General features: G+C 50.1%; 54 protein-coding genes and 1 pseudogene (1 of these 55 running past the window's edge). 44 read left to right on the top strand and 11 right to left on the bottom strand.

What is annotated here, in order from left to right:
* From PCH05_RS21265 to PCH05_RS21240, 6 genes are all read left to right on the top strand, one after another.
* Window positions 1-363, top strand: partial view of an ABC transporter permease gene (locus PCH05_RS21265; RefSeq protein ID WP_127605638.1) — the end only. Its footprint begins 594 nt before the window's first position; only the last 363 of its 957 coding nucleotides appear in the window; its start codon lies beyond the left edge, outside the window; the stop codon is at window positions 361-363.
* Between the two features lie 45 nt (window positions 364-408).
* Window positions 409-1305 carry a carbohydrate ABC transporter permease gene (locus PCH05_RS21260; protein WP_127605636.1) on the top strand — a complete coding sequence of 299 codons (897 nt, stop codon included), beginning with the start codon at window positions 409-411 and terminating at the stop codon, window positions 1303-1305.
* 132 nt (window positions 1306-1437) lie between these two features.
* Entirely contained in the window at window positions 1438-3132 is a 1695-nt protein-coding gene (locus PCH05_RS21255; protein ID WP_127605634.1) for an extracellular solute-binding protein, read from the top strand.
* Window positions 3133-3270: 138 nt separating this feature from the next.
* A complete protein-coding gene (locus PCH05_RS21250) occupies window positions 3271-4833 on the top strand; it encodes a response regulator (protein ID WP_127605632.1) in 1563 nt (520 codons plus the stop codon).
* 56 nt (window positions 4834-4889) lie between these two features.
* On the top strand, window positions 4890-6677 hold the full coding sequence (locus PCH05_RS21245; RefSeq protein ID WP_246049842.1) for a cache domain-containing sensor histidine kinase: 1788 nt from the start codon (window positions 4890-4892) through the stop codon (window positions 6675-6677).
* Window positions 6678-6817: 140 nt separating this feature from the next.
* Complete coding sequence (locus tag PCH05_RS21240) at window positions 6818-8377, top strand: tetratricopeptide repeat protein (protein WP_127605628.1); 1560 nt, start codon at window positions 6818-6820, stop codon at window positions 8375-8377.
* A 156-nt stretch (window positions 8378-8533) separates the two neighbouring features.
* Here the strand turns inward: PCH05_RS21240 and PCH05_RS21235 are convergent, their stop codons facing one another.
* Window positions 8534-10600 carry an ABC transporter ATP-binding protein gene (locus tag PCH05_RS21235; protein ID WP_127605626.1) on the bottom strand — a complete coding sequence of 689 codons (2067 nt, stop codon included), beginning with the start codon at window positions 10598-10600 and terminating at the stop codon, window positions 8534-8536.
* On the bottom strand, window positions 10597-12357 hold the full coding sequence (locus tag PCH05_RS21230) for an ABC transporter ATP-binding protein (protein ID WP_127605624.1): 1761 nt from the start codon (window positions 12355-12357) through the stop codon (window positions 10597-10599). Before PCH05_RS21230 ends, PCH05_RS21235 begins: the two co-directional genes overlap by 4 nt.
* Window positions 12358-12809: 452 nt before the next feature.
* Here PCH05_RS21230 and PCH05_RS21225 point away from each other — a divergent pair, with 452 nt between their 5' ends.
* Together PCH05_RS21225 and PCH05_RS21220 are read left to right on the top strand one after the other, a co-directional pair.
* Window positions 12810-13130, top strand: coding sequence for a HesB/YadR/YfhF family protein (locus PCH05_RS21225; RefSeq protein ID WP_127605622.1), 321 nt, complete (start codon window positions 12810-12812; stop codon window positions 13128-13130).
* A gap of 34 nt (window positions 13131-13164) precedes the next feature.
* Complete coding sequence (locus tag PCH05_RS21220; protein ID WP_164766747.1) at window positions 13165-13614, top strand: NUDIX domain-containing protein; 450 nt, start codon at window positions 13165-13167, stop codon at window positions 13612-13614.
* 96 nt (window positions 13615-13710) lie between these two features.
* Here PCH05_RS21220 and PCH05_RS21215 read toward each other — a convergent pair whose 3' ends face one another.
* The gene (locus PCH05_RS21215) at window positions 13711-14226 is read right to left on the bottom strand and encodes an ADP-heptose synthase (RefSeq protein ID WP_127605618.1); all 516 of its coding nucleotides are present in this window, start codon (window positions 14224-14226) and stop codon (window positions 13711-13713) included.
* A gap of 205 nt (window positions 14227-14431) precedes the next feature.
* Here PCH05_RS21215 and PCH05_RS21210 point away from each other — a divergent pair, with 205 nt between their 5' ends.
* Window positions 14432-16180, top strand: coding sequence for an ABC transporter ATP-binding protein (locus PCH05_RS21210; RefSeq protein WP_127605616.1), 1749 nt, complete (start codon window positions 14432-14434; stop codon window positions 16178-16180).
* Window positions 16181-16258: 78 nt separating this feature from the next.
* Here PCH05_RS21210 and PCH05_RS21205 read toward each other — a convergent pair whose 3' ends face one another.
* Complete coding sequence (locus PCH05_RS21205) at window positions 16259-16702, bottom strand: DUF441 domain-containing protein (protein ID WP_127605614.1); 444 nt, start codon at window positions 16700-16702, stop codon at window positions 16259-16261.
* Window positions 16703-16837: 135 nt separating this feature from the next.
* Window positions 16838-17815: a YpdA family putative bacillithiol disulfide reductase gene (locus PCH05_RS21200; protein ID WP_127605612.1), complete on the bottom strand. Its 978-nt coding sequence runs from the start codon at window positions 17813-17815 to the stop codon at window positions 16838-16840.
* Window positions 17816-18018: 203 nt separating this feature from the next.
* Between PCH05_RS21200 and PCH05_RS21195 the strand changes: the two genes are divergently transcribed.
* The 4 genes from PCH05_RS21195 to PCH05_RS27945 all read left to right on the top strand — a co-directional run bounded on the left by PCH05_RS21195 (window position 18019) and on the right by PCH05_RS27945 (window position 21064).
* A complete protein-coding gene (locus PCH05_RS21195; protein WP_127605610.1) occupies window positions 18019-18612 on the top strand; it encodes a DUF2087 domain-containing protein in 594 nt (197 codons plus the stop codon).
* 489 nt (window positions 18613-19101) lie between these two features.
* Window positions 19102-20193 (top strand): ribosome small subunit-dependent GTPase A, encoded by a 1092-nt coding sequence (gene rsgA / locus PCH05_RS21190; RefSeq protein WP_246049840.1) that lies wholly within the window; start codon window positions 19102-19104, stop codon window positions 20191-20193.
* Between the two features lie 121 nt (window positions 20194-20314).
* Window positions 20315-20842: a hypothetical protein gene (locus PCH05_RS21185; RefSeq protein ID WP_127605608.1), complete on the top strand. Its 528-nt coding sequence runs from the start codon at window positions 20315-20317 to the stop codon at window positions 20840-20842.
* A gap of 87 nt (window positions 20843-20929) precedes the next feature.
* A complete protein-coding gene (locus PCH05_RS27945) occupies window positions 20930-21064 on the top strand; it encodes a hypothetical protein (protein WP_281278786.1) in 135 nt (44 codons plus the stop codon).
* A 77-nt stretch (window positions 21065-21141) separates the two neighbouring features.
* On the opposite strand, the gene PCH05_RS21180 is transcribed toward PCH05_RS27945, so the two are convergent.
* Entirely contained in the window at window positions 21142-21381 is a 240-nt protein-coding gene (locus PCH05_RS21180) for a hypothetical protein (protein ID WP_127605606.1), read from the bottom strand.
* 375 nt (window positions 21382-21756) lie between these two features.
* Between PCH05_RS21180 and PCH05_RS21175 the strand changes: the two genes are divergently transcribed.
* The 12 genes and pseudogenes from PCH05_RS21175 (at window position 21757) to PCH05_RS21120 (ending at window position 35015) form a co-directional block, all read left to right on the top strand.
* Entirely contained in the window at window positions 21757-22089 is a 333-nt protein-coding gene (locus PCH05_RS21175; protein WP_127605604.1) for a hypothetical protein, read from the top strand.
* An 86-nt stretch (window positions 22090-22175) separates the two neighbouring features.
* A pseudogene (essC, locus tag PCH05_RS21170) lies at window positions 22176-26163 on the top strand (type VII secretion protein EssC).
* Between the two features lie 16 nt (window positions 26164-26179).
* Window positions 26180-26992 (top strand): hypothetical protein, encoded by an 813-nt coding sequence (locus PCH05_RS21165; RefSeq protein ID WP_127605602.1) that lies wholly within the window; start codon window positions 26180-26182, stop codon window positions 26990-26992.
* 22 nt (window positions 26993-27014) lie between these two features.
* Window positions 27015-28205 carry a WXG100 family type VII secretion target gene (locus tag PCH05_RS21160; protein ID WP_127605600.1) on the top strand — a complete coding sequence of 397 codons (1191 nt, stop codon included), beginning with the start codon at window positions 27015-27017 and terminating at the stop codon, window positions 28203-28205.
* 20 nt (window positions 28206-28225) lie between these two features.
* On the top strand, window positions 28226-28933 hold the full coding sequence (locus tag PCH05_RS21155; RefSeq protein ID WP_127605598.1) for a hypothetical protein: 708 nt from the start codon (window positions 28226-28228) through the stop codon (window positions 28931-28933).
* A 77-nt stretch (window positions 28934-29010) separates the two neighbouring features.
* Window positions 29011-29292: a DUF4176 domain-containing protein gene (locus PCH05_RS21150; protein WP_127605720.1), complete on the top strand. Its 282-nt coding sequence runs from the start codon at window positions 29011-29013 to the stop codon at window positions 29290-29292.
* 109 nt (window positions 29293-29401) lie between these two features.
* Window positions 29402-29677: a WXG100 family type VII secretion target gene (locus tag PCH05_RS21145; RefSeq protein ID WP_127605596.1), complete on the top strand. Its 276-nt coding sequence runs from the start codon at window positions 29402-29404 to the stop codon at window positions 29675-29677.
* Between the two features lie 132 nt (window positions 29678-29809).
* Window positions 29810-31837, top strand: coding sequence for a hypothetical protein (locus PCH05_RS21140; RefSeq protein WP_127605594.1), 2028 nt, complete (start codon window positions 29810-29812; stop codon window positions 31835-31837).
* A gap of 38 nt (window positions 31838-31875) precedes the next feature.
* Window positions 31876-32631: a vWA domain-containing protein gene (locus PCH05_RS21135; protein WP_127605592.1), complete on the top strand. Its 756-nt coding sequence runs from the start codon at window positions 31876-31878 to the stop codon at window positions 32629-32631.
* A gap of 13 nt (window positions 32632-32644) precedes the next feature.
* A complete protein-coding gene (locus PCH05_RS21130) occupies window positions 32645-33451 on the top strand; it encodes a hypothetical protein (protein ID WP_127605590.1) in 807 nt (268 codons plus the stop codon).
* A gap of 140 nt (window positions 33452-33591) precedes the next feature.
* Window positions 33592-34398, top strand: coding sequence for an SDR family oxidoreductase (locus PCH05_RS21125; protein WP_127605588.1), 807 nt, complete (start codon window positions 33592-33594; stop codon window positions 34396-34398).
* Between the two features lie 239 nt (window positions 34399-34637).
* On the top strand, window positions 34638-35015 hold the full coding sequence (locus PCH05_RS21120; RefSeq protein WP_127605586.1) for a DnaJ family domain-containing protein: 378 nt from the start codon (window positions 34638-34640) through the stop codon (window positions 35013-35015).
* Between the two features lie 105 nt (window positions 35016-35120).
* Here PCH05_RS21120 and gluQRS read toward each other — a convergent pair whose 3' ends face one another.
* Window positions 35121-36101 (bottom strand): tRNA glutamyl-Q(34) synthetase GluQRS, encoded by a 981-nt coding sequence (gene gluQRS / locus PCH05_RS21115; RefSeq protein ID WP_127605584.1) that lies wholly within the window; start codon window positions 36099-36101, stop codon window positions 35121-35123.
* A gap of 94 nt (window positions 36102-36195) precedes the next feature.
* Here gluQRS and hrpB point away from each other — a divergent pair, with 94 nt between their 5' ends.
* Together hrpB and PCH05_RS21105 are read left to right on the top strand one after the other, a co-directional pair.
* Complete coding sequence (gene hrpB / locus PCH05_RS21110; protein ID WP_371860569.1) at window positions 36196-38721, top strand: ATP-dependent helicase HrpB; 2526 nt, start codon at window positions 36196-36198, stop codon at window positions 38719-38721.
* 89 nt (window positions 38722-38810) lie between these two features.
* Entirely contained in the window at window positions 38811-39374 is a 564-nt protein-coding gene (locus tag PCH05_RS21105; protein ID WP_127605582.1) for a general stress protein, read from the top strand.
* Between the two features lie 102 nt (window positions 39375-39476).
* Here the strand turns inward: PCH05_RS21105 and PCH05_RS21100 are convergent, their stop codons facing one another.
* A complete protein-coding gene (locus tag PCH05_RS21100; RefSeq protein WP_127605580.1) occupies window positions 39477-39767 on the bottom strand; it encodes a hypothetical protein in 291 nt (96 codons plus the stop codon).
* A 58-nt stretch (window positions 39768-39825) separates the two neighbouring features.
* On the bottom strand, window positions 39826-40044 hold the full coding sequence (locus PCH05_RS21095) for a hypothetical protein (RefSeq protein ID WP_127605578.1): 219 nt from the start codon (window positions 40042-40044) through the stop codon (window positions 39826-39828).
* Between the two features lie 265 nt (window positions 40045-40309).
* Between PCH05_RS21095 and PCH05_RS21090 the strand changes: the two genes are divergently transcribed.
* From PCH05_RS21090 to PCH05_RS21070, 5 genes are all read left to right on the top strand, one after another.
* On the top strand, window positions 40310-40696 hold the full coding sequence (locus PCH05_RS21090; protein WP_127605576.1) for a DoxX family protein: 387 nt from the start codon (window positions 40310-40312) through the stop codon (window positions 40694-40696).
* 38 nt (window positions 40697-40734) lie between these two features.
* On the top strand, window positions 40735-41505 hold the full coding sequence (locus tag PCH05_RS21085) for a pirin family protein (RefSeq protein ID WP_127605574.1): 771 nt from the start codon (window positions 40735-40737) through the stop codon (window positions 41503-41505).
* A gap of 126 nt (window positions 41506-41631) precedes the next feature.
* Window positions 41632-42822, top strand: coding sequence for an acyltransferase (locus PCH05_RS21080; RefSeq protein ID WP_127605572.1), 1191 nt, complete (start codon window positions 41632-41634; stop codon window positions 42820-42822).
* A 517-nt stretch (window positions 42823-43339) separates the two neighbouring features.
* Entirely contained in the window at window positions 43340-43699 is a 360-nt protein-coding gene (locus tag PCH05_RS21075; protein WP_127605570.1) for a replication termination protein, read from the top strand.
* A gap of 35 nt (window positions 43700-43734) precedes the next feature.
* Complete coding sequence (locus PCH05_RS21070) at window positions 43735-44748, top strand: Gfo/Idh/MocA family protein (protein WP_127605568.1); 1014 nt, start codon at window positions 43735-43737, stop codon at window positions 44746-44748.
* Between the two features lie 90 nt (window positions 44749-44838).
* Here PCH05_RS21070 and PCH05_RS21065 read toward each other — a convergent pair whose 3' ends face one another.
* Together PCH05_RS21065 and PCH05_RS21060 are read right to left on the bottom strand one after the other, a co-directional pair.
* The gene (locus tag PCH05_RS21065; protein WP_127605566.1) at window positions 44839-45408 is read right to left on the bottom strand and encodes a TraR/DksA C4-type zinc finger protein; all 570 of its coding nucleotides are present in this window, start codon (window positions 45406-45408) and stop codon (window positions 44839-44841) included.
* Window positions 45409-45506: 98 nt separating this feature from the next.
* A complete protein-coding gene (locus tag PCH05_RS21060) occupies window positions 45507-46442 on the bottom strand; it encodes a cation diffusion facilitator family transporter (protein ID WP_127605565.1) in 936 nt (311 codons plus the stop codon).
* A gap of 264 nt (window positions 46443-46706) precedes the next feature.
* Between PCH05_RS21060 and PCH05_RS21055 the strand changes: the two genes are divergently transcribed.
* The 12 genes from PCH05_RS21055 to PCH05_RS21000 all read left to right on the top strand — a co-directional run bounded on the left by PCH05_RS21055 (window position 46707) and on the right by PCH05_RS21000 (window position 57392).
* Window positions 46707-47084 carry a DivIVA domain-containing protein gene (locus tag PCH05_RS21055; protein WP_127605563.1) on the top strand — a complete coding sequence of 126 codons (378 nt, stop codon included), beginning with the start codon at window positions 46707-46709 and terminating at the stop codon, window positions 47082-47084.
* A gap of 80 nt (window positions 47085-47164) precedes the next feature.
* Entirely contained in the window at window positions 47165-47464 is a 300-nt protein-coding gene (locus tag PCH05_RS21050; protein WP_127605561.1) for an SMI1/KNR4 family protein, read from the top strand.
* 281 nt (window positions 47465-47745) lie between these two features.
* Window positions 47746-48171, top strand: coding sequence for a GNAT family N-acetyltransferase (locus PCH05_RS21045; RefSeq protein ID WP_127605559.1), 426 nt, complete (start codon window positions 47746-47748; stop codon window positions 48169-48171).
* Between the two features lie 26 nt (window positions 48172-48197).
* Window positions 48198-48638: a hypothetical protein gene (locus tag PCH05_RS21040; RefSeq protein ID WP_127605557.1), complete on the top strand. Its 441-nt coding sequence runs from the start codon at window positions 48198-48200 to the stop codon at window positions 48636-48638.
* A gap of 168 nt (window positions 48639-48806) precedes the next feature.
* Window positions 48807-49529, top strand: a complete 723-nt coding sequence (locus PCH05_RS21035) for a hypothetical protein (RefSeq protein WP_127605555.1) — start codon at window positions 48807-48809, stop codon at window positions 49527-49529.
* A 52-nt stretch (window positions 49530-49581) separates the two neighbouring features.
* Window positions 49582-50058 carry an NUDIX hydrolase gene (locus tag PCH05_RS21030; RefSeq protein ID WP_127605553.1) on the top strand — a complete coding sequence of 159 codons (477 nt, stop codon included), beginning with the start codon at window positions 49582-49584 and terminating at the stop codon, window positions 50056-50058.
* Window positions 50059-50189: 131 nt separating this feature from the next.
* Complete coding sequence (locus PCH05_RS21025; RefSeq protein ID WP_164766746.1) at window positions 50190-50588, top strand: hypothetical protein; 399 nt, start codon at window positions 50190-50192, stop codon at window positions 50586-50588.
* 233 nt (window positions 50589-50821) lie between these two features.
* A complete protein-coding gene (locus tag PCH05_RS21020; RefSeq protein ID WP_246049838.1) occupies window positions 50822-52348 on the top strand; it encodes a PucR family transcriptional regulator in 1527 nt (508 codons plus the stop codon).
* A gap of 215 nt (window positions 52349-52563) precedes the next feature.
* Window positions 52564-53829 (top strand): cytosine permease, encoded by a 1266-nt coding sequence (locus PCH05_RS21015; RefSeq protein ID WP_127605547.1) that lies wholly within the window; start codon window positions 52564-52566, stop codon window positions 53827-53829.
* Window positions 53830-54933, top strand: a complete 1104-nt coding sequence (locus PCH05_RS21010; protein WP_127605545.1) for an S-methyl thiohydantoin desulfurase family protein — start codon at window positions 53830-53832, stop codon at window positions 54931-54933.
* Window positions 54926-56476, top strand: a complete 1551-nt coding sequence (locus PCH05_RS21005; protein ID WP_127605543.1) for a hydantoinase/oxoprolinase family protein — start codon at window positions 54926-54928, stop codon at window positions 56474-56476. Before PCH05_RS21010 ends, PCH05_RS21005 begins: the two co-directional genes overlap by 8 nt.
* A gap of 310 nt (window positions 56477-56786) precedes the next feature.
* The gene (locus PCH05_RS21000; RefSeq protein WP_127605541.1) at window positions 56787-57392 is read left to right on the top strand and encodes an AAA family ATPase; all 606 of its coding nucleotides are present in this window, start codon (window positions 56787-56789) and stop codon (window positions 57390-57392) included.
* Window positions 57393-57671 lie beyond the last annotated feature (279 nt).

Raw genomic sequence — 57671 nt, 5'->3', positions numbered from 1 at the left:
CTGGCTGCAATTGCCGGCATCAACCCAAGTTTGTACGAGGCCGCGGCGATGGACGGGGCGGGACGGATCAAACAAATGTTTATGATCACGATTCCTTCGATGATTCCCGTCATCGCGATCTTCATGATTCTGGCAATCGGTAACCTGCTGAGCGCAGGCTTTGAGGATATTCTCCTGCTGGGATCCAATCCGGTGTTAAGAGATGTCTCCAACGTCATCGATACGTACGTATACCGGATGGGTCTGACCAATCAACGTTATTCGTACGCGACAGCTGTCGGGTTATTCAAAGCCGTGATCAGCGTCGGTCTGCTGACCTTCGCTAACATGTTCGCACGGAGATCCGGGAACAGTCTGTGGTAATTCAGGGGAACGTCGGCATGGAAGAAGACAGGGGGCTGCAAACGGATGCATAGCAAGAGCTTAGGCGACAAAATTCTCAGTATTTTCGTATACACATTTTTAATTTTGCTGGGATTCAGCACGTTTTATCCATTTTGGAACGCACTGGTCATTTCGCTCAATGACGGCATGGACACGGCACTGGGGGGCATTACCTTTTGGCCGCGGCAATGGTCGCTTGAGAATTATAATGTTGTTTTTCAAGATGAACGCATTTTGAACGCCTTTTGGATCAGCGTGATGAGAACGGTCGTGGGAACGATTCTATCGGTTCTGTGCACGGCAATCTTTGCTTACGGGATGACCAAAAAGGAGCTGATCGGCCGGAAATATTATATGCTGATGTGCATCGTGACGATGTACTTTGCAGGCGGTCTTATCCCGACTTTCCTCGTCGTACGCGGTTTGGGCTTGATGAACTCGTTTTGGGTCTTTATTATCCCGAGCTTGATCAGTGTATGGAACATGATTATTTTCCGGACGTTTTTTATGGGGCTTCCCGAAGGCCTGGAGGAGTCGGCTAAAATGGACGGCTGTGGCAACTGGTCTACGTTTTTCCGGATCATCGCGCCCTTGTCCGGCCCGGTTATCGCAACACTCGGTCTGTTTACGGCGGTGTTCCACTGGAATGAATGGTTCCTTCCGAGCATTTACATCACCAAGGAAAAGCTGCTGCCGATCCAGTCGATGCTGCAGCAGATCCTGAGCAGCAATATTATGAGAGAACAAATGTCCCAATTGGATTCGGCTGCGCAGGCCCGCATGTCAAACATGCAGAGCGTAACGACCAAGTCGCTGTCCATGGCAACGATGATGGTCGCGACCATTCCGATTATAGCGGTCTATCCTTTCGTGCAGAGATATTTTGTCAAAGGCGTATTGGTAGGATCGCTGAAAGAGTAGCGTTTAGAGCATGTGCTTTAAACATCAGGATACCGGCCGGCATGGCTGATAATGCTGCTTGCATTGTGGTATATTCCATGCTGCGCATCATCCTGACATAAATCGAATGAATAGGAAAAGGGGTTATGTTGAATGAAAAGCTGGAGAAGATCGCTGATTGTGTCACTGGTCTTTTTGTGCACAACAGCCACCGTGCTTGCAGGCTGCGGCGGAAGCAAAAACGGGGACAATAAAACTGCCGAAGGCGCCAACAACAATAACACGAAGGTAGAAGAGAAAGCCGGCGATAAGGATAAGGGAAGCTCGGATAAGTTCGAGCTGGGCAGCGAACCGATCAATTTCAGCTTCTATGGCCACTATGACTGGTATACAATGCCGACCTGGGGCGGAGATGTAGCAAGTAAATGGATTCAAGAAAACAAGAAAGTCAACATTACGGCCATTAATTCCGGGGGCGGAGAAGGCTCCGCGGAACGGAAATTGAATACATTGATTGCCTCCAAAGAGCTGCCGGATGTGATCTGGACGGAAAAGGGCAAGGATGTGGAGCGGCTGCGCGAAGCAGGAATGCTGGTTCCTTTTGACGATTATCTGGATAAGTATCCGAATTTGAAGAAATGGGCCGGAGAGTCTACGCTGAACATGCTTCGTTCCAGCGACGGCAAGCTGTATCAATTTCCAAACTGGTATACGTCCCAGCCTGCCGGTAATGCGGGCTATCTCTTGAACAGCAAAATATATAAGGATCTAGGCTCTCCTAAGCTGGAGACTACCGATGATCTGTACAACTACCTGAAAGCGGTTAAAGCAAAATACCCGAGCATAATACCTTTCGAACCGGATCTGGCCAAGGACGGTCAGGGCCTGGACATCCTTTATAGCGCCTTCGGCGAAGACCACTCACCGGTTTACATTAGAGAAAAAGCCGTACCTAACGGCGACAAGCTCACGTCCATTTTTCAGGATCCGGTTTACCGCGAGTCGATGCAGTTCGCTTCCAAGCTGTTCCGTGAGAAGCTGATGGATCAAGACGGTCTTACGCAAACGAAGGATCAGTTGAATGAGAAAGCTTACACAGGCCGCTTTGCGATCGCTGCCGGCGCCAGCCCGACGGAATATGGCAGCAAAGGCGACGTGGAACTGAAGAAAAAAGATCCGACTGCCGGTTACGAAATGATCTGGCCGATTCACAAGGAAGGCCTCGACAAAAACAAAATCTTTGCGGGAAGCTACAATCAGCTCGGCTGGAACGTTGCTGTGATCACCAAATCCGCCAAGGATCCCGAGAAAATCTTCGCATTCCTGGATTGGCTGACAGGCGAGGAAGGAAGCCGCGTTATTATGTGGGGACCTGAGGGCACGCTGTGGAAAGGCCTCGACGAAGAAGGATATCCGATGTTTACGGATACGTATGCCAACGATCATGAAACAGTCAGCAAAATTATGGACCCGACGGTTAACCTTCAATGGGTTGGCAATACCGTATACATTGACAAATCCAAAATGAAATTCGAGAAAACGCTGCCGCCTGAAAAACAAAACTGGGAAACCAAGTATCAGTCTTCGATCACATGGAAAACGCAATATAACGCTACGGCTTTCCTGAACCTGGCCCCGATGCCGGATACAGAGGAAGGTATTATCCAGGATCAGGTTAAGGACATTTTCTCCGAATCCAGAGCGAAAGCGCTGTATGCGAAGAACGATGAAGAAGTCTTGGCTATTCTGGATAAGGCAGAAAAGGATGCCATGTCAGTCGGCTATGAAAAACTGCTGGCTTTCAAAACTCAAAAATGGCAGGAGAACCTGAAAAAAATCGGTGAATAATAGCAAAAACTGGTATAGTAATGGTAAGAAGAGCGCAGGCCGTCCCATGGACGGCTTATGCGTTCTCATGCGTTTAAGAGGGCGATATTTAATAGGGGATAGACGGTAATCAATGATTCGGTCAGGAGATGAGATTTCATGTATAAAACGTTGATTGTAGATGATGAAATCCTCGATCTGGAAGGGATGAGGACCTTTATACCTTGGACTGAGCTGGGTCTGGAAGTTGTGGATGCCGTCAACAATGGTTTCGAGGCTATGCAAGTCATGGAGCGGGAAGCCATTGACGTATTAGTAACGGATGTACATATGCCCAGTATGTCAGGGCTGGAGCTTGTGAAGAAGGCGAAGGAGTTTTACGGGCGAATCAAGGTTATTTTTGTAAGCGGTTATCAGGATTTCAACTATGTGAAGGAAGCTGTCTCACTCAATGCCTACAGCTACGTCCTGAAGCCGATGGATGACCAGGAATTGATTGATGCGCTGCAAAGAATCGTGCTGGAGCTGGATGTAGAAAGACAAAGATCATTGACGGAGCAAGCCTACAGGCAGATCGCTAAAAACGAATACTTGCTTCAACTGCTTGAAGGTGTGAACACGGAAGAAACGGCGAATATTCTGCTGGAACACTATGGTCTGAAGCACGTAAGTTGGCCGGCCAGAGCTGCCGCGATGGAAATCGACGATATCGGCTGGAAGCTGGATCCTCTTCCCGAGCAAATGAAGCAGGAATGGTTTAACCGGTTCTATGAATCTGCGCTGCCGCTGCTGGAAGCGGAGGGAATCCATCATGTATGCCGTACGTCGAAACAGCGGATTTTCTTGCTGGCCGAGTGCGGACAACAGGAGCCGGATCTGGGAAACATCATACAGAGGCTTCATGAGCTTCATCCCTTCTCTGTCACCATTGGTGTCGGCGGACGGGCTGAGCACTTGCACGCGCTGCGGGATTCTTATGTTGAAGCCCTCACCGCCCTGGATTATAAGCTGACTGAGGGTAAGGGAAAAGTGATCGATCATGGCAAGCTCAAATTTGAAGATGCCGTGAGCATGCCGGAAACGGATATTCCGCTTGAAGCGCTCTTAAATGCCGTCCTTCATTACGATCTGGTCCAAATCAGCGATGAGGTCGACCGTTTATTCGAGCTGGCCGGGGCGATCCGTACCCGGGTTCAGATTCAATTTTACGTCATGAATATTTGGATGAGGCTGGAGAGTCAGCTGAGATCCGTAAGTGAGAACATGTTCCAAGCTCTGCAGCATGACGGATTGAGCAAGCCGGACATCATGCTGAAGTATGAAACCATCGATGATATCCGCTCCTGGCTCAGATATCGGCTGTTCAGCGCAGCTGAAATTATCCAGAACAAGCGGCAGAAGAAAAGCGCAAAGCTCGTTGAGGAAATGATCCGCTATGTGAAGCAGCAGCTGCATGACAACGTGACGCTCAAGGAAGTGGCGGATTATTTATCCTTTTCCCCGAATTACTTGGGCTCCTTGTTCAAGGAGGTTACTGGCACCAATTTCAGCGAATACGTCATTTCGATGCGCATGGAGAAAGCGGGAGAGCTCCTGAAGGACCCGCGGATGAAAATATATGAAGTCGCCGACCGCGTAGGTTACCGCTACATGCCATATTTCAGCCGCCAGTTTAAAGAAGTATACGGTATGACTCCGGGTGAATTCAGGAGAAAAATGTAGGTATGGGCAAATATAACCGTATACGTCGCGAGCAACGCATCTTCTTACCCTTTGGCATGAAGCTGTTCATATCCTATCTTATACTCATTATTGTTCCGATTTCCATTTTTGGTTATATGGCGAACACGATTCTTGTGAATCTCTACGGGAAGCAGATGAATACGAATCTGGCAGGGACACTGGCCCAAATTTGTGACAATATCAATTACAAGTTGGAGGATACGCAAAGACTTTCCGATAGTCTTTATTTTGACGAAAGCTTCCCGCTCGAAATTATGCGTTATGAGGAGGGCTGGGTCAGCTACCAGACGACAACCAAGCTGCTGATTCCGAAATTCAGGCAAACAGTGGATTCAACCAACCGGAAAGTGTGGATGAGTGTGTATCTGAAAAACGAGACGCTCCCGGAGATTTATAATAATGATGATTCCATGTCCGATGCCTTGGCAAAAGGGAAGCACTGGGAATTGTTTCATTTGGCGCGGATTGAAGATAAAGCATGGTACAAAAATTTTCCCAAAGAGGATTACGGCAAAACCGTGGTGTGGCAGCAGGTGGAGGACGACAGCAAATTCGGCCGGATTTCGCTGCTTCGGAGACTGGTGGACACGCGGAATCCGACCAAGCTGGAAACGATCGGATTCGTACGGATCAGTGTGTATCTCTCTGAAATTTTCCAGAGCGTGGACATTAACAAAATCGGCAGCGGCAGCATGCTGCTCGTGCTCGACGACAATGATCAGATCATGTACGGCTCGGGGGATCATGTGCCTGACAGGCAATCCAACTACAATCTGATGGATGTATCGCGTTTCACGGTTTTGGGTGAACAGCTGCCCAAATTGAACTGGAGGATGACCGCCTTAGTCCCCGACACCATCATTCAGCATGAAACACGCAAGGTTAATATTTTGACGCTTGTCATTTGTCTTGCCAGTTTTGTCGTGATCATTCTGGTGGCGCTTGGCGTGTCGAGATTCTTTTCCAAACGGGTATCGAAGGTGGTATCGGTCCTGAGCATGTTCCAGCAGGGGGATTTTCATAAACGGGTGCATTACAGAGGAAATGATGAATTTTCGATGATCGCGGCTTCGCTCAACAAGCTTGGAGAGCATACGGAGCATCTCATCGAAGAGGTCTACATGACGAATCTGAAGAAAAAGGAAGCGGAGCTGGAAACGCTGCAGGCTCAGATCAATCCGCATTTCCTGTACAATACCCTGTCCTCCATCAGCAGGCTGGCCAAGTTCGGACAGGTGGACAAGCAGCATCAGATGGTCATGAACCTGGCGAAGTTTTACCGGTTGACGCTGAACGAGGGGCAAACGATTATCCCCATCCATAAAGAACTGGAGCAAACGCAGGCTTATATCGATATTCAAAAGGTAAAATACGGAGAGCGCATGGATGTGGAGTTCAACATCGATTCAAGCATCGTCAATTTCGTCACGGTAAAGCTGATTTTGCAGCCATTTCTGGAGAATGCCATGCAGCATGCTTGGCGTGGAGACCGGATCTACATCCGCATCAGCGGGCGCCTGGACAAGGAGCAGGATTCCATTCTGTTCGAAATCATGGATGACGGCAACGGCATGAGCAAGGAGATGCTGCACCAGGCGACGACGTCCATGAACAACAATCCGGGAATAGCCAAAGGAACCGGCAGGGGAAGAGGGTATGGCATCCGCAATGTGAACGAGCGCATCAAGCTTTATTTTGGAAAAGATTACGGCGTGCAGCTGTTCAGCAGACCCGGCATCGGCACCGTCGTTTCCATCCGGATACCGCTTCAGCGCGCGAAGCACGTGACTTCAGCTCCGCTCGATACCTCATGGACCGGATAACATGAATAGCCTCTCGTTAGCTAATGAGCTGATGAAGAGGCTTTCTTTCAGGAGCATGTATGATGCAGAGAGCTTTAAGTCGGCGGGGCTTCTGTGGTACGATACATTCTAACGAATGATGGAGAGCAGGTTATAAGTGAATGACAGAACAGAGACAAGAGCGCTTCCGCTTCAGCGAAGCTCCGATATGGGAATGGCAGCGGAAGTATTTTGAAGAGCAGGGGCTCAAAGCCTGGAACAATGACCAGGTACCGCAGTATATTACGAGCAATCCGATGATCGCGGAGGCTTACGCCGAAATGATCTTTGGATTTTTGCGGGACCGGGCCGCGCAAGGAGAAACGAAGGAATGTGTGACCATTGTGGAGCTTGGCGCGGGAGCGGGGAGGCTTGCATTTCACGTGCTGCAAAAATGCTGCGAGCTTCGTGACTATGCAGGGATTCCCCTGCCTCCTTTCCGGTACGTGATGACGGATTTGCCAATGAAAAACGTGGAGAGCTGGGAGCGGCATCCTGCTCTGCAGACGTATATAGATCAGGGACTGCTCGACTTTGCCAGATTCGATGCCGTGGCGGACCACGAGCTCAACCTGACCGTGTCGGGAACGACGCTCCGGCCCGGTGATTTGCAGCAGCCGCTGCTCATCGTTGCCAACTATTTCTTTGACAGCATTCCGCAAGAGCTGCTTTATGTGGGAGATGGCCGCATCTACGAATGTGACGTCATCGTCGATTTTCCGGATACACCGGAGAAGCTATCCCCGGCTCAGTTGCTGGAAAATTTGTCGATGGACTACTCGCACCGCCGTGCACCTGAATATGAACATGCGGATTTTCCATACAAGGATGTCATTGCCTTGTACCAGGAGGAGCTGGAGGACTCGCATATTTTGTTTCCGGCCGTTGGACTGGAATGCCTTGAAAGGCTGAGCCGATTGTCCCGGGCGGGATTTCTGCTGCTCACGGCAGACAAAGGCGACCACCGTCTGGAGAACTGGAAGTTTGCAGAGCCTCCCGAATTGGTGCTGCATGGCAGCTTTTCGCTCACGGCGAATTACCATGCGATTCAGCATGTGTTCGAGCAGAGAAGGGCAGAGTCTCTTTTTACGTCCCAATACTATAAAAATTTGAATGTCGGCTGTATCCTGATGCTGGAGAAGCCGATGAATTACGTGAATACCCGTCTGGCGTATCGCCGGTCGATCGAACGGTTCGGGCCGGACGAATTCTTTTCCCTGAAGGAATGGGTCGATCGTCATGTGGAATCGATGGGAGTGCAGCCGCTGCTTGCCTTTTGGCGGCTTGGCGGATATGACGCTGAATTTTTCATCCAAAGCGCCAAGCGTTTCTCCAGCCTGCTGCCGGAAGCGAGCGATGAGGAAATGACGGATATCCGGCGTGGCATTCATAAGATGTGGTCTTCATTTTACGTCATGGAGCAGCGCTATGATTTGGCGCTCGATGCCGGATTGCTGCTGTTTGAAATGGAGCAGTATGAGGATTCGAAGCTGTTCCTCGAGGCGTCGCTGGAAGCGGATGAGGAGGCGCCAGTTCCGACGGTTTTGTATTGCCTTGCCATTTGCTGCTATGAGCTTGATCAGATCGAATCGGCGCTCGCCTATACACGCGAGGCGTTGATTCAGGAGCCGGAGCATGAGGAGGCGCTGGATCTGCTGCATGCATTAACCGGTGAAGTGTAGAGCGGGCGACCCGCGATTGCATCTATCAACATTCCTTTGCTGTCAAAGCGACTTTTGCTTCAGAAGCTAGGGAGCTCAAAATAAAAACCCGTAAGCCAGGCGTTAGTACGCTAGTTGGCTTACGGGTTGTTTGTTTAGGTCTTCATCATATCGAAATTAGGCTGGCGATGGCGCTGCCGAGGGGGCCGCGATACTGTCGCTTGCTTGCCCTGAGCCCTGCTGCAGCTGATACATTTGATAGTATCTGCCGCCAAGCTGCATCAGCTCGTCATGATTGCCGCGTTCCACGATTTCGCCGCGATGCAGAACGAGAATCTGGTCGGCACTGCGGATGGTCGATAACCGATGCGCTATGATGAACGTCGTCCGGCCTTTCTTCAATACCTCCAGCGCAGACTGGATCAAGCTTTCCGTCTCCGTGTCGATGTTGGCGGTTGCCTCATCGAGGATCAGGATCGCCGGATCATAAGCCAGAGCCCGCGCGAAGGAGATAAGCTGACGCTGTCCCGCGGACAAGGTGCTGCCTTTTTCGACCACAGGTTCGTCGAACCCTTTCGGCAGATGGGCAAGAATCCGCTCCGCCCCGACATCCCGCAGTGCTTTTTCAACCTGCTCGCGGGTAATTTTTTCGTCGCCAAGGCTTACGTTGGAAGCGATCGTGCCGGTGAAGAGATAGGGATCCTGCAGTACGATGCCCATGTGATGACGGATCCACTGTTTCGGAAGATCCTTTACCTCTTGGCCGTCGATGGTGATGGACCCCATTTGCGGATCATAGAACCGGAACAAAAGGTTGATGATCGAGCTTTTGCCTGAGCCGGTATGGCCGACCAGCGCGACCGTCTGTCCTTGCTCGGCCTCAAAGTTAATATTTTTAAGCACATAGTTATCTTTTTTATAGGCAAAGGATACGTTCTTGAACTCGACGTTTCCTTTGTAGCGCGGCATGGAGCCGTCCGTCACGTCTTCGCCGGGTTCATCCATCAGTGAGAAAACGCGTCCGGCGGATACCATCGAGGAGTCCAGCGCAGCCAGCTGGTTCACCATGCCGGTGATCGGCTGGAACAAGCGGCTGAGCACATCGACGAACGCGTACAGCACGCCGAGCGATACGGCGGTTCCGCCGGAAATGGAGCCGAAGCCGAAATAGGCGAGAATAACGGCAAAGGAAAAGCTGCGGAGCACGTTGACCAGGTTGTGTGTAGTCAAGGCGTTCAAATTCAGCATTTTGTTCTGATGCTTCATATAATCGTCGTTTAAAGCCTCGAATTCCTCCCGGGTTTGCTTTTGCCGGCGGAATACGCGGATGATGGACATCCCTTGAATGGACTCGTTAATGATCGCATTGATTTCGCTCAGGCGCGAGCGGATGATCGTATTGTATTTGGTAGCGAATTTCCGGTAAAGGATAATCCACACGATCAAGAGCGGAACGATGAACAAGCATACGAGACCCAGGCGGACATCCAGCAGGAATAAGGCGATATAAACGCCGGTAATGTAGATGACACCGGAGCTGAAGTTGGCAAGCACGGCCACGAACAGGTCCTTGACCGCTTCCGTGTCATTGGTGATCCGCGAAACGACTTTACCCGCAGGCAAGGAATCGAAAAAATAGACGGGCAGCCGCTGCATATGGGCGTAAACGTCGTTACGAAGCTTCTGAATGACTTTGTTGGCCGAGGATTGAAGCCAGTAGGTCTTTCCGAATTCCGTAAAAATGCTGATCAGAAGGAAGATGCAGTATAATCCGACCAGCTTCAGGATGCCGGGAACCTCCGGCTTGTAAAAGGAATACAGCTCGGCGGCGGAAAGCTTCCGGGCCGGATACTGCGATACTTTGTCGCCATAGGTAATGGTGATTTGTCCGTCAGCGAATTTGCGCTCCCCTTGGGGATTGGTGACGGGCTGATCGATGAAATAGAAGCTGCGACCCGACTGGAGCAGCCGGATTTCGGCGCCTTTGGCCTCTCCGGCTTCAAAGCGGTCTCCGCGCTTGTAGTAATGCCCGTTGTATTCGGCGGCCTGGTCGGCCGTTGTCGTTTCATAATATGGACGCTCGATGCCCAGCATATGATCGTCGATCATGCTCTTGGCGATGAACGGTCCGGCAAGTTCTGCGCCGACGCCGATGGCGAGGGCGATGAAGGCGGCAATGAAAATGCCTTTGGCGGTCAGCGCGTATTGGAATAAACGCTTCCCCGTCCTGGGATTAGGAGTCATAGTGATTCCTCCTCGTTACTCAGATTGTTTTCGACTTGCTGCCGTTCGAATTGCTCGCGGTACCAGCCGCCGCGATCCAGCAGTTCGGCATGGGTACCTTCTTCAATAATGCGGCCTTCATCGAGCACCACGATCCAATCCGCGTGTTCGATCGCGGAAAGGCGATGGGTCGAGATCAGCGTGGTTTTGCCGGAGCGGTGCTCCCGGATGTTATCAACGATGCGCGCTTCCGTGCGGGCATCGACCGCGGATAAGGCATCATCGAGGATCAGAATCTCCGGATCGGAGATAAAGGCCCGCGCCAGCGAAACGCGCTGCTTCTGACCGCCGGAGAGAGACACGCCTTTTTCCCCGACCAAAGTATCGAGTCCGTCGGAGAGCGTGTGCAGATCCTTATCAAAAGCGGCGGTCGCAATCGCCTGCATGATCACATCATCATCGGCTTGATGCTTGCCGAACTGGATGTTCTCCCGGACTGATTTGGAGAACAGGATCTGCTCCTGAGGCACATATCCGACCCAGCTGTGCAGCTGGTCCTTGGCGATCAGCTCAATCGGTGTGCCGGAAATGAGAATGTCGCCCGAGCCTGTCGGATATTCATGAAGGAGCTGCTTGAGCAGCGTCGATTTGCCGCTTCCCGTGCGTCCCACAACGCCCAGCGTTTGCCCGCGGTGAAGCGTCAGGTTGACATGCTTCAGGTTATCGACCGTTGAAGTCGGATAGCGGAAGGTCACGTCTTTGATCGTAATCGTGTCCGGCGAATCGACATGGGCTGGATGCGGAACGTCCTGTACATCCGGAACGACGGACAACGTTTCATCAACGCGGTCGAGGGAAGCACTGCCCCGCTGCATGACATTGATCAGCTCGCCGATGGCGAACATCGGCCAAATCATCATCCCGAGGTACATATTAAACGATACGAGGTCCCCGAGGGTGATCTGATTTTTGAAGACGAGGTAGACGCCGAAGGCGAGCCCGATCACGTAGCTGAGGCCAACGCATAAGCGGATTGTCGGCTCGAACAGCGCATCCATTTTAGCTACGCGCATATTTTTGTGGTACACGTCATCGGCGATAGCCTGAAAGCGGCGTTCATCCGATCTTTCCTGAACGTACGCACGGATGACTCTGACACCGGCCACCGATTCCAGCACCTGATCATTCATATCGCCAAAAGCATCCTGTGCTTCGGTGTAGCGCTCATGAACCTTTTTGCCGTAGATTTTCATTGCGAGTGCGATGAAAGGCAGCGGCAGAATGGCCGCAAGCGTGAGCTTCCAGCTGATCATAAAGCCCATGGCGAATAAGATAACGGTCAGATATGCCGTCGAATCGGTCATGACCAGCATGCCGAATCCGGCGGTATTGGCCACGGCGCGCAGGTCATTGGTCGCCCGGGCCATCAGATCGCCGGTACGGTTCCGTTCAAAGAACGGGGGAGTCATACGCAGCAGCTGGTTCATGTAGCGGGAGCGGAGAATGCGCTCCACCAGATTAGCCCCGCCAAACAGCTTGTGCATCCATATGTACGTGAAAATATAAATCAGAATCAATGTCACTAGGATCAGGACAATGTATTTCGTGAGCGAAGCCCAGGTGATGGAGCCGCGGACGATTTCGTCAATGGCGTTTCCAAGCAGCCTGGGAGGGAACAGCTCACCAATGCCGCATATGATCAGCATGAACAGACCGATCAGATAACGTTTCTTTTCCTGGCGGAAAAACCAGCCGAGGTTTTTAAGTACGGAAAACAAAGCTTTCACTTCCTCTCATGTTGGGTATTGCCGGTAAATGCTGTGTTCAAGCCAAGAAATTAAAAAAGGCACACCGCCCGTAATCGGACGATATGCCTTGGAATCCTAACATATGATGCTCACGGTTGAGTTTCGTGCAACCGGGTCTGAAGGAAGGTTAATGTTCAATGGCTCCTTGAAGTCTGCGAGCAGATTTCAACAATCAGTTCCACCAGCAGGGCTGCACCGGTATTCAGTTGTACGTTGGTTAAAATAATCATGAGTCTTGAACACCTTGCTCACCCTTTCATTGGTAATTAATTGAATTTGGACCTCGTATGCTGAGAATTTTATCACCCTCCTCACAGCTCTGTCAATTTATATTTTCAGGAGATAGGTCTTTAGTGTTATGATATATTGTATAAAGGCAAAGAATTTGTTCGCTTACAACCGATGGAAGGGATGGAAGTCAGATGAAGCTTCGGATCAGTAACGACGCGGCAAAATGGTACATCAAGGAACTGGGGCTGCAAAACGGCAGCGCGCTGCGCTTCTTTCCCCGCTACAGCTCGGGAGGGGGGCTGCATCCGGGTTTTTCGCTGGGAATTTCGGTTGAAGAACCCTATCGTCCGCTGCTCGAAGAGGAAATCGAGGGCATTACCTTTTTCTTGGAAGAGCAGGACGGCTGGTATTTAAGCGGCTACGACCTGGTTGTTCGTTACCTGGAGTCCCAGGACGACATTGAATATATTTATGAAGACGATCAGGAAAATACGACTACGAACGCCGGGTAATTGTAATCTCAGTTTTGCGGAAGGAGGGAGAAGCTTGTCTCATTTGGACCGTGATTTCCGCCAATACATTAAGAAAACGTCCAAAATTACCGTACAGGTAGCCATCCTTGTTAAGAACAAAAACGGGGAAGTGCTGCTGCAGCAAAGGGCGGGTGCTGAGGAATGGGGGCTTCCCCTCGGTTCGATGACACCCGGAGAATCGCTGGAGGATGCGGCCCGCAGGGAATTATGGGAGGAAACATCGCTCACGGCGAAGGAAATGACTTTGCTGAGCATGTTTTCCGGACCGGATTTCAAAAGGGTGAATGGTAGCGGAGACGAAGAATTTCTGGTGATCGCCCTGTACGAAGCGAAAGGCCTGCAAAGCGAGCTGAACTTTAAGGCGGACGTAAACAAGGCCCTTCGTTTCTTCGGGGAACCGTGGCCATCGGTCGATCTGCTCTCGATGACCCTGATGGGCATGTTGCGCAATCACACGGAATAGCGTCTGACCTTGTGTAGCACTGTGCCGCGCAAAAACTCCTTTCCGAGAGGAAAGGAGTTTTTGATTGCTTATGGGCCGCTGCTTAACGGACGGGACTTAGATATTATGGGTGAAATGGTCGCTTTCCACCGCAAACTCGAAGTCGTCGATATCGAATACCTGGACTGGAACCGACGCATCGATGATGCGGTGGATCAGCTCCGGCTGATCGGTCAGCAGAGGGGTCTGTTCACGCTGGGAAACGAGCAGCAGCTCGGTTTCGACCGGGTCGAATAATTCGCCGTATGGCGCCGTGTCCATCGCGTTGACCACCGTAATTCGCGTGGATTCGCCGATGAGAATATAAGGGCTTTTTGCCCATGGCATGTTGAGCGCCTTTTGGATTTTTTTCTTGTTGAGCGGCTCATCGAGATAGTCGACCAGCTCACGTACCTTCTCTTTGACATGTTTATCATCTTCCGCATTGCTCATCAAGGCTTCATCGCTTGATAAAAACTCGTAGAGCTCAAGCAGGCTGGTATACGGTATCATATATTCAACCGGCACGGGAGTCAGCAGCAGTTCTCCGTAAATCGCCAGCATGACCGCTTCCGTAACGAATTGTCTTGACATTTAGGGCCTCCTACAGTTCCCTGCCTAGCGGCAGGGTCTTTGGTTACAGTGTTCTGGTTCGCTCGGATCAAATGCTACAGCTTAAAGATATCTAATCACTGTAAGGAGGAAATGTCAACCGGTGAGCCGCAGAGGGATCCGTTTGACAGGGTATTATAGATATGACATGGCAGTTGTTCAACTTAGAAAGGGGAGTCACTAGGCTTTGAATCCTTGGAAAGCATATTATCGTTTTGTTAAACCTTATACGAAATGGATTGTCATTACGCTGATCATCGGAATGGTGAAATTCAGCATTCCGCTCACGCTGCCGATGATATTGAAATATGTCGTCGACGATCTGCTCATGAATCCGAAGATGAGCGTACAGGAACAGGTAACCCAGCTTTTTCTCATTCTCGGAGGGGCCTTGGTATTATTCATTATCATTCGCGGACCGGTGGAATACTTAAGGCAGTATTTCGCTCAATTCATTACGAGCCGGATTCTGTTTGACATGCGGAACAAGCTGTATGCACACCTGCAGCGGCTGTCCATGCGGTATTACCAGAACACGAAAGTCGGGGAAGCCATTTCCCGCTTTATCAACGACGTGGAGCAGACGAAAAACATCGTGGAAGTCGGCATGATGAATATTTGGCTGGACATGTTTACGCTCCTGTTCGTGCTCGTGGCCATGCTATACCTGAATCCGGTTCTGACGCTCGTCTCGATCGCGATTTTGCCTTTTTACGGCATTGCGGTCAATATGCTGTATAAGCGGCTTAAAAAGCTGACCAAAGACCGTTCCCAAGCACTGGCCGGGATTCAGGCTTATCTGCATGAGCGGATTCAAGGGATTTCGGTGATCCGCAGCTTTACCCTTGAGCGGCATGACCATCAGCAGTTCAAGTCGATCAACCAAAATTTTCTGAACAAGGCGATGGCCGCAACCCGCTGGAACGCGCTTACGTTCTCCATCATCAATACGCTGACCGATATTGCTCCGCTGCTCGTGATCGGCTACGGCGGTTACCGGGTCATTCATCACAGTCTGACGCTGGGCACGTTCGTAGCCTTCTTCGGCTACCTGGACAGGCTGTACGCTCCGCTCAAACGGCTGATCAATTCCTCTACGGTTCTTACGCAGGCTTCGGCCTCATTGGAGAGGGTCATGGAGCTGCTGGACGAGCCGTATGATATCGTGGATGCGCCAGACGCCAAAAATCTGGACGCGCCTGCGCGTAACATTACGTTTGACGGAGTATGGTTCAAGTACAATGAGCAGGGGGACTGGGTATTAAAGGACGTCAACCTGGAGATCGAGCACGGCCAGACGGTGGCTTTTGTCGGCATGAGCGGCGGAGGCAAATCCAGTCTGATCTCGCTCATTCCGCGGTTTTACGATATTCAGCAGGGCAGCGTCCGGATTAACGGCCGGGATGTACGGCAGCTGACGATGGAAAGCGTGCGGGGTTCCGTCGGCATGGTGCTGCAGGATAATTTTCTATTCAGCGGCTCGGTGAAGGACAATATTCTCGTCGGCAATCCGGATGCGCCTCAATCCCAGGTTGAAGCAGCCGCGGTAGCCGCGAACGCCCATGAGTTCATCATGAACCTGCCTCAAGGCTATGACACCGAGGTCGGGGAGAGAGGGGTCAAATTATCCGGGGGGCAGAAGCAGCGGATCGCCATCGCGCGGGTGTTCTTGAAAAATCCGGATATTCTCGTCCTGGATGAGGCGACGTCCGCGCTGGATCTGGAATCGGAGCACTTAATCCAGCAAGCGCTGCAGTCGCTGTCGGCGAACCGCACGACGCTGATCGTCGCGCATCGCTTATCAACCATTACCCATGCCGATCAGATTATCGTGATGGAGCATGGAACGATTACCGAGCAGGGGACGCATGCCGAGCTGATGGCGTTGGACGGAAGCTATGCAAGATTGTTTAACGTGCAGCATCTCGAGGTGTGATCCTTTCATGGATCATGCTGATCGAATTGAAAAAGAGCCTTGGCATAAGCCAAGGCTCTTTTATTGCTTCATCCTGCCCTAGGATCTCCCGATGAGAAGCGACAGAATGCCGGCCGCAATCAAGGGACCGACAGGAACTCCCCGGAACAACGCGACACCGAGCACGGTGCCTATCAGGAGTCCGGCCACGATCGTCGGGTTCATTGACATCAAAGCGGCGCCCCGTCCGCCAAGATACGCCACCAGCATGCCGATGGCGATGGCGAGCAGCGATTTCCAGTTGAGGAACGATTCGCCGATGGTCTGCAGGCTCATTTTGCCGCTAGCAACCGGCGTCATAACGCCGATGGTCAGAATCACGATCCCGACGGTCAACCCATATTTCTCAAGCCACGGGAATACCTGATTCAGATGTAAAACCCGCAGCAGAAGCAGAACGATCATCGCGATCGTAATTGGCGCATTGCTGCTGATAATACCCAAAGCCGCCAGGAGCAGCAGTATGAGTGACGTCATATCCATTCCGGCATCGCCTCCCGAATTCATCATTCCTGTCAACCATACCCTCTATACAGCATTATTCTTAATGTGGCTGGAAAATATCCATCAGCAGCAGATCATGAAAAATGTACCCAAGACAAAGGCTTGACCGTCCGCCTACTTGGTACTCGTAATATGCTCTGCAATCAGCACGCCATGATTGCGGCCTGTTTCGATAAATACTTCATTGGCATTGCGGCCGGAAGCGATGACGCCTGCAACATACAGTCCGGGCACGTTGCTTTCCATCGTTTCGGGATTGTACAGCGGCTTCTCCATATCGCCGTCAAGCTCCACCCCGCAGGAAGAAAGCAGTTTGCGGTCGGGACGGAAGCCGGTCAGGGCGAGCACAAAATCATTGTCGATGCGGTCCGTTTGGCCGTCCTTGTCCTGAATGAGCACCGAATCCTCCGTAATTTCCGTGACATGCGATTGGACGTGAACAGTGATTTTTCCCTTCTGCACCATGGCCTCGAATACAGGACGAACCCAGGGCTTGATGTTTTCGGAGACGGTTTCGCCGCGGTAAACCATATCGATGGTCGCTCCGACGCGAATCAGCTCCATCGCCGCATCGACTGCGGAGTTGCTGCCGCCGATAATGGTTACCTTCATGCCGCTGTAGGGATGGGCCTCGCGGAAATAGTGCGTCACTTTCTCCAGATCCTCTCCCGGGATGCCAATATAATTCGGATGATCAAAATATCCGGTGGAGATGACAACATGCCGCGCCTCGTATTGGTGATGCTTTCCCTTGCGGTCCAGCGTCTTGACGATAAAGGTTTGATCGTTTGTCCGCTCTAACGTCAGAGCTTCCTCGTACTGGGAGATGGCTAGCCCGTAATGCTCCGCCACCTTCCGGTAATAGGCCAGCGCTTCATAGCGAAAAGGCTTGTCATTGGAGGTCGGGAATGGAATATCCCCGATTTCCAGCATCTCGGCCGTACTGAAAAATTGCATATGGGTCGGATATAAAAATATGGAATGCACGAGGCTGTGCTTTTCAATGATCCGCGTGGACAGCCCTCTGCGCTCACATTCGATTGCCGCGGATAATCCGCAGGGACCCGCCCCGATAATGATGACATCTTGCATAGCTTACTTCCTCCTCTGACTATAAACAATTCACTTACCATCCTATCGTAATTTACTGACAAAAACCAGCCGCATACCCGGGATTCGATCGGTGATCATCTTATGAATTGACAGATCGAATTCGATCAGCATATAATTAAACAAACATCAAATTAGATAAACATCTAATTAGTTGGTTCCATCATATTGCCGGAGGTGACGAGATGCAGCTAGAGAAAATTGTGAACTATCATAAAGCGCTCGCTGATCCGACACGGCTCCGGATTTTGCTGCTGCTGTCCGAAGGCGAGATGAACGGCCAGGCGCTGGCCGAGAAGCTCAATATTTCGCAGCCGACGGTCACACACCATGCAGCCAAGCTTAGGGAAGCAGCCCTGATCACGGAGCGGCGCGAGAAGAATACGGTTTATTTTGCCCAGAACCGCTATTTTATCCAGCAGCATGCGGAGGCTTCGCTTAAATTCATATTCAAGGAAGGAGGCAAAGAAATGTCAGAGCCTGAGAACGCGCAAACGAAATCAGCGGTGATCCGTAACTTCTTCGCGAAGGACGGTCGCCTGCGTCAAATTCCGGCCCAGTACAAGAAAAAGCTGATCGCGCTTGAGCATTTGGTTGAGCAGCTGGAGCCGGGACGCAAGTATTCGGAAAAGGAAATCAACGAATTCATCAAGCAGTTTCACGAGGATTTTGCGACCATCCGGAGAGAATTCATTATGCATCAGTTCATGTACAGGGAGGATGGCATTTACGAGCTTAATCCCCGCGAGCAGTGGACACATTGGGAAAACGTGAAATAAAAGGGCTTGACATCCACTTTATATTCTGGTTATGATGTCAGCATATGACAGGAAGGGAGACGATAAAATCATGAAAAACAATACATTGCTTGCATCCGTCGTTCGTTATGATGATTTATCGGTCTCCATTCATCGGCACAAGAAGGTCGCTGTGTTCTAATTTGAATACAGCTGATTTCCCATCGGCCGCGGAGACCTGATGTCTCCGCGGCTTTTGTTATGATTACGGCTGTGCATGCCGTACTTATGGCCCCGGAGCATTTGGCTTCGGGGCTTTTTCTCATCATATCAGAAAATGTAAACTACAGAGCCATGGCTTCGTGATGTTGCAAGAGAAACATCCGCTGATGGCGGTCTGTCTTCTGAGAGATTACGTCGATAGACGTTTTGCTTATGCGCATTCATCGCTAAAATTCCGTGAAAACACGTCTTTCAGGCGTTTTTCTATAGATCCATCAACAATTACAACCAAACTAGGGGGCTTTTTATTTGAACGAATTCATGCATTACGGTTGGAACACGACTTGGGAACTTGAATGGGAGAAGGAGGAGCGAAGCACGCACGCTGCCGGACGAATCATTGCCGATTTTGGACAGAAATACAGGGTGTACACCGCAAACGGTGAAATTTGGGGCGAAATGTCCGGCAAAATGAAACATGCCCTGCTGAACGGAAGCACTTATCCGGCCGTTGGCGACTGGGTCGAGCTGCAGCTGCTTGAAGGCGAGGATCGATGCATCATCCATGGCATTTTGGACCGCAAAACCTGCATCTCGAGACAAAAAGCAGGGGCTAAGTCGGCGCAGGAGCAGATTATCGCCGCCAATGTCGATATTCTCTTTCTGGTTACTTCACTGAATGATGATTACAATCCGCGCAGAATGGAGCGGTACCTGATCATGGCCTGGAACAGCGGGGTCACACCGGTCATTCTGCTGAGCAAAGCCGATCTGTGCGATGATCCGGAGGTCAAAGCCGCAGAAATGGAGCTGATCGCACCGGGTGTTCCGGTACATGCGGTGAGCGCGATCGAGAACAGGGGGAAGGAAGAGGTCACCGGTTATTTGAAAGACGGCGTCACGGTTGCCCTCACGGGCTCGTCCGGATGCGGCAAATCAACGATCGTAAACTGGCTGTCGGATTCGACGGAACAACGAACGCAGGGCATTCGCGAGGATGACAGCCGCGGACGCCATACCACCACACATCGGGAGCTGTTTCTGCTGCCGGGCGGTGGACTGATGGTCGATACGCCGGGCATGCGGGAGCTGCAGTTGTATGATGATGATGGTGGCGGCTGGGAGCAGGTTTTTTCCGATATCGAAGCGATCGGCGAAGGCTGCAGATTCGCGGATTGCCGTCACGAGAACGAAGCGGGATGCGCGGTTCTTGCCGCGCTGGAAACAGGGGAAATTGACGAGAAACGGCTGCAAAATTATCGTAAAACCCAGCGCGAGCTGCAGTTTCAGGTGAAAAAGGAAGAGCGCAGCCAGCGCAAGGTGAACCGCAAAGACCGTTCCGCCAAAGAGCCGATACGCCGTAAATCTTCATTCTGGAACAGCCGGCCGCATGATGAATAAGTAAGGGCTGCTTTGTGGCCCAAGCATTGGGATATATTGCATGTAAAGGCTTTCCTTTTAGGGTATAATTAGGCTTGCCCTACTAATATATAATAGAAGAAAGCTGCGGGAGGTGGAGTGTATGGGGTTTATTCACTTGTTGTGGGGATTTCTGTTCCTGATTGATATCCGCATTAACGGTTTTGACGTTCTGCCGGACGTGATCGGCTATGTGCTGTTCTTTCTCGGGTTCGCCAAGCTGGAAAACAAGTCAAGACATTTTCGTCTCGCCAAAAACATGTCGGTCGTCATGATCGCCATCTCCGTCATGTCGCTTCTCATATCCTGGGCATCGGTCCACTCGTGGCTCCTATATTTTATCGTCAACTTGGTGGTGTTCGTGCTGAAGGTGTATATTATTTTCCATCTGTGCTACGGCATCAGCGATATGGCGGGCCGCCGCGGGCTGCATGAATTCCAGATCAAGGCGGTTCAGCGCTGGCGATGGTTCATTGCCGTTATTGCCGCCTCGTTTATCTTGATTCTCCTTGCTCCGCTGTTGTCGATGCTGGCTATCCTGTTCGCGTTCCTCCTGATGATCGCCTCCGTCGTTATCTATGTGATGATGATGATGCTGATGTGGGAAGCGGAGCATGTTTTTCAGCGATGATACGGCGTGATTGAAAACCCTGGAAGCGGGTAAATATGTAAAACAGGAAAAATGTTCCTGAATTAACTCTTAAGGGAGAGGATCGTCATGTCCATTGATCGGTTTATATTGCGAAAACTGGACGCCTGCCCGGAAGAACATACCCGCGAAAGTCTGCTGCAGCTGTTCAGAATCCGAATCCAAAAAGCGCAAAATGCCGTGGAGTGGTATTCCTTCAAATAATAGAATGATTGCGATCAAACTAACTAAGGGAGTCTTCAGGAAAGGCTCCTTTTTTGTTGCAAAAAAAAAAATCCCTCTTAATAGAGGGACAAGGCCAGGGTGTCGTTTTCACTTTTGCTGTGCAGAATGGCTTCAGAACCTTCAATTTCAATGCTGATTAACGAATCCAAGCATTTTTTCAATGCCCTTTTGCCATACTGGATCTTATTTTCTAAGGTGCCGCTGAGCAGCTTCATTATTTTTTGGACAGATTGTTTGTTTTCGGTAGTAAAGTAGACAGGGACCAGCTTGTTTTGGAAACTAATTAACATTCTCATAGAAAATCACCTCATTCGTGTTATTCCATATATGCATTGTAAACTCCGATTATTAAAAAAACCTTAAAGAAAGCTTATAAATACTTAAATTGCACACAATTTTCACAGTTTCATAGCATGTTGCGCCTGGCCTTGGCATAAAACCGGAAAGTTGAAAGTATCGATTAGAGTTTACTTGAAAAAGGCTATTTTATCACTAAAAGGAATAAAAAAATATTGGAAATGATTCTCTGTGCCTATTTTAATTAAAATTTTAATGATTTAAAATAGTTAATTTGTCACAAATTGACATGTTTATGCACGAGTGTTACATTATCATAGAAGCGATTATATCTTATGTATCATAGATTTATAGTGGATGAGAGGTGTAAAATAGTGATTCTGACCGTGATGAAGAGCCGTCAGGAAAGAGATTGGCTTGATATAGATGTTCCGGACGATTATCCCGTCATTCAATTGAAGGAAATGCTTGGAATGCGTGTTTATGGGGAAGCGCCGCGGGCAGGTCAGCAGTATATATTAGAAGGAAAGTTTCCGGATGGCCTCTGGTTTACGATTCGCGATTCGCAGGATGTCGCCGAAGCCGGTCTTCGGGAAGGATGCCTCGTCAGGCTGCAGCGCGCGTTTTCCACGACGGATGAGGAAGCGCCTGTTTTTGGGAAAAGAAGCCTGTTTCAAGATGGTTCAACCGGGGTAATGGCCGATTAAGGGAGGAACTTTGCTGAAAAAAATGCGTACGAATACATAGAAGGTAGATAGAAAGTTTGGGGTACTAAAGGAGGAGCTGACGCATCGTGAATGTGTTGTATCAACGCTCGCCACGGATCAGACCGACGCTGAAGGAAGGCACCGTTGAAATTTTGAAGCCGCAGAACGAGCCGAACAAGCCTTCGTTTTCTCTGGTTTCGATCCTGCTTCCGGCCGTCATGACGATATTCAGTATCGGATTTTATATATATGAACTTGTCCGGGAAGATGGGCAACCCTAATTTCATTATGTTTCAAATGGTTTCCGTTATGATGATGCTGACATCTTATACGATTCCCTTTTTCGTATACCTGGGCAACAAGAAAAAGTATAAGGAACAGCTGAAGGAACGCATCCGTTTATATCATGTGGAGCTGGACAAGCATAGAGAAGAATTAAAATCAGGGCATAAGGAACAGGTGAACGTGCTTTTTGAAGTTCATGGTGATCCGGATGTCTGTTTTCATGTTGTCAAAAACCGCAGCAGCGTCCTCTGGGAACGCTCCTTTGAGGATGATGATTTTCTACATACGCGGATCGGTTCCGGACGGCTTCCTTTTTATATGGAAATCAAAACCCCGCGTCCGGATGGCTACATGAAGGATCCCTTGATCGAGGCGGCGCAGGAGCTGGCAGACGAATTTGAGACCATCGCGGACGCACCGGTTTCGCTGCCGCTGTATCAGGCGAAGGTGATCGGCATCGTGGGGGAACGCGAGATGGTCATGAATTCGCTGCGCGTCATCATGACCCAGCTGGCCGTTCGGCATTCGCCGGATGAGGTGAAGCTGGCCGCGTTTTACGAGGATAAGGACGCCGCGGATTGGGACTGGCTCCGCTGGCTTCCGCATACGTGGGATGAGCACCGGAATATGCGCTATCTGTCCGATCGCCGCAGCAGCGCGCATCAGCTCGCGGACGAGCTGTTCCAGCGGCTGATGCGCCGCAAAACCTCCCGCAGCGGGCATAAAAAGAAAACGGTGGAGCTTCCGGTTCAGTTGGTCCTATTATCGGGCAGCCAGCTGATCGAAGAAGAACCGCTGCTTCCGCTCCTGCTTGAGGAGCCTGGGGAAGTCGATGCGTGCACGATCATTTTGTCGGACCGCAAGGAAACGCTGCCCATGCAATGCCATTTAATTGTGGATGTCGGTCAGGGCGAAGGCCATTACACCTTGAAACGGGAAGACGGAGCTTTCGACCAAATGAGCTTTGTACCGGATGTACTGACACTGGAGCGGGCGGAGGCTATATCGCGTTACATGGCTCCGGTCCGGTTGAAGCGTTCTTTGGCTTCCGACATCCCGGATGTGCTGTCCTTGTTCGAAATGATGAATATAAAAACGATAGACGATCTGGACGTGAAGCAGCGCTGGAGAAGCAACCGCTACCCGGACAGCTTGCCGGTGCCGATCGGCGTGCGCGCAGGCGGCAAAAAGATCAATTTGAATATTCATGATAAAATAGAACGATCAGGCCATGGACCGCATGGTCTGATCGCCGGAACAACCGGTTCCGGAAAAAGCGAGGTTATTCAATCGATTGTGGCCTCGCTTTCCGCCGAGTTTCATCCTCATGATCTTGCATTCATGCTGATCGATTATAAAGGCGGAGGGATGTCGAATACATTCGTCGACCTGCCGCATGTCGTCGGAACCATTACCAATTTGAGCAGCAGCTTGATGGAAAGGGCCAAGGTTTCGCTGAAAGCGGAGCTGGTGAGGCGCCAAAAGCTGCTCAACGATGCCGGCAACCTGCAGCATATCGATGAGTATTATAAGCTTCTGCGACGCGAAGGAGGGGAACCTCTGCCGCATCTGGTCATTATTATCGACGAATTTGCCCAGCTCAAAAGAGATCAGCCCGAGTTCATGGATGAACTGATCAGCATTGCGGCTATAGGCCGAACGCTGGGGGTTCATTTGATCCTTGCGACTCAGAAACCGGCAGGCGTTGTTGACGATAAAATATGGAGTAACGCCCGTTTCCGGATTTGCCTGCGCGTGCAGGACGAAGGAGACAGCCGGGACATGCTCAAAATTCCTAACGCGGCTTGGATTAACAAGCCGGGCCGCGGTTATCTACAGGTCGGCAGCGACGAAATTTTTGAAGAAATGCAGTTTGCCTGGAGCGGCGCGCCCTACGTGGAGCAGACGGATTCCCCGGGAAGGATCGTCCCGACGGAAATCGCATTAAACGGAAAGCGCGAAAATCTGCTGGCTGCCAGCATGTCTGCCACGAATCTGCAAATGGAGCAGCCGCCCAAGCAGCTGCAGGTCTTCATCGACAAGCTTGCGAAGTCAGCTGAAGAAGCAGGGATTCCTCGCCTGCAAGGGCCGTGGCTGCCGCCGCTTCCGGAACGGCTCGAGCTGGATGATTTGCCTTCCCTGCCAAGGGAAATGCATGAACAGGAGCTTGAGGGCATTGTCGGCATCATCGATGATCTGCCGAACCAGAGCCAAAGACCGCTTCCGTTTTCGATACAACAGGGACACTGGGCGGTATATGGAATGCCCGGGCTTGGCAAAACGACATTGATCCAGACGCTGCTGATGTCCCTGGCCAGCCGTTATTCACCACGGCAATGGAATGGCTATATCGTTGATATGGGGCGCATGATGCGTGATTTCGCATCGCTGCCGCATATTGGCGGTGTGATGATGGCTGAGGAGGATGACCGCATCAAACGGTTGTTCCGTTTTCTGGTAAAGGCGGTATCCAGACGCAAAGAATGGTTTGCCGAGGCTGGCGTCAAGACAGCTGCAGCATATCGGCGTTCCCAGTCATCCGATCTTCCGCAAATCGTCGTCGTCATCGATGGATATTTGAATTTCCGGAATTCATTTCCGGAAGAGAACGAGATGCTGGAGTTTATATTGCGTGAAGGCGGCAATCTGGGCATGACGTTCATCATGACCTCGAACCGTATTTCGGATATTTTTGAAAAAGTACGGAGCAATATCGCAAACGCGGCGACCTTTGAGCTTGCGGACGCGGCGGATTATTATTATGCTGTTGGCAGACCCGCGAGAAATCCGGGAGCGATGCCCCCTGGCCGGGGGCTCGTGAAAGGCCACGTACCGCCGCTTGAATTCCAAGCCGCTTTACCGGCGGCCGGAGACGATGAAGCCGGCCGTTCGCTGAAGCTGCGAAACCAGATCCAGACCATTGCGCGTCTGTATCCAATGGAGCACGCGCCGAAAATCAATAAGCTGCCCGATACGATTCCGCTTCATGAGTTGATGCCTTGTATGGCAAGCTTGGGGCAGTCGTTCCACCGCAAGCTTTCCATGAAAGTTCCGGTCGGATTGTTAACAGACGACCTTGAGCCATTTGAGCTGGAATTGCAGGAAGGGCCTCATTTCATCGTCGCGAGTCCGATGGAGGGCGGCAAAACGTCATTCATGCTTGCTTGGATGCTCTCATTGGCTTATCATTACTCGCCTGAACAGCTTCATATGTATACGGTGGACGCCAGGTATGGAAGCCGGGGACTATCTCTAATTCGAGACCTGCCCCATGTGCAGGCCGGGGCAACCCGCGAAGAAGAGCTTTCAGCGCTGATTGCCGACGTGTATGAACAGGTTCAGCGCCGCGGCAGTGAAGAGCCGGAAGGCCCTGCGCTACTGCTGGCAATTGATGATGCTGATATTCTTGCTAAACAGTTAAATGATTTTACGATAAAGGAACAGCTCAGCTCCATCGTCCGTCTGGGACGGGACCGGAATGTTCACGTCCTGCTCTCGGGCGTTCCCGCGGATTTTCCGACCTTCGGGGTGGATTGGTTTAATGATGTGAAATCCTGTCAAAGCGGATTTTTGTTCGGGACTTTAGACCCTAATGATTTATCGTTCTTTCGGATTCCTTTTTCGGAATCGAATAATGCCCCTGGTAGCTTGAAAATTCTTCCACCGGGACAGGGGTACTACATTAAGCGGAAGTTTGCCAGGGTGAAAGCTGCAATTCCGTTCGGTGGCCAATGGGACAGCAATCACTGGGTCACAGAAATTCGTGACCGATGGCATGTTGTTGTTTGAGGGGAGGTGGCTCATAATGTTGACGATTCATGCTTCCAAACAAGATACGATTACACTCGATAATAAAGAATTCTTTTTTCTGGCTGGAATATTAGGTTCCGACCGTCTGTTGGGCATTGAGGATCCTTTTCAAGGATATTTGGCGGAGGAAATTGCCGAAGAATGGGATGTTGTCAAAGCTTCTCTTCTTGACAAGGGATATCTCATAGAGGAAGACAACGGGGTCGAACTGGCCATGCCTCCCAAAGTATTTTCAAGGGTGGCCATTGCGGGTTTGGCGGAACGCTCCTGCTGGTTAAGTTATAAACGTAACAACGAAACGTTCGAAGGGTACCTGCACGTAACGAATGAGCGTGTCGTCCAGGTATGTAAATCAGACAACGATTGCCAATATAAGCTGGACGAATTGGGAACCGTGGACGAGGCATGCTGCAGGCTGGTGGATGAAATGGATCTAAAGGACTATGCTCCCGCCGATACTCCGGCTCTGCTGCTTTCCAAGAAGAAATTCGGGGAAATATACGGCCGCGCGGTGAATCTTTCGCTTGAGGACTTAAGCGATGAGCTGGCCGCAGCGACCAGCGACGTGGAAGGCTCCATCGCGCTGGCACGCTGCATGAAGTTCCGGACAGCGGAAGGCGAAATGCACTTATCTACATGGAATGGAAGCAGCTGGGAAACGCAGAACGCGGCATTTGTGGTGAATGAGTCCATGAATTGGCTTGTCCGCATGAGCACGAGCGGGGATCAGGATTGGCTGACCGCCAGTCCTGCCAGTAAACAACAATTTCAAGAGATGCTGCTTCTATGGCTGAAGCAGTCTGCGTAAATCAGATGGAAGGTGATGGTCCGTGCGTATTGCTGTTGAACCGGAAGCACTCCGGGCATTAAGTCGTCAGTTGGAGCAGAGCAGCGAGCAAATCCGCCAAATTACTGCTTCTTTAAATCAGGCTTTAGGATCGTTAATGTGGGAATCTTCTATCCGGCAATCTCTCTTGAATCAGTGGCAGGCAGCCAACCAGCAAGGAGAGCAGATTTATACCCTGCTTAACGAAATGGGAAGAAACCTGCAAAACAAAGCAGGGCAGTTTCAAACCGCGGACCAGCAGCAGCATTCGTTTCTCGGGTCGGCGAGCTTCTATAACTCTCCGGTGGCCAGTTTTCGCGCGGCGGGCATGCAGGGCGGGAACTCGATCCTTCCGGACTATGGCGGTCGCAGCTTCCCTATCTCGAATCCCTCATCTGCCGTGATGGCGGTACAGGAACAAAGCGACGCCGAGCATGGTGTTGACGTCGGTTGGGGCTATCAGGGGCCAACGACGGCGGGTTGGGCATCCCTTGGGTACGGTGCGCTGATGCTTGGCACGATGGTCAAAAGCGGCTTTAACGTCAATATGAGAAATAATGGTTCCGTCGCGACGATCAAGGGCGCGCGCTCTTCGTTTGCGCTCAATGAAGGAATCAAAGGGACGCGTTACACTTTGAACAATGCGGCGAAGAATCCGCAGGTCTGGAAATTCGTTGATCCGAAAATCGCTGCCAAGGAGTCCCTATCCATTAAAGGCATTGGCGGGAAGCTTGGTTATGCCGGACTCTTGTTTGATACCGGAGTTTCCGGTTTTCAGGATTACAAGCGCGGAGGCGCGAGCCGTGCAGCCGCAAGCGTATTGGTAAACGGAAGCCTGGGTCTTGGGACGATGGCAAGCAGTGCGGCGATCGGAGCCGCCGTCGGTTCCGCGGTGCCTGTTGCCGGAACGGCAGTAGGTGCGGTGGTAGGCCTTGCGTCAGGTGTCGTGATTTCTGCAGTAACGGATATTGAAATAAACGGGAAATCGTTGAAAACCTATGCAGTGGACGGGGTGGATGCGGTAATCGACGGAACGGTCGAGGGAGCTAAGGCGGCGGCGGACGGTATCGGTCATGCGGCAGCGGAAACCTATCATGCCGTTTCTGATTCGGTGAAAGCTGTTTCCCACGGCGCGAGCGAGCTGGCGGAACAGGTGAAAAATAAAATCGGCAGGCTGGGCAGGATGTTTGCCTGAAGTGAAGGAGTGAGGAGACGGTGAGCAGCGGGGTTCCTCAGCATAAACAAAGCACTATCGATGATTTCAGCGGTGTTTATCCGCTGCGATTGATACGCTCCCAGAGCATCAGTCTGCTTATACTTCCTAATCTGCTGCTGCTCATTTTGGCCGTTGCGGATCCTTTCGTTCCTATTTGGGCCTGGATCCTGCTTGTGCCGCTTGGCGTAATCGATATTCTGGGATTGATCATCCTGATTTCCCCCCAAAAAATGCAGACGTTCCATTTGTTTTTTTTGGGCGTGCTGGGCATATTGGGGTCGGCAGCCTTCACGGCTGCTGCAAACAAGCTTGCTTACGCAACTCTTGGCATGACGTCGCCATGGTTTATGCTGCTGACCGGAGCCGGCTATGTGATCGTGTTCGGTCTGCTGTACGCGATTCATATAAAGCTGCTGCGCAGCGGTTATTACAACCGAGAAGATCATGACACAGCTGCCGCAGAGGGCGGAGGTTTGAGAAAATCACAGGGCTTGATTCTGGCCTGCTCCGGAGCCGGAGTGTTGATCGGGAGCCTGCTGATCAAGACCTTTGGGGGATACAACATCAAGATCATGCTGATCATTATGCTTCTTTTGCTGTTTGCCCTGGCCTATATGATGCTTGCCGGCAACCTTCATAAGTACATTTTGCAGAAGCGAAAAGCTTATGGGTCACATAAGCCTGAAAGCATGAACGATCAAGTTTAGGTTCATGTTTGCCGAGGATGGTAGAATCCCGGTTGACGCGTACATATTTGTCAATAGAGAGGATGGTTGAACAAACGATGGAGGAACGGGAACACGCGAAAATATTGCTTCCGCTCGGATCGGTAGTTCTGCTGAAGGGCGCTCAGAAAAAGTTGATGATTTACGGGCGCAAGCAGATCCAAATGGAGAGCAACACCTTGTATGATTATTTGGGTGTTGTCTACCCGGAGGGATACATCGACCCTAACTATACTTTTTTGTTCAATCATGAGGATATCGACAAAATCGAATTCACTGGGTTTTCCAATGATGAGGAAGAAAGATTCCACAAGCTGTTGGAAAATGTTTCAATTGGATAGGATGCGGGTATAAAGGATCAGGACTAGCGACTTTTGAAGGAATTGGCAAATTATAGTATAGTCTACATCGAAATGATAGAAAACTATCGAACTTTGAAGGAGGCACATAATGGCAGGACGTATATTAATTACCCCCGAGCAGGTCGATCAGGTAGCGAATCAGTTTAAGCAAAGCGGCGAGCAAAGCCAGCAAATCGTCAGCAGCTTGACCCAAGCGATTCACGGTATGGAAGGACAATGGGAAGGGATGACCAAGCAGCGTTTCTTCCAGGAGTTTCAAGAGGCAGGCAAGCAGATGCAATCTTTCGTGCAAATCTTGAACAGCATCAGCCAGGAGCTGACAGCAATTGCCCAAAAATTCCGCACCGTCGACGAAACCCGTTAAGTGTTACTTTCATAGCATCATAGGGTATCGGGGTTTGGAACGAATCCTTATATACGCAAAGAAACCGGGTGTTCGTGAACTCCCGGTTTTCTTGCAGTCTATATTGTTTTTGGATAAAGAGAGGGGATATCTATGACTTTTCAGCCTAATCCGGGTGAACGGATCCGCATCAACGGGAAGGCTTATACGGTAGGGCAGCATCCTGCCGCACCGGGTTTAGCATACGCCCAAGCCGGCAGGCAGGGAATCGTTTACCAGCTGATCCCTGTTGAGGGTAGTCCGCATGAAGCGAAGGCTTTAAAGGTATTTTTTCCTAAATTCCGCATTCCGGCGATGGTCTATCAATCTGAAATGATGGAGATTTACAGTGAAAGCCCGGGCTTGCAGGTCTGCAAACGAGACGTGCTCACTCCCGAAAGAAACGGAGATATCATTGCTGAACATCCGGACTTGCTCTATGCCGTATTGATGCCATGGGTTCATGGCGTAACCTGGTTTGACATGATTGCCGACCAGCGGCAGCTCAAACGCACCGATAGCCTTTCGCTCGCCAAGGCACTGGCTGGCATCGGCTCCGGGATGGAGCAGCGGGGTCTTGCCCATTGCGACTTATCCGCTCCGAACGTAATGCTTCCGTTTTTTTCTGAAGTCGATTTACCGGAGAAGAGCTCGGCTGTGGAATTGGTTGACGTCGAGCAGATATACAGCCCGAAAATGGACCGCCCTGACGTGCTGCTGACCGGTTCGCCGGGATATGCGGCCCATCGCACGGTGCAAAGCGGTTTGTGGAGCCCGTATTCTGACCGTTTTGCCGGAGCCATTATTCTTGCCGAAATGCTCGGCTGGTGTGATCCTCAAGTTGTAGGCAAGGCATGGGGAGAAAGCTATTTCGATCAGCCTGAAATGCAGAATCCATGTGAACGGTATTTTGTGCTGAAAAAATCGCTTGAGCATCACTGGGGAAGCAGGATTGCCGATCTGTTCGGACGAGCCTGGGAAAGCCAGGATGTCAGCAGCTGTCCGACCTTCGGCGAATGGCTCGTCACCTTATCCTCGATCAATGAGGAACAGCTGCTGCAGCGTGAAATCGAGGTTGCCGCGGCAGCGGTTAAGGGAGAAAGCGAAGGCGCAGATATGTTAGCTCTGCAGACGGATGCATCCGAGGCTGCCAAGGCGGCTGCCGATGCAAAGGAGAAGCCTGCAGCAACGGATACCGGACCGGGTACGAAAGGCCAGGATAACGGTGTCGTTAACCGTCTGTTTTTACAGGCCAGAGAAATGGAACAAAAAGGGGATGTCAAGGGAGCGCTTGAAGTGTACCGCTCCGCCCATCATTTCGTTCCGGCGGGTTCGCCGATGCAGGTCGAGCTGGAAGCGGCCATTCGAGGGCTTGAAGACGAATTAAACCCTCAGCCTCAGGAAGAGGAGACGGGTAAAATTCCGTTGTACCGGAACCGCAAGTGGATGGCCATCGGAATCGCCGCTCTGATTCTGATCGGAGGCTCCGGAATCACCGTGAATCAGATTTTGGCCGACCGTTCGGAAAGCCGCCAGAAGGAGGCTGTGGCGAGCGAAGCGATTGCCAAACAGCAGGAGGAAGCCAAGCTTGCCGAGCTGCAGAAGTCCGAGCAAGACAAGCAAAAACAGGCGGAAGAGGAACGGAAGCGCAAGCAGGATGAGGAAGCGGCCAAGCTGGCCAAGCAAAAGGCGGAAAAGCAGAAGCTGCAGGAACAGTATGACAAACAGGCGAAATATGAGGCTTATCTTGCGCAGCAGAAGCTGGCACAGCAGGCGAAGGAAGAAGAGAAGAAACGGTTGCAGGAACAGTATGACAAACAGGCCAAATATGAAGTCTATCAAAAGCAGCTGAAGCAGCAGCAGGCGAAGGAAGAAGCCGCCCGCAAAGCAGCCGCGGCCAAAGCAAAGGCGCTTCAGCAGAAACGCTCGCAGCAAGTGGTACAGCTGATTGCTCACTATAACCAGGCGTACAATGCCCAGAAGGGCGGGAATACATCCAAAGCCCGGGAATATGCGACGAGTTTTGCCCGCCTCTATGAGCAGGACGCCGCATATTTCAAATCCGTTGGGAAAACAAGTACCCGCGCCAACGGCATCTACAAGTTCCTAGCCAACGCGGGTTACCAGCTGCCTAACGTTTAACCGCGATTTATTCATGAAAAGGGGAGTCAGACAAAGAGATGAATTATACCATTCAAGCTTCCCAGCGCACGCCCGCGCTTATTATTTATTTGATCGATATCAGCGCATCCATGAATATGCTGATGGAGAATACACGCCGCATCGACATTGTATACGAAGCGTTATCGCTGGCGATTCGCCAAATGGTGTTCCGTTCCACCAAAGGCAACCGACTTACGCCGCGATACCGGATAGCCATTCTGGCCTACAGCGACGATGTGTATGATCTGCTCAACGGAATTAAGGGGATCGATGAAATCGCGGCTGTCGGAACGCTGCCGGATCTCACCCCGAAGCGTTTTTCAGATTCGGCGAAAGCTTTCCTGCAGGCCGAACGTATTCTGCAGTCCGAGCTGCCTCACATGCAGGATTGCCCTGCCCCGTTGGTCTGCCACATGACCGACGGAGTCGCGACCGGAGATGACCCGGAGCCGATCGCGAAACGGATCATGAGCATGAGTGTGCCGGATGGAAATGTGCTGGTTGAGAACATTTTCATTTCCGATCATATGCTGGACCAGCCTATTCTGCAGCCGCGCCGGTGGAAGGGGATCCTTCCGGAAACCGAGCTGCAGGACGAGCATGCGGCGAAGCTGCGCAATATGTCCTCGCCACTTCCGGAAAGCTACCGGGAAATGCTGGCCGAGGCTGATTACCTGTTGTCTCCCGGAGCATTAATGATGCTTCCGGGAAGCTGTTCGGAGCTCGTATCCATCGGATTCCAGATGTCGGCGGCAACGCCAGTCAGAGCGTAGGAAGGGGTAATCTATGAAAACCAATACGGCTGCAGCCCAGGATGTGTTTTCGTTTGTCAGTTCCCAATCTGCCGAGCAAAGGCTTTCGACTTATCATGGACGCTTCGCGTGCAGATATGCTTACGGACGTGCTATGGATAGCTTGATCCAGGGGGAAAAAGGACAGGATTTTGTTGGTGTTCATATCGAGGGAGATTCCTGCAATTTTGTTCTCTGCGACGGGGTTGGTCAGAGCTATCAAGGTGATTTCGCGGCAAGATTTTTAGGCAACACCCTGCTGGACTGGTTAAGCACGACCCGCGAATGGTCTTCGGCCGCGTTTACGGGATTCATGAAGGACATTACCGGCGCGGCTTCGGAGCAGCTGAAGCAGCTCACCCCTCCGGGAGAAGTACCCTCGCTGCTGCGTGAGGTGCTGGAGGATAAACAGCGGCTCGGCAGCCAGACCATGTATATTTGCGGGCGGATCGAACTCCCGTCGGCCAAGAAAAAGCATGGCAGGATCTGGATGGCCTGGCAGGGTGATTCCCGCTTGCGTTTTTGGAAAAACGATATGGAGATCAGCGAGCATTTTCATGCCACGATGCTTACAAGCGAGCGCTGGTCCACGTTAACCGGGCCGGTTGGAGGCTCGCCGCATGTGTATCAGACGCGGCTGGAATACGGCGTGCCGGCGCGTCTGCAGCTGTACACCGACGGCTTGGACGATTTGGATGCGATCCGCCAGCTGCTGCCGGATGAACAAATCCAGGTGCTGCTCGACGCCCCGCATACAGGCGGATTGCAGGATGACGCCGCATTTTTAGAGCTGCAGTGGTAAATAAATCCATACATTCGCATCTTCTTAAATAAAGAGGTCTGAAAAATGTTGTCCTTCTCCTGATTAAGCTGCTCCTCTTTTTGGGTAATCTTGTGACAGATGAAACATAATAGAACCAGGAACCCAAAGGAGAGATAAGAATGAGCCAGGAGCAGGTTAATAAACTGCGTTTTACAGGAAAGACAGCGATTGTGACGGGAGCCGGTTCCGGCATTGGAAAAGCGGCTGCCATTAAAATGGCGACAGAGGGAGCCAATGTGGCCTTGTTCGATTTGCTGAATGACCGCACCGCCCAGACCGAAGCGGAAATCAACGCCATCCGGCCCGGCGCCGCCCGCGCATTTGACGTGGACACCTCGGATGCCGCCCGGGTGGAAAAAGCGGTGCTCGAAACGGTGGAGCTGTTCGGAACGGTCGATGTCGTATTTGCGAATGCGGGAATCAACGGCGTGCTTTCCCCGATTGAGGACATGAAGCTGGAAGACTGGCAGCATACGTTGAACGTTAACCTGAACGGTACGTTTTTGACGGTGAAATACGCGATCCCACACCTGAAAAAGCAGGGCGGCAGCGTCATCATTACGAGCTCCATCAACGGTAACCGGACGTTCTCGAATTTCGGCATGTCGGCATACAGCACCTCGAAGGCAGGACAAGTGGCTTTTGCGAAAATGGCGGCGCTGGAGCTGGCGAAGTTCAAGATCCGCGTCAACGTCATCTGTCCGGGGTCTATTTCCACCAACATCGATCAGAGCACCGAGAAGACGGATAAGCTGAAGGAGATTATTATCCCGGTACAATTTCCCGAAGGCAGTCAGCCGCTGGCGGATGGACCGGGAGATCCGGGGAATGTGGCGGATTTGGTGGCATTCCTGGGGTCGGATGAGTCCTGCCATATTACAGGGGCACAGATCATCATCGACGGAGCGGAATCCCTGCTCTGCTAAAAGAAGCGAACGGGTTCATAGAAAGCCGTTTCCGCAGAAGCGGGGGCGGCTTTTTCCATTTGGTTTCAGTATCAATATCGAAGACGGAGCAGCCTGGTATCGCATGAACACAGCCAATACGCAGCATGTCTTCCGGGAAAGTAAGCCGATCGGAGGAGGTATTTCCGGTTTGACATCCCCTTTTGTCCATGATTACATAGTAAGAAGAATACCTTATTCAAAAGGGAGGCTGCCCGCACATGAGCATCATGTCTTGGCTGGCGGAGCAAAGAATTCATCAGGCCATGGAGCAAGGGGATTTCAAGGACTTGGCCGGCAAAGGAAAGCCGCTGGAGCTGGAGGATGTGTCCCATATTCCGGAGGACCTGCGGATGTCATATAAAATCATGAAAAATGCCGGGCTGATTCCGGAGGAAATGCAGCTGCAGGGGGAACTCATCAAGCTGCGGAACCTGATTCATCTATGCGAGAACGCCGGCGAAAAGGAAAAGCTGACCCGCACGCTTACCGAGAAAAAGCTGCGCTTTCAAATGCTGATGGAGCAGAGAGGACTCAGCGGCAGCACGGCATTTTTGCAATACGAAGAAAAGCTGCGCGACCGGCTTCAGGATTCGTAATCCAAAGACTTCATGACGGATAAACAGGAAATCAAAAACCTCTATCGTTACCTTTCGTAAGGTAGGGATAGAGGTTTTTCGTCCTGATATGATTCGAATCAAAAATTAATGGCCATGCAACCCGTGAAGCTTCTCGTCCGTGATGAGGATGGGCTTGGTCGGAAGCTTGTCCATGTTAAAAAGCGGTATGCACTCCTCAGGCTTCAAAGGCTCAGGGTGCTCGGTCAGCCCGGCAACCCACATCAGCCAGCCGACGATCCGTTCCGGCGCGGTGCCCGCTTCGCGCAGCGCCGCAAGGCTGGTACCGCCGTGCCGTTTGGCCAGCCGCTTGCCGTCCGGGCCCATAAATAGCGGTACATGGGCAAAGGCTGGAGCATGCATGTCCAGCGCTTTGTACAGCATGAGCTGTCTCGGTACAGAATCCAGCAGGTCCATCCCCCGCAGAACATGCGAAATACGCATCATATCATCGTCCACGACGACGGCGAGCTGGTAAGAAAACATGCCGTCCGCCCTGCGTACGATGAAATCCCCTCCGCCCGCAGCATCGCATTCCTGGCGGCCGGCGATTCCGTCTTGAAAGACCAGGGCTTGGTGCTCCGCTTTGAATCTCAAGGAGGGCTGTTTGGCCCGCTTTTTTAATGCGATATCATCTGCCGTCAGTTGGCGGCAGGTGCCCGGATAAGCGGGGCCTTCCGAAGACAAGCCATGCGGCGCGCTTGCGGCTGCCAGCAGATCGGCCCGGCTGCAAAAGCAGGGATACAGGTATCCTTGCCGTTCGAGCTGTTTCAAGGCATGTTCATAATAATTGAGCCGCTTGCTTTGGGTATATGGACCATATGGGCCCCCGACATCCGGACCTTCATCCCAGTCCAGACCGAGCCAGTACAAATCGTCGATGATTTGGCGCGCGAGATGCGGCCGCGACCGCTGGATGTCGATATCTTCCATCCGCAGCACGAACGTTCCGCCCAGACTGCGGATCTGAAGCCAGGAGAGCAGAGCCGCCCAGGCGTTGCCGATATGCAGCTCGCCGGAAGGTGTAGGTGCAAATCTGCCTCGCACCGGTAATGGGTCCTGACTCACGTAATTCCCCTCCTTAGTACAGCTTCGATCATTTTATAGCAAATCGGCGTGGATATCCAGTCGTCCGGGGCTCTATAATGGTAGGGGACGAAATATGAATACGGAAAGACTTGGTGAATTGACAATGAATGAACTTCCTATACAGCGGGTGCTGCCGGAGCTGCTGGACAAGCTTCGTACAGGCACATCTGCGGTGCTTGTGGCCGAACCGGGAGCAGGTAAAACCACACAGGTACCGCTCGCCTTCCTGAATGAGCCCTGGCTATCGGGGCGCAAAATCATCATGCTGGAGCCCCGCCGCCTGGCTGCCCGATCTGCGGCGGAGTACATGTCGCGGATTCTCGGCGAATCCATCGGGGGTACCGTAGGCTATCGGGTGCGGATGGACAGCAGGATCAGTCAACATACCAAGATCGAAGTGGTGACGGAAGGGATATTGAGCCGCATGCTGCAATGCGATCCCGAGCTTGAAGAGGTCGGCATGATTATCTTTGACGAATTCCATGAGCGTAATTTGCAAGGGGATCTTGGCTTGGCTCTGGCTCTGGAATCAAAGTCTGTCCTGAGGGAAGACCTTCGCATTCTGGTTATGTCGGCCACGCTGGAAGCGGAGCCGGTTGCCGACCTCCTCGGGGATGCTCCCGTGGTGGAATGTCCCGGACGTCAGTTTCCGGTAGAGACGTTCTACAGGCCCCAGCCTGCCGGCATGAAGCTGGAGCAGCAGATGGCGGCCGTCATTCGTGAGGCAGCGGCCGCGCATCCTGGCGACGTGCTTGCCTTCCTCCCGGGTGCTGGGGAAATCCGCAGGCTTCAGGCTGAGCTGGAGCGAGGCGGAATACAGGCAGACGGGGTAATAAGGCCGTTGTACGGACAACTGCCGCAGCTCGAGCAGGATGCGGCGGTGCGACCCGATCCGGGGAACCGGCGCAAGATCATCCTGGCGACCTCGATCGCCGAGACCAGCTTGACGATCGATGGCGTCCGAATCGTCGTGGACAGCGGTCTGATGCGGACCCAGCTGTTCTCTGCAAGGACTGGAATGCCTTATCTGGCAACGGACCGGGTATCCCGCGCTTCCGCTGACCAGCGCAGGGGCCGGGCGGGAAGAACGGCGCCGGGAGCCGCCTATCGACTGTGGGGCGCCGAAGTGCAGGATCATTTGCGCCCACGCAACCAGCCTGAAATTCTGGCTACGGATTTGGCTCCGCTTGCTTTGGAGCTCGCTGCTTGGGGAGTCCGGAATCCAAGGGAGCTGCAGTTTCTGGATCCGCCTCCGGACGCCGCGTTTGAACGAGGCAGAGAAGTTCTGCGGCGTCTTGGTGCGGTCGATCCGGATGGAATGATCACGGCGCGAGGCAAACAGATGGCAGAGCTCGGCATGCATCCGCGGCTGGCGGCGATGATGCTTCAGGCAAAAGAGATGGGGCAAGGCGGATTGGGGGCAGCCATCGCAGCACTTCTCCAGGAAAGGGATATGATGCGTGGCAATGCATTGGAACGGGATGCCGATATCCGCACCCGGATCGAAGCCGTATTTCTTTGGGAGCAACAGAGCACTGCGGCGGAGCATACCGATGTTGCGGCTTTGAAGCGGATCGTCCAGGAAAGCCGCCGTATCCGCAAGCAGCTGGGCATTCCTGCCGGTGAAAACCCGGATATGGGGAAGATCGGTTTGCTTCTTTCCTTCGCCTATCCGGATCGTATCGGTCAAAGCCGCGGGGATGGCAAGTTCCTGTTGGCCTCGGGACGAGGCGTCGAGCTTCCGCGAGCCCAGCTGCTGAGCCGGTCTTCCTTTCTGACTGCGGCCGAGGTCGATGATCAGAAGGGAGCGGAGGGGAAAATATTGCTGGCTTCTCCGCTTTCGATCCAGGACCTCCTTCAATACCACGCTGATGAGATCGAGGAGGCTCTGATCGTTGAATGGGACTCGTCGCTCGGCGGTGTCAAAGCCCGGAATCAGGTGAATCTGGGGGCAATCACGCTTCGCGAATCGCCAGCCGTTAAACCGGATCCGGAGCGGATTGCGTCGGCTCTGCTCGCAGGGATCCGAGCCGAGGGGATCGAGATGCTGCCGTGGTCCAAACCGTCCAGGCAGCTACGGCAGCGGCTCCAGCTGATGCATCTGGCGGACCCGACATGGCCCGATATGACGGAGCAGGCGCTTCTCGTAACGCTGGAGCAGTGGCTCTTGCCTTATCTGCACGGCATGAAGAGCCGCGCGGATCTGCAAAAGCTGCAGCTTGCCAGCGTGCTGGATCAGATGCTGGGATGGGATCGACGAAGCCGACTTGACCGGGAGATCCCGACGCATTACACGGTGCCAAGCGGCTCCAGAATCGCAATCGATTACAGCGACCCGCTGCAGCCCGTTTTGGCGGTCAAGCTGCAGGAAATGTTCGGACTGCATGAGACGCCGCGCATCGGTCACGGCAAAATACCGCTGACGCTGCATCTTTTGTCTCCAGCGCAGCGACCCGTTCAAATTACATCCGACCTGGCGAACTTTTGGCAGAGCGGATATTTTGAAGTGAAAAAGGAGCTGAAAGGAAGGTATCCGAAGCATTACTGGCCGGATGATCCGCTTGAAGCTATTCCTACAAGAAGGACTCGTCCCCAATAGCAGGCAGGCCCCAGTATAAGAGCTCCTTTGTTTGTTTTTCGGCTGCAGAGGGTAATATGAAAACAAACAGTGAATTGGAGGAAAGGGTCATGGATGAGAAGAAGATTGTAGGCGTGTTCGAAACGGAACAGGAGGCCTCCCGGGCCATCGAAGCTCTGCAGAACGATGGCTTTCCTTCCAAGGGTATTTCCGTCATTACGAAGGACCGTGAGGATTTGGAGTCTCTGACGAAGGATACGGGCACGAAGGCGCCGGAAGGCGTGGCGGCAGGCGTGGCTACGGGCGGAATGCTTGGAGGCGTGACAGGACTGCTTGCAGGCATCGGTGCCCTTGCGATTCCTGGCATTGGTCCCATCTTAGCTGCCGGCCCCATCGCAGCAACACTCGCAGGCCTTGCCGTCGGCGCAGGAGCAGGCGGGATGGTGGGGGGATTGATCGGACTCGGCATACCGGAGGATGAGGCTAAGGACTATGAAGGCTACGTAGACAAAGGTAAAATTCTGGTCATCGTCGAAGCGGGCGGGCGAGACCGGGAAATTATCGATATTTTCAGGGATAACCGTTCGCTGAACACAGAGCGGTACAATAATGACCTCGGGCTGATTACCGATGAAACAACCCGTATTCCGGATGATGATTCCAAGCTTCATTAAGATGAGCCTAGTTATAAAAACCGGCAGCTGCCAAGTGCAGCGAGCCGGTTTTTGTCATCCTAGAAAGGATAAACCTTTTGCATGCGGTTGTCTTCGGTGGGCTTACGTCGATTGACGGTTTTCTTCGGGTTTTGGAGCGAGCTGCATCACCTTGAACGCCCATTTCAAATCACGGTTCAGCTGTTCCGCAGGGTTACCTGACAGCCAGTCTTTTTTTAAGCACAGCTCCAATAAAGAGTGCTCCAGTTGAATGGAAAAACGAATCTGAAGGATAAGCTCATGCAGGAGCTGTTCATCCGAAGTGGCTTGAAGGCAATTCGCCAGCAAGCTCATTCGGCTCCGATTACCCTGCAGCAGATCTTCTGCAATGAATTGGTCGTTAAATGCTTTCATGCCTAGCAGGCTCTCTATGATCGGGTTCAATTCCTTCACCTCTACTGCAAGTGGCCGTTCAGGGAACGTTGGATTCTAATCGCTGCCGGAGCAGCTTTAACAATTCGTCGTTCTCCGAGATACTCTTGATGAACAGATCTTTCAGTTCCGGGCATGCTATGAGCTGGATAAAGGTTCCGAATTTAATCCGCTGCAGCGTTTCATGCCGAAGGAGTGCTTGCCATTCCCCGAAATCTCTAGTGACCCGCTGATTCCCGGATTGGGTAGGACTCTTCATTTGTCTCGGCCCCGTTCTTTTCGACATATTATTAGCGGAACAAGGCGAATATATCCATGAGCAGGAATTCTAAACAAAAAAAAGTTGACTAAAGCCTGAAATTCATATATCTTTAAATCAAGATAAATTGAAATGACAGGAGAGGAACAAATCATGATGCGGTTGACGAAATATTAGTGCGGCTGACAAAGAGGTTTTATTTGCAATAATATCTCAATGTAAAGCTAAACTATTTTAAGAATATAATATATTGGAGGAATTTAAAATGATAGCTTGGGGTTTGTTAATAATCCGATTGGTTGTTGGTTTGACGTTCGCAGGACATGGAGCACAAAAATGGTTTGGATGGTTCGGAGGCCCTGGTCTTAAGGGTACGGCGGGTTGGCTCGGATCAATGAATGTTAAGCCGGCGCTGCCTGCAGCCATCGTTACCGGTTTGTTCGAGCTGGCTGGCGGTTTGCTCTTCGCAGCCGGAGTATGGACTCCGGTGGCGGCGATCATGATCACACTGACGATGCTCGGTGCCATCGTAACGGTTCACGGAAAAAACGGATTTTGGGCGACGGCTAACGGCTTTGAATACAATTTGATTCTCATCGCGGTGGTCGTAGGCGTTGCACTGACCGGTCCTGGAGCATACCACTTGTTCTAAGAAATGAACCATCTGGATCATAAAGGAGGAGCTGTCGGATGAAAATACGTTTGTACACACCGGCCATGCAGGGAAAAGGGATGTTTGACGGGGGTAAAATCACAGAGCAAAAGCCGATCGGATTCTCGGGCGAAGGATCCGTAATCAATCGTGTAGGTCCGCTATTCTACTGGGCTTGGGCGCATACACCTCAAGAGGGCTATGTTCCGCTTCACCCGCACTACAGCTTTGAGATCATGACCTATGTGCTGAGCGGTTTGGCTGAGCATGGCGATTCGCTCGGAACGCGGAGTACGGTCGGGGCAGGCGGAGCACAGGTGATCAAAGCAGGCAGCGGCGTCAGTCATGAAGAGCGTTTTGTGGGGCCGGACATGGAAGCATTCCAAATCTGGTTTGAACCGGATCTGAAGCTGGAAGCGAAGAAGGAGCCTGCTTATGAGCAGTACGAACACGAGGAGTTTCCTATCCATACACAGGACGGGGTTCGTGTTAAACAGGTTCTTGGCGAGGGCTCGCCGATTCGCTTAACGGCGGAAGCGAGTATGTGGGATATCGAGCTCATGCCGCATCAGGAGCACAGCCTCACGCTGAACCCCGGGAAGACGATTGCGGCGCTTGCCGTCAGCGGCGGAGGCTTCTGGCAGGGGGATGACGGACGGCGGGAAGCGTTCCATGCACGGGATTTTATGCTATTAAATACGGAGCATGGGGAAAAGTTGACGCTTCACGCGGATCAGGAGCCGCTCCGAATGGTAGTGATCGAAGTTCCGGAGCGGGTAAACTATGGTCTGATCCCCAAAAAATATTAAAACCATTTGTCAAAAGAGCGCTGCAGATGATATAGTCTGGCAAGCGCTCTTTTTTTCGTTTAAGGAGGGCAGCGGCAGGTTTATATTTGTATGTAGCGTTTCCGGCTTTAGAACAGGAGTGAGGTTATGCCGAAAAAAGCAAGGATTCATGAACTGGAGCTGCTGCGCGGGCTGGCCTTTCTGGCCGTAGCGCTGCAGCATGCGATTGCCCATTATTCGGTGGTGGACGGCGCCAAGGTGGAAGACGGGGTGATCATGACCGTTTTGCTCGTGGCAAGCAAGTTTGCCGTGCCGGTATTTATTTTTATAACGGGGCTGGTGCTCTTTTATAATTACGACGGTCCGTTCCGTTATATTTCTTTCATTCGCAAACGTATTACGGATATACTCATCCCTTATGTATTATGGTCAGCGGTGTATTTTTTCACGAGTCCCGTGTGGAATGTCCATGCGCTCGGCCAAGGGTTTCATATGCTTTTTACCGGTAAAAACAGCTACCATCTCTGGTACATCGTCATGATATTTCAGTTTTACCTGCTCTTCCCGCTTTTCCGATACGGCATGCGCAAATGCGCGGAATGGATTCCTCCAAAGTGGCATGGATTGGCGTTATCCGCGACCGGGCTGCTCTGCATGCTGCTCTTGAATAAATTGTTTTGGATCGGCGATTGGATGAACGAGGCGAATGTGCCTTTCCTGACACCGTTTTTCACGAAGTATGCTGACCGCAATTTTCTCTATTTCTCTTTTTATTTTATTTTGGGTGCCGCCGCCGGAATGAATCTGGACCGATGGAAGTTTTGGCTTGAAAAGGGCAAGAGCGTTTATTGGACGGTTTTCATCGTTTTGTTTGGATACTACACGTACATTACGGTACAGAGTTTCGAGACGCCGGGTGGCCTAAGCATTACATTCAACCAGCTGAATTTGCTGAGACCGCTCATCAGCGTATTTCTCGTTAGCTCGATTTTCGTATTTTATGCCTGGGCCCAAAAAAGGACGAAGCAATCCGGAGCTAGCAGCCATGAGCTCTTCCAGACGCTTGGCAAGTATTCCTACGGAGCTTATCTGGTGCATGCGTTGATGCTCAGACAGAGCTACCGGATCGACGCATGGCTGTTTGCCGGCTGGAATGTGACGCTCCGAATGATCATGACCTATGTGATTTGTATCGTTCTGTCGTACGGGCTTACGATAGCTTTGTCTTATTTGCCGCTCGGAAAATGGACGGTTGGCGTATCCTCCCTTGCCCGCAAGGGGCGCAGCCATGTGCCGAAGCAGAAGCATACCAACGTCCCTATGGTAGACAGCCGATAAAATCATCTCAAACCGAACCTGATTCTCTTGATATCCCGTCCGCAATGTACTTGCGGCTAGGGGGGATGGAGAGTCGGTTTTTTTTATGCATGCAATACGAGTAAGGCCATCAGGCGGGCTATCGACAGTAAAACAACAACGACATGCGGTCTGACTTTTAGGAAAGCTCGTTGATAGGCATTTTTATGTTTTATGCACACATGATTATTACAACATATGAAAAATTCACAACAGAAAAAACATTCTCCGCCAGAGACACTTCGTTTACGAAGATACGGTTTCTTGATCTAGCACATCTCCTGATGGGGTCACAAAAGGATCGAAAGCCCTAATTCTGGCCTGGTTACGGTATTTTTAACCATGTAAATGCAGACGCCCATCCCGGAAGCTTGAAGGTTTGATGGGGCAGCCACGGGTCGATAGCGATGAAAATTACATGTTATGCATTTTGAAAAATAGTCGTTTATAATGGATTTGAATTGGTTAATGAAGGAAAAGAAGCGAAGGGGGAAACGGTGTGGCTTTTATGATTGCCCAGCGTGCTTTTATTAAAACGTATTTGATTACCATGGTCGAGCAGCATCGCGGATACGGGTATCAAATGCTGGAGGAGATGCGGCAGGAGTTTAAGGGCTTCGGCTACAATCCTCCTCAGAGCGAAATATACCGTGCCCTGCATGAGCTCGTTCAAGAAGGTGTTCTATACCGGACCAAGCAGCTCAAGGGGAATGATCCGCGCGTGGATTTTCAGGAGATCGTGCTGTATCACTTCACCGACGACGGTCCCGAGAAAGCCAAGCTGTACAAGAAGCAGGTCAAAACCGACTTGGATCGCTGCATCGGCATGCTGAGCAAGGCGGTCAAGGATAATTATTAGGCAGATTTCATGAGGCAGAAGGAGGAGAAGGAAGAATGAATAAGAAGCTCTGCTTTGGCATTCTGGGCACGGCCAGCATTGCACAGACCGCTTTTATCCCGGGCGTTCAGGGATCTCGTAAATGTACGGTTCAGGCTGTCGCGAGCAGGAATCCGCGGAAGGCGGCTGAAGTGGCAGAGAAGTTCGATATTCCTGTCTCCTACGGCAGTTACGAGGAGCTGCTCCGGGATTCGAATGTTGACGCGGTGTATATTCCGCTGCCGAACCATCTGCATCGGGAATGGACCATCCAAGCAGCCCGGGCAGGCAAGCATGTGCTCTGCGAAAAGCCTGCGGCATTGAATGCCGAAGAGGCCGGGGAGATGGTGGAGGCCTGCCGGAAGGCGGGCGTCATCTACGCTGAGGCGTTCATGTACCGCCACCATCCCAAACACCGGCGTATCCGCGAGATCGTGGAGGGCGGGGAGATCGGCGATATCCGGTCGATTCATGGTTGTTTTACTTACAATAACATTCAGGACACATCCAATGTCAGATATCAGAAGCATATGGGTGGAGGCTCGCTTTACGACGTAGGCTGTTATCCGATTTCTGCTGCGAGAATGATCCTTAGAGAAGAGCCGGTAGCTGTCTCGGCGCATGCCGTATTTTCGCCGGAGCATGAAATCGATCTGATGGCTTCGGGGATGCTGGAGTTCCCCTCCGGCGTTGCGCTCACGTTCGATTGCGGCATGACGGCCTCGCCTCATTGCAAGCTGGAAGTACACGGAAGCCAGGGCCGGATCGAGCTGCCGCTTGCCTTCGGATGGGAGCATGATGATGAGCCGCCGCAGCTGATCGTCTATGCCGGCGATACCCGGAGAGAAGAACGCCTCGGCGTGTTTAATTCCTTCTCGCTTCAAGCGGACGGTTTTGCCGATGCGGTGCTTGAGGATGTAATGCTGCCTTTCGGACCGGAGGACGCGGTGCTGAATATGAGGGTCCTCGATGCCTGCATGCTTTCGGCGCGCAGCCGGGCTCGGGTTCAGGTAAAGGCAGCCAACCGCTAATCATGCATCGCAATAATCCCCGGTTCTCTTGAAGAGAGCCGGGGATTTGTGATTTGTTCCATTCGTTCAAGGGGATGCAGAAACGATATACTACATGCCGTCATCGTAATCTTCAACATCTCGTTTGGCAGCCATGGCCGGGGTGTTGGAGGTGCCATACTCTTCAACCGAATCCCAGGCATCCGCATCGTCGAACCGCCGGTCATACTCTTGGCGTCCCTCACCTGCTCCAGTTGGCGGAGGTGTTATCACCTGCTCTTCCACGGGGCGGTCGCTTCTTAGAGAACGTTCCGGCGTATCATCCACGCAGTATGCCGTGTACGGAATCGCCTGCAGGCGTTCGAACGGTATGTCGCGGCCGCATATCTGGCAGACGCCGTAGGTTCCCTTATTCATTCGTTCCAGCGCACCGTTAATCTGATCCAGTTCTTCGTGTAACGAATCATTAACGGCTAAATCGCGTTCACGCTCGAAAACCTCGGTTCCCAGATCTCCCGGATGGTTGTCTACCGTGGATAGGTCACCGGTGGAGTCGGTTAAGGATTCGCCAAGGGCGGAATTCTCCTCTCCGTTCGCGCTAAAATGACGCTCCAAGTCTTTCTTTTGTTCCCTCAGTGTATGGTTGAGCTCCTGGAGCTGAGCGTCGCTTAAATGGCTCATCTGTCAAAACTCCCTTCAGCATGTTTAGGATAATGGTCTGTATTGTTTCTTACCCTAAAGAGAAGAAGGGAAATCAATGGGGTTGTAAATGGAAGCCGTTAAATGGTTGACGCATCAGCAAGCCGGCAAGGATACGTGCCATATTCAATCTGCAGCGTCGGGTGTTCGATCCCGAATCGATCATGGAGCTCCTGCACCGTCTGCTGAATGATCCGATCATTCTGTTCCGGTTCGGAAACAACCAAATGCACCGTCAGTGCCGTTTCCGTCGTGCTCATGCCCCAAATATGCAAATCATGAACATCGGTCACGGCTGGAATGGATTGCAGGTAGATGCGGATTGCAGCCGCGTCGATTTCCGGAGGGACGCTGTCCAAAGCCATGTTGAGCGAATCCTTCAGCAGGTTCCAGGTGCTGACAAAGATGGCGACAACGATCAGCAGACTCAGGGCGGGGTCCAGCCACTGCCAACCGGTGAACATGATGACGGCACCCGCAATGACGACGCCAAGCGATACGCCGGCATCTGCAGCCATGTGCAGGAAGGCGCCGCGGACGTTCAGGTCGCCTTTTCTCCCGGACAGAAAGAGCAGGGCCGTAGCTGCATTAATTACGATACCCACGGCTGCAACCCAAATGACAGTCGATCCGGTGACAGGCTCGGGATGGGCAAAACGCTGAATGGCCTCCCAAGCGATGATGAAGATCGCCGCCAGCAGAAAAATCGCGTTAAACAAAGCGGCTAAAATGGATGAACGGCGGTAACCATAAGTTCTGCGCTCGGTTGGGAGCTTTTTGGAGAGAAGGCTGGCCGCCCAAGCAAGCACCAGGGCAAGCACATCGCTTAAATTATGGCCTGCATCCGCGACCAGGGATAAGGAGTGGCTGAGGTAGCCGTAGGCGGCTTCCACAATGACAAATACGGTATTCAATATGATGCCGATCATAAAAGCCCGGTTAAAGCTGGCAGGCCCATGCTGATGATGGTGTCCTCCGTGGGAATGCTGATGTTGATGGGCATGAGAATCTGACATGATAACGACCTCCTGTATATCACAAGTATGGAAAATTAAAATTAACATATGAATATGTACTCATATATTGATAATATCACATTTCCCGCTTAAGTCAATGTCTGGAAAAGAGAAGCGTCAATCAAGCGTTTTCTTTGGAATATCCTCCAAAAAAGCGCCGAACCATTTTCATATTGACGCCGGTTGTGATATAAAAAATAAAGGGGATGTATATTATGAAATGAATACCCGTTTGAGTAGTAACCGATTTGGAGGTAATTGGCAATGGATGAACATATGCAGCGCCGACTGGATAAACAGAGAAAGCTGTTTAAGCAGCTGGGTATACAATTGGATGCTCTTTCGATTCACGAAAAGGTGTTCAACACCAAGCTAAGGGGGTACGATCCGGAAGAAGTGGATTCCTACCTGGATGAAATTATTAGCGATTATGAACGTTTTTACGCAACAATCTCGGACTTGATGGATAAATGGCAGGAGCAGCAGCTCGCGCTGCGCGAAGTGAAATCGAGTTCCCGGCCGGAACCGGAACGGTTCGCGATCGATCCGAAGCAGATCGAGGATATCGTGCTCAAGATGGAGTACAATCTTAGACAGCTCAAAACGAAGATCAGACCGGAACCCGACTTTTTCGTGGATTAAACAGAGAAGGCAGCTCTACATATGAACAAAAAACTCCTCCGGGGAAGCAGTGAAAGCTTTTTCGGAGGAGTTTTTTTTCGATGGAAAGGGATACGCGAGCGAGGAAAAACAAAATGACAAATTCATTCTTGAAATATTTTAAACACGAAATTACACCGGATTCATCTATTGATATAAATATTCAAGTGATCGAAACGGACCTAGGATTTACATTGCCTGATGATTATAAAGAAATGATCAAAGAACTAAACGGATTTGAAGGATTTATTAATCATGCCTATATCGTATTTTGGCCGGTAAGCGAACTGATTGAACTTAATGAGGAATATGGAGTTGGAGAGTTTGCTCCGGGAATCTTATATTTCAATTCCATTTATTGAAATGGATTTAGAGGAACTAATAATATGTGGAAAAGATATGAATGATTTTTTTCAGTATCTTTTGCAAGAGTAATCAGGGAGAAGAGTCCTTCGTATTCTACCGTATTCACGGATCGAATCCTGGTGGCTGCTCGGTGCGCCCGATCCATTTCGAGGAAGTTGATTCAGGCGGACAACCCTGCGAGGCTAAGTGGCGAAGCAGGAGATAATTCAGTTAGCAGAACCGCATTGCGACCGCCCTTTGGGCTCATAGAATATAATTATTTCAAGGAGAGTATATGATGAACCAATATAAAACAATAAATAGAATACCTACTATTGAGGAATATAAGAATCTTTGTACTGCAGTTGGATGGGAAGACTATATGAATTTTGAAGTTGCAGAAGAATCTTTAAAGAAATCACTTTTTGGTGTTCTTATACAATACAAAGATGAGATTGTAGGTATGGGCAGAGTAGTTGGTGATGGCAAGATCTATTTTTATATTCAAGACGTGGCTGTAGATCCGGAACATCAAAGCAAAGGTATTGGCAGCTTAATCATGGCTGAAATCACAGATTACCTAATGAAAAATGCACCGGAAAAGTCTTTTGTTGGATTATTCGCGTCGGCAGGAAAAGAATCATTTTATACAAAGTATGGATTTAACAAGCACGAAGGAATGACAGGGATGTTTGGGGTTATTCATGAGAGAGAAATAAAGTAACGAAAAGGTTTCAATGAGGTATTTCAGTGGACGAAAAGCGGGTGACAAACATAAAAAAACTATTATTACTTCTGGCTGTTATGTTCTCGATAACCGCTCTCATCTCATGCAGTATTGAAGACAAGAAAATTAATAATCCGACTTCGATTGCAAATGAATATCCGGGCAATATCCAAGACATCAACAAGATCGAATTGATTGATGGGAAGACCGGAGAAAGTAAAACCATAACTAAGAAAGACGAAATAACAAACATCCTCAATGTAATTAAGGATGAAAAATTGATTCCAAGTGATAATCAGGAAGGAGGGGTCGGATATATTTTCAGAGTTAAATTGTTCGAAAATGAAGAATTAATAATAGACTTTACTCCGAATCGATTAAAAAGCGTTGAATATAAATCAAATGCTCAACTCATTAAGACATTAAAGGGAATATACAAAGATTATTTTGAGAGAGAATTCTAAGAAGTTGTCAACATCTGATAGATCAATCGGAGTAGCAGGACACATCCGGCCACCTAACCGCATTGCGGCCGTTCACTACGAACGCTTAAGGTGGTGGGACGTCGTGAACACAAGTAATCTTACAGATTTATCAAATCAATTTACATGAATGATATGAGGGTAAAACCAATGAAGAAAAAACATAATATTAGAGAGATCATCTATGTAAGTGGTAGCGAAATAGATAATCATTGCTTTTATTCATATGGTATTGAATTTTTTGAATTTATGTCTTGTTTAGATAATAGACCAGAAAACCTAATTTTGCTTAAACATAATTTTGATAATGCGAAGTGGAATCAGCACTCCAGATTTGATTATGTAACATCTCAAGAAATAAATGAATTAATTGATGATTACATATATGGTTATGGGGATTTTTGCTGGGTTGACTTTTATAAAGAAGAAGATCTCGATCAACTGACTAAATTACAAATCGCTGAATTATTATTCTTTAGTCATCTTGCAAAGCCATTGAATGATATACCAAAGGTAAGATTTGCTTATTATGCACATGATGATGGATGGTTTAATAAACTCTATGTAACAAAGCTAGAGGATTACGAAATGATATTATCAAAAGCAGTTGTATTCAAATTACAGAAATTGACGAGAAGATCGATCATTGATATCCCAAGTGATATTTCAAGAATTCTATTGGAATCTACAAAGGAAGGTTTATTTATAGATTTATCAAAGATCAAAAAAGGTAAAGGAGAAATTCAGATACCAATAACTGCAGTTGGACATTACAGAGACATGGATAGAGTTTATGATTTGAAGGATGAAATTACAGACTATAAGATTTGGTTAGTTTATTCGAAGAGTGCATGGAAGCTCATTCAAGAATAGGTTTTTTGTGGAGATCATGATGAATCCTAAATCCAAAAAATAAAGGTGACCTATGATAACATTTGAAAGAGATCATAATAAATTTAATTTCAGAGTAGCGGGGATAGCTATTCATAATCATCGTATATTATTGCACACGACGGAAAAGGACGATTTTTGGAACCTTCCTGGAGGCCGGGTAGAATTTAATGAATCAACAGATCAAACCATTAAAAGGGAAATTAAAGAGGAACTCGATATCGAGATACAAATGAGTAAACTACTCTTTGTGAATGAGGATTTCTTTGAATATGAAGATAAGCGTTATCATGAGATCGGATTTTATTATTTAATTGATTTCCCGGATGGATACGAAGTTTTAACGAAAGATGGAGAATTTAAGGGCATTGAAGACAATGGAAGGTTAATATTTAAATGGTTCTTACTGGATGAATTGAAGGATTTGAACGTATATCCGGAAATGTTAAAAACAGATCTAATGAAGTTGAAAGATCAAAATAAGATACAACATTTTATAGTTCATCAATAATTTCATCTGTGAGCATGACTGTATAGGCTGCTAAGATCATTGAAGGTAATTTTGAAGCAGCCATCAATTAGGCATGGGAGAATGAATATATGGGAATCAGGAAATGGCTGAGATCTATATTTTTTAAGAAAATGACAAGTGTACCAGATTTAAGAGCATCCTTTTCCCTCTATCATAATGGAGGAGAGATTTGGATTTCATGTATAGATAATCTTGGCACAGATATGCCATTAATCAAAGCAAAAGTAAAAAATAATGAAGACCTCATGAGAACTACGAATAAACAATATCGTGTTCTATACCATTTAGAAGGGACAGATGTCCTATATGAAATTGCAGAATATATTGCGGAAAGCCTTGTAAGGACTAAACAGAACATATTGAAGATTGCAATTGTTGGAGCTACAAGAAGTGGAAGGAATCATATTAATAAATGTTTAACGAATGAAACTGCGAGGCGTAGCTTAGGTATTAAATATTTTTCAAGCATGGATCAAGCTAAAGACTGGTTAGTAAGTGAGAGGTATTAATTTACGTGTTCAAATACAGGTTAGGAAGACCTGGATTGTTGGCAAAGGAACTTACTTGGTTGCTTATCATAATGAGGGTTATACTAATAGTAATGAAGCCTATCTTAGGCCGATCAAGCTATCGTACAGATTGAAGAATAAGAGCAGCTTGAATTGAACAAAAAAGTGGTGGTTGAATTGGGGTAACCGTTAAAGATTTACTGCAGCTGCCTTCGTTTAGAGGGGCTCAAGTTGTGACTGGAACAAGCAGGCTTCACCAGACCGTATCCTCATTATCTGTTTTAGAGGTAGCGGACGTCAATTTCTTTTCGCAAATTATTCAGACCGTTCAAGAAGAGTGGTATGCCGAAGAGCTGGTCATCAGCTCTTTTTATTCCATAAAGGACAGCGTGGAGCAGCAGTGTAAAACCGTTCAGTACCTGCATGACCTGGGTGAAGTGGGATTGATACTGTACTATGTCGGCATTGTCATGCCAGATATCGCCGATGAAGTGCTCGAGCTGGCCGAATCTTTGAATTTTATTATTATTTGCATGCCGAGAAATGATTACTCTCTCAGGTATAATGAAGTCATTTATGAAGTCATGGAGGCGATCGTCAGCAATCAGAATGTGAATGAGCATTTCGTGAATGAATCACTGGAAAAGGTATCGCTGCTGCCGGAGCATTTGCGGAGTGTGGAAATTACCCTCAAACTGCTGTCGGACCGGATGAAAGCGAACATCGTTCTGACAAACAGCAACCTGGATATCATCAATCGTGTCATGTGGCCGCGAAATTCATCGCTCCCTGTTGCGGATCTGATCCGGTCCATGGCGCCTTCCATTTTGAACGGCAGAACGGGAGAAGGGGAGCTGAATTCGTCCTGCTTTGTTGAATACAAACGTGTTCAGCAAAAAAACGGCGAGTCCCTGTACCTGTTTATCATTAAGGAAAATACGAAGCTGCCGCCGAAGACGATGGATCAAATCAGCGAGGTGGTGCAGGTGGCCATCAATTTGTGGGGAGATAAGCATAACGAAGTCAGCGAATACGCTCTGGTTAAAGCCATCGTGAATGATGAGAGCGAAAAAATGCGCAGATTGGCCAGTTTGCTGTATATCGACGTTTCCGCCATCCAAATGATGTGGCTCGTTTACATTCAGGATTTGTCGGAGGAACGAAGGATCAGGGAAGACTTAAAAGCGCATCTCTCGCAATATTATAAAACCGCGGTCATTCAAACGATCGATCACTGCATTGTCGTTTTGCTGGGGAATTGCTCCTATAAATACAATGAGTTTGAAATCGCAGAGGAATATATCGAAACCACGAGTCTCATCGCTGAAATATCCAGCATCGTATATTCTCCGAGGATGCGGAACACACAGGACGTACGCCGGATGTACCAGCTCGTCAACGAAGCCTCCAAAGAGGTTAACCGCGTCTACCATCACCGAAAACTATACACCGCGGCTGAAGTCCGTTCCCTGAAACGGGCCATCGACCTCAGCAAACAAGGGGAAGAAATCACGGAAGAATGCTTGTCTGTCCTGGAGCCGTTGTTGGACGACCCTGACGCATTGACAACCTTGATGACTTTTCTTCTGGATGCGAAGGGGAATATGGATGACTGCAGCAAGCTGTTGTTCGTCCACAAAAATACGGTGAAATATCGCATTAAAAAAATTTGCGAGCTCATCGGATATGATGTGACCATCAATTCGGAATCGTACGAAGTTTATACCGCCTGCATGGTCTACCGTCTCATCCATAACTAAAAAGTTCCGATGTTTTGTCCAATCAGACAAAAACATCGGATTTTTTTTTGTTTTCTGAAAAAGACGGTGCTCGGCTTCATCTTTTACAATTACATAGAATGAATGAAAGAAAATACACCTTTCACACGGGAATATCCTGTGAATCATGGAATGAAAGCTTGATCTCATTCTATAAAAGAAAAAACAATTCGAACGAATAAGGTTAGGGGGATCATATGAAAACCGTTAAAGAGCATCAATCCTGGTTCAGTCTCGGGATCATCTGGGCCGGCGCGGTCATCAGCATCCCCAGTTTATTGGTGGGAAACACGCTGGTGGCAGGCATGGGATTGTCGAAAGCGCTGCTCGTCACGTTGGTGGGTTACTCCATCATTGTATTGCTCATGATTTTGCAGGGGATTCAAAGCACGGAGCTGGGAAGACCGACGGTTCAGGTTGCGGGTCAGGTGTTCGGCAAAAAAGGATCGCGGACGATTCTTTCGATCATCCTTGCCGTTGCGTGCCTCGGATGGTTCGGAATACAGGCGAATGTGTGCGGTGCAGCCTTGGCCAATTTATTAGCCGTAGGTGGAATGAGTGTCCCGGTTCCGCTGGCTTCTCTTATCTGCGGTCTTGTGATGGTAGTCTCGGCGATCTATGGCGTTAAAGTGCTGCGCGTCATCAGCTATATTGCCGTTCCTTTATTGATCGGGATCAGCGTGTTTGGTCTTATCAAAGCATTGACCGGTGACTCGCTGCAGATTATTCAGAATTTTAAGCCAGCTGGAGCTATGAGCTTTACGGACGGACTGGCGGTAACCCTGGGGTCGTTTGCCTTGGGCGCGGTTGTCGCGGGTGATTACTCCCAATTTTCGAGAAAACGGTCCGATGTCCTGAAAGCCGCCCTTTTCGGAATTATCCCAGCAGGCTTGCTGATGATTGGTGCAGGAGCCGTCCTGACGATTGCTTACCAGGCCAGCGATATTACTGCAACCTTTTTGAGCATCACGACTCCGTTTATTGGCGGTGTGGTTTTGATCCTCGCTACATGGAAGACGAACCTCGTGAATGCCATTTCAGGCGGTTTTGCCTTAATCAACGTGTTCAACGTATCGAAGGAAAGAGAAAAATGGGCCGTCGGTATCGCCGGAACGATCGGGACGGTACTAGCTGTTGTCGGCATACTCAACTATTTTACACCGATTATGTCCATCCTGTCGGCCATGATTCCGCCGGTGGCAGGCGTGATGATCGCATCTTACTGGGTGCTGGGCAAAGGGGATAAGAGCCGCTGGCATGAGGTCGAAGGCGTGAATATACTGGGCGTCGTTTCCTGGCTAGTGGGCGCCGTTATCGCTTGTACCCCTGTTGTATTATCCCTGTTCCCAAGCTTGCCGCAGGTACCGAATCAGCCGTTGATCGGGATTGTCATTTCTTTTGTATTGTATTATGCAGGCTATCGTTTATCGGCTCGGAAAACAGTCATATTGGAGGAAACGTAAATGAGATATTTAGATCAAGCAGCTGTTGAAAACATCGCCGTCGGCGCAGCATTTTTAGGAACCGGCGGAGGGGGAGACCCTTACATTGGCAAATTGATGGCTCTTTCGGCCATTGAGAAGTTTGGACCCGTAAAACTATTCTCCGTCGATGAGATTCAGGATGAGGACTTTTTTATCCCGGCTGCGATGATGGGGGCGCCTTCCGTACTCGTGGAGAAATTCCCTAAAGGGGACGAGTTTGTTAAGGTTTTTCAAAAATTAGCGAATTACTTGGGAAAAGAACAGATCGCCGGCACGTTCCCGATGGAAGCGGGAGGCGTCAATTCCATGATTCCCATCGTCGTTGCGGCGCAGCTGGGATTGCCTTTGATCGACTGTGACGGTATGGGACGGGCATTCCCGGAGCTGCAAATGGTCACGTTCAACCTGGATGGCATTCCGGCGACACCAATGGCGATTACGGATGAAAAAGGGAACATCGGCATCTTTGAGACCATTGATAATAAATGGACAGAACGGCTCGCCAGAGTGGCCACGGTCGAAATGGGGGCCAGTGCTTTAGTCAGCCTCTATCCGGCAACGGGTGCGCAAATCAAGCAGAGCGGCGTTCATCATATCGTGACCCTGTCCGAACAGATCGGAGCCATCATTACATCGAAGAACCGGGACGCGGGCGATAAGCTTCAAGAACTGCTGAAACTGGTATCCGGCTATGAACTTTTCCAAGGCAAAATCGTGGATGTCATCCGGGAAACCAAGGGAGGATTTAACCTCGGCCAGATGCATCTTGAAGGAATCGAGACGTTTAAAGGCGGAGAGATGAAGGTTCATTTTCAAAATGAAAACCTGATTGCTGAAAAGAACGGTCAAGTGGTAGCGATGACTCCTGATTTGATCTGTCTGGTTGATTACGAAACCTTGTCGCCTGTAACCACGGAGAGCCTGAAATACGGTAAACGCGTACGAGTGGTCGGACTGCCCGCTCATGAAAAGTGGAGAACGGAAAAGGGAGTCCAGACGGTAGGACCAAGATACTTCGGATATGATTACGATTATGTTGCTATTGAGGAACTGGTGAAAAAGGCGGTGGCTGAGAATGTATAGAATCGGGATCGATGTAGGCGGCACCAACACAGATGCCATCATATTGGATGAGAATCATCATTTGCTTCATGCGGTGAAATCCCCAACAAGTCTAGATATTAAAACGGGGATTGAAACCTCGCTCCGGAATTTGCTGCAGGAATCGAATATTGATAAAACCCAAATCACGCATGCCATGTTAGGCACGACGCAGTGTACCAATGCCATTGTGGAGCGTAAAAAGCTGGCCCAAGTCGGCGTCATTCGTCTGGGTTACCCGGCAACGGCTTCCGTTGCTCCGTACACGTCCTGGCCTGAGGATATGGTTCAGAAGCTGTCAGGTAAATATGCGCTCGTTCATGGCGGATATGAATATGACGGCCAAGTGCTTGGAGAAGTCGATGAAGCTGAAATCACAACACTTTTAGAGGAATGGCGCGGCAGTGTCGAATCCATCGCGGTGATCGGGGTGTTCTCTTCCATTAAAAACGACCAGGAGCTCCAGATTCGCGATCTCATCCATCAAGTATACGGAGCTGAATTCCCTGTTTCCTGTTCTTCATTGATTGGTTCTGTCGGCTTAATTGAACGGGAGAATGCGACCATACTCAATGCAGCCTTATGCAAGGTGATTGAAACGACAACCCATGGATTTGTACAGGCGTTAGAAGAAGAGGGCATCACGGACGCAGCGGTGTTTTTATGCCAGAATGACGGTACCCTGATGTCGATCGATTACGCTAAACAATTTCCGATCCTAACCATTGCATGCGGGCCGACGAACAGCATACGCGGTGCCTCGTATTTGGCGAAGATCAAAGATACGATGGTTCTTGACGTGGGAGGGACGACATCGGACATCGGGGTGTTGCAGGACGGCTTCCCGAGAGAGTCCTCGGTTGCGGTCGAGGTGGGCGATATCCGCACGAACTTCCGCATGCCGGATATTATCTCGGTTGGACTGGGCGGCGGAAGCATCGTACGCTCGGAGAACGGTAAAATCACGGTTGGCCCTGACAGCGTAGGATACAAGATTGGACAGGAAGCGCTGGTCTTTGGCGGGCAAACGCTGACGACAACCGACATTGCCGTTCGGCTGGGCCTCGCGGATGTCGGGGATAAGAGCTTGGTAGCGCATCTGGATGAAGACTTCGCAAAAAATGTGCAAGCAGAAATTGCAGCCATCATTAAGCAGGCCATTGATAAAATGAAGACCTCCTCAGGAGACGTTGAGCTTGTTTTGGTAGGCGGCGGCAGTGTCGTGATTCCGGACACGATTCGCGGGGTATCCCATATGATTAAGCCTGAGAACGGGGGCGTCGCCAACGCCATAGGCGCATGTATCGCTCAAATCAGCGGACAATATGAACAAATTTATATTTATTCCACAGAGCCCCGTGAGGATTCATTAAGAGATGCGCAAGAAAAAGCCGTGAAGCAGGCGATGCTGGCTGGCGCTGATCCGGCAACGGTTGAGCTTGTGGAAGTGGAAGAAACCCCGCTGGCTTATCATCCGGGAAATGCGACGAGACTGCGAGTGAAAGTCGTAGGAAACATGAAGTAGAGGAGAGGCCTTACACGAGTTCATACAACTTGTGTGAGGCTCTTTTTTTGTCATCAAAGAGGTGCAACGAGATGAGCGGAAAATAGATTTCACGCATTCTATAGGCAGCATAAGCGTAAATATGGTAAATAGGTAAAATATTATATAATATAGCTGCAATGAAATTTTGGGCGGGTATGGTTCCATACGTAAGGAGGTACATGACGCACGAGCCGATAGGAGCTATCTAAGGACGGCTCGCGTCGTGAATAGGGAAGCGCGCGTTAGCTGAAATGGCCGTAACAGTTCATAAAAGAAAGGATGAAGGATCATGAATAAGTCTACGTACACCATTGCAGTAAGTGGACCATCTGGTTCAGGTAAGAGTACCTTAACAAAGCAATTAAGAGATAAACTTGTTAATGCGATATCATTCCACTTTGATGATTATGAATCAACGAATAAGTATCCAGATGATTTTTTGGAGTGGTTGGAAAAAGGTGCCGACCCTAAATTAGTTCACAATCCAAATTTTAATAGAGACTTATATGAGTTGGTTCAAGGAAGATCGATAAAACTACCTAACAACCAAATGATAAAATCAGAAAAATTCATTATCGTTGAAGAACCTTTTGGTAGGGGACGGGAAGGAATGGCCGAATTAATTGATTTTGTAGTCTGTATTGATATTCCATTAGAAGTAGCACTGGCTCGTAGGATTTTAAGAGGAATACACAATGCCGAAGGTACTCCAGGTGAAACTTTAAAGAACATCGAAGAGGATTTGACTCAATATCTTATAGTCGTGAGAAATTTATACCAAGCTATAAATTCAAATGTCATGGCTGAATGTGATCTAATCGTATCTGGCCTTGAACCAATGGATGTAATTACGGACAAAATAATAAAAGAGCTTGAGAAACGAAATGTTAAGTAACATAAAGAAAATGCAAAAGGAAATCTGCGTAAAAGGGGGCTGCAATCTTGAAAGGATATAAATTGAAGTAATAAAACAATCGTTTCATAGAAAATAATGTGCCAAATCAATTGAAAGATGGAGCTGGATTAGTAGGGATTGCATCTTTCAAGTAAAGGATTCAGAAATATGAGAATACAAGAAATGGAGGAAACGTTAATGGCTGTAAATTTCATGGGGGCAGTATTTGTGAGGGTATCAAATCTTGAGGAATCCATACGCTTCTATTCCGATATACTG

Source organism: Paenibacillus chibensis, assembly GCF_004001045.1.
Classification (GTDB): Bacteria; Bacillota; Bacilli; order Paenibacillales; family Paenibacillaceae; genus Paenibacillus_AQ; species Paenibacillus_AQ chibensis.
The sequence above is the reverse complement of the archived record's forward strand: the minus strand, read 5'-3'. Positions and strand labels throughout refer to the sequence as shown.

Bases quoted from the DNA above. Each gene is read 5' to 3' on its own strand.
- PCH05_RS21100 (WP_127605580.1), bottom strand. From the start codon at position 39,767: ATGAAAGCATTTAACGACCAATTCATTGCAGAAGATCTGCTGCAGGGT.
- PCH05_RS21030 (WP_127605553.1), top strand. From the start codon at position 49,582: ATGATAACATTTGAAAGAGATCATAATAAATTTAATTTCAGAGTAGCG.
- PCH05_RS21050 (WP_127605561.1), top strand. From the start codon at position 47,165: ATGGAAAGGGATACGCGAGCGAGGAAAAACAAAATGACAAATTCATTC.
- PCH05_RS21205 (WP_127605614.1), bottom strand. From the start codon at position 16,702: ATGGATATGACGTCACTCATACTGCTGCTCCTGGCGGCTTTGGGTATT.
- PCH05_RS21045 (WP_127605559.1), top strand. From the start codon at position 47,746: ATGAACCAATATAAAACAATAAATAGAATACCTACTATTGAGGAATAT.
- PCH05_RS21080 (WP_127605572.1), top strand. From the start codon at position 41,632: ATGCCGAAAAAAGCAAGGATTCATGAACTGGAGCTGCTGCGCGGGCTG.
- PCH05_RS21240 (WP_127605628.1), top strand. From the start codon at position 6,818: ATGACAGAACAGAGACAAGAGCGCTTCCGCTTCAGCGAAGCTCCGATA.
- PCH05_RS21060 (WP_127605565.1), bottom strand. From the start codon at position 46,442: ATGTCAGATTCTCATGCCCATCAACATCAGCATTCCCACGGAGGACAC.
- PCH05_RS21130 (WP_127605590.1), top strand. From the start codon at position 32,645: ATGAAAACCAATACGGCTGCAGCCCAGGATGTGTTTTCGTTTGTCAGT.
- PCH05_RS21090 (WP_127605576.1), top strand. From the start codon at position 40,310: ATGATAGCTTGGGGTTTGTTAATAATCCGATTGGTTGTTGGTTTGACG.
- PCH05_RS21250 (WP_127605632.1), top strand. From the start codon at position 3,271: ATGTATAAAACGTTGATTGTAGATGATGAAATCCTCGATCTGGAAGGG.
- PCH05_RS21195 (WP_127605610.1), top strand. From the start codon at position 18,019: ATGCAGCTAGAGAAAATTGTGAACTATCATAAAGCGCTCGCTGATCCG.
- PCH05_RS21165 (WP_127605602.1), top strand. From the start codon at position 26,180: ATGTTGACGATTCATGCTTCCAAACAAGATACGATTACACTCGATAAT.
- PCH05_RS21215 (WP_127605618.1), bottom strand. From the start codon at position 14,226: ATGTCAAGACAATTCGTTACGGAAGCGGTCATGCTGGCGATTTACGGA.
- PCH05_RS21025 (WP_164766746.1), top strand. From the start codon at position 50,190: ATGACAAGTGTACCAGATTTAAGAGCATCCTTTTCCCTCTATCATAAT.
- PCH05_RS21065 (WP_127605566.1), bottom strand. From the start codon at position 45,408: ATGAGCCATTTAAGCGACGCTCAGCTCCAGGAGCTCAACCATACACTG.
- PCH05_RS21245 (WP_246049842.1), top strand. From the start codon at position 4,890: ATGAAGCTGTTCATATCCTATCTTATACTCATTATTGTTCCGATTTCC.
- PCH05_RS21035 (WP_127605555.1), top strand. From the start codon at position 48,807: ATGAAGAAAAAACATAATATTAGAGAGATCATCTATGTAAGTGGTAGC.
- PCH05_RS21125 (WP_127605588.1), top strand. From the start codon at position 33,592: ATGAGCCAGGAGCAGGTTAATAAACTGCGTTTTACAGGAAAGACAGCG.
- PCH05_RS21180 (WP_127605606.1), bottom strand. From the start codon at position 21,381: ATGAGAATGTTAATTAGTTTCCAAAACAAGCTGGTCCCTGTCTACTTT.
- PCH05_RS21225 (WP_127605622.1), top strand. From the start codon at position 12,810: ATGAAGCTTCGGATCAGTAACGACGCGGCAAAATGGTACATCAAGGAA.
- PCH05_RS21150 (WP_127605720.1), top strand. From the start codon at position 29,011: ATGGAGGAACGGGAACACGCGAAAATATTGCTTCCGCTCGGATCGGTA.
- PCH05_RS21055 (WP_127605563.1), top strand. From the start codon at position 46,707: ATGGATGAACATATGCAGCGCCGACTGGATAAACAGAGAAAGCTGTTT.
- PCH05_RS21005 (WP_127605543.1), top strand. From the start codon at position 54,926: ATGTATAGAATCGGGATCGATGTAGGCGGCACCAACACAGATGCCATC.
- PCH05_RS27945 (WP_281278786.1), top strand. From the start codon at position 20,930: ATGTCCATTGATCGGTTTATATTGCGAAAACTGGACGCCTGCCCGGAA.
- PCH05_RS21095 (WP_127605578.1), bottom strand. From the start codon at position 40,044: ATGAAGAGTCCTACCCAATCCGGGAATCAGCGGGTCACTAGAGATTTC.
- PCH05_RS21085 (WP_127605574.1), top strand. From the start codon at position 40,735: ATGAAAATACGTTTGTACACACCGGCCATGCAGGGAAAAGGGATGTTT.
- PCH05_RS21235 (WP_127605626.1), bottom strand. From the start codon at position 10,600: ATGACTCCTAATCCCAGGACGGGGAAGCGTTTATTCCAATACGCGCTG.
- PCH05_RS21260 (WP_127605636.1), top strand. From the start codon at position 409: ATGCATAGCAAGAGCTTAGGCGACAAAATTCTCAGTATTTTCGTATAC.
- PCH05_RS21145 (WP_127605596.1), top strand. From the start codon at position 29,402: ATGGCAGGACGTATATTAATTACCCCCGAGCAGGTCGATCAGGTAGCG.
- hrpB (WP_371860569.1), top strand. From the start codon at position 36,196: ATGAATACGGAAAGACTTGGTGAATTGACAATGAATGAACTTCCTATA.
- PCH05_RS21015 (WP_127605547.1), top strand. From the start codon at position 52,564: ATGAAAACCGTTAAAGAGCATCAATCCTGGTTCAGTCTCGGGATCATC.
- PCH05_RS21000 (WP_127605541.1), top strand. From the start codon at position 56,787: ATGAATAAGTCTACGTACACCATTGCAGTAAGTGGACCATCTGGTTCA.
- PCH05_RS21255 (WP_127605634.1), top strand. From the start codon at position 1,438: ATGAAAAGCTGGAGAAGATCGCTGATTGTGTCACTGGTCTTTTTGTGC.
- PCH05_RS21120 (WP_127605586.1), top strand. From the start codon at position 34,638: ATGAGCATCATGTCTTGGCTGGCGGAGCAAAGAATTCATCAGGCCATG.
- PCH05_RS21135 (WP_127605592.1), top strand. From the start codon at position 31,876: ATGAATTATACCATTCAAGCTTCCCAGCGCACGCCCGCGCTTATTATT.
- PCH05_RS21105 (WP_127605582.1), top strand. From the start codon at position 38,811: ATGGATGAGAAGAAGATTGTAGGCGTGTTCGAAACGGAACAGGAGGCC.
- PCH05_RS21010 (WP_127605545.1), top strand. From the start codon at position 53,830: ATGAGATATTTAGATCAAGCAGCTGTTGAAAACATCGCCGTCGGCGCA.
- PCH05_RS21200 (WP_127605612.1), bottom strand. From the start codon at position 17,815: ATGCAAGATGTCATCATTATCGGGGCGGGTCCCTGCGGATTATCCGCG.
- PCH05_RS21185 (WP_127605608.1), top strand. From the start codon at position 20,315: ATGGGGTTTATTCACTTGTTGTGGGGATTTCTGTTCCTGATTGATATC.
- PCH05_RS21140 (WP_127605594.1), top strand. From the start codon at position 29,810: ATGACTTTTCAGCCTAATCCGGGTGAACGGATCCGCATCAACGGGAAG.
- PCH05_RS21070 (WP_127605568.1), top strand. From the start codon at position 43,735: ATGAATAAGAAGCTCTGCTTTGGCATTCTGGGCACGGCCAGCATTGCA.